49 protein-coding genes and 3 pseudogenes (1 of these 52 running past the window's edge) are annotated in these 57,671 nt (G+C 60.9%); 32 read left to right on the top strand and 20 right to left on the bottom strand.

The features are described from left to right. A pseudogene (locus tag AC1RT2_RS30180) lies at positions 1-399 on the top strand (hypothetical protein); the annotation flags it as partial. 101 nt (positions 400-500) lie between these two features. Then, the gene (locus tag AC1RT2_RS30185) at positions 501-986 is read left to right on the top strand and encodes a DUF6644 family protein (RefSeq protein ID WP_493107945.1); all 486 of its coding nucleotides are present in this window, start codon (positions 501-503) and stop codon (positions 984-986) included. 245 nt (positions 987-1,231) lie between these two features. Here AC1RT2_RS30185 and AC1RT2_RS30190 read toward each other — a convergent pair whose 3' ends face one another. From AC1RT2_RS30190 to AC1RT2_RS30200, 3 genes are read right to left on the bottom strand one after another with little or no spacing between them, the layout of a single operon-like run. After that, positions 1,232-1,930, bottom strand: a complete 699-nt coding sequence (locus AC1RT2_RS30190; protein WP_493107947.1) for a 4-hydroxythreonine-4-phosphate dehydrogenase — start codon at positions 1,928-1,930, stop codon at positions 1,232-1,234. 4 nt (positions 1,931-1,934) lie between these two features. Then, a complete protein-coding gene (pdxA, locus tag AC1RT2_RS30195; protein ID WP_493107949.1) occupies positions 1,935-2,933 on the bottom strand; it encodes a 4-hydroxythreonine-4-phosphate dehydrogenase PdxA in 999 nt (332 codons plus the stop codon). Beyond that, positions 2,930-4,096 carry a four-carbon acid sugar kinase family protein gene (locus AC1RT2_RS30200; protein ID WP_493107951.1) on the bottom strand — a complete coding sequence of 389 codons (1,167 nt, stop codon included), beginning with the start codon at positions 4,094-4,096 and terminating at the stop codon, positions 2,930-2,932. Before AC1RT2_RS30200 ends, pdxA begins: the two co-directional genes overlap by 4 nt. Positions 4,097-4,171: 75 nt before the next feature. Between AC1RT2_RS30200 and AC1RT2_RS30205 the strand changes: the two genes are divergently transcribed. After that, positions 4,172-5,080: a LysR family transcriptional regulator gene (locus AC1RT2_RS30205; RefSeq protein WP_493107953.1), complete on the top strand. Its 909-nt coding sequence runs from the start codon at positions 4,172-4,174 to the stop codon at positions 5,078-5,080. On the opposite strand, the gene AC1RT2_RS30210 is transcribed toward AC1RT2_RS30205, so the two are convergent. Beyond that, complete coding sequence (locus AC1RT2_RS30210) at positions 5,077-6,054, bottom strand: LysR family transcriptional regulator (RefSeq protein ID WP_493107955.1); 978 nt, start codon at positions 6,052-6,054, stop codon at positions 5,077-5,079. The genes AC1RT2_RS30205 and AC1RT2_RS30210 overlap by 4 nt on opposite strands. A gap of 112 nt (positions 6,055-6,166) precedes the next feature. On the opposite strand from AC1RT2_RS30210, the gene AC1RT2_RS30215 reads away from it, so the two are divergent. From AC1RT2_RS30215 to AC1RT2_RS30250, 8 genes are read left to right on the top strand one after another with little or no spacing between them, the layout of a single operon-like run. Continuing rightward, entirely contained in the window at positions 6,167-6,526 is a 360-nt protein-coding gene (locus AC1RT2_RS30215) for a cupin domain-containing protein (RefSeq protein WP_493107957.1), read from the top strand. Between the two features lie 11 nt (positions 6,527-6,537). Next, a complete protein-coding gene (locus tag AC1RT2_RS30220; RefSeq protein ID WP_493108055.1) occupies positions 6,538-8,289 on the top strand; it encodes a choline dehydrogenase in 1,752 nt (583 codons plus the stop codon). A gap of 40 nt (positions 8,290-8,329) precedes the next feature. Beyond that, positions 8,330-9,451 (top strand): ABC transporter substrate-binding protein, encoded by a 1,122-nt coding sequence (locus tag AC1RT2_RS30225; RefSeq protein WP_493107959.1) that lies wholly within the window; start codon positions 8,330-8,332, stop codon positions 9,449-9,451. A 46-nt stretch (positions 9,452-9,497) separates the two neighbouring features. Further along, entirely contained in the window at positions 9,498-10,625 is a 1,128-nt protein-coding gene (locus tag AC1RT2_RS30230; RefSeq protein WP_493107961.1) for an ABC transporter substrate-binding protein, read from the top strand. Next, positions 10,622-11,674, top strand: coding sequence for an ABC transporter ATP-binding protein (locus AC1RT2_RS30235; RefSeq protein ID WP_493107963.1), 1,053 nt, complete (start codon positions 10,622-10,624; stop codon positions 11,672-11,674). The genes AC1RT2_RS30230 and AC1RT2_RS30235 overlap by 4 nt, the downstream gene beginning before the upstream one ends. After that, entirely contained in the window at positions 11,671-12,534 is an 864-nt protein-coding gene (locus tag AC1RT2_RS30240) for an ABC transporter permease (protein ID WP_493107965.1), read from the top strand. The genes AC1RT2_RS30235 and AC1RT2_RS30240 overlap by 4 nt, the downstream gene beginning before the upstream one ends. Further along, positions 12,527-13,369: an ABC transporter permease gene (locus tag AC1RT2_RS30245; RefSeq protein WP_493107967.1), complete on the top strand. Its 843-nt coding sequence runs from the start codon at positions 12,527-12,529 to the stop codon at positions 13,367-13,369. The genes AC1RT2_RS30240 and AC1RT2_RS30245 overlap by 8 nt, the downstream gene beginning before the upstream one ends. A gap of 43 nt (positions 13,370-13,412) precedes the next feature. Continuing rightward, positions 13,413-15,080 (top strand): amidohydrolase, encoded by a 1,668-nt coding sequence (locus tag AC1RT2_RS30250; RefSeq protein WP_493107969.1) that lies wholly within the window; start codon positions 13,413-13,415, stop codon positions 15,078-15,080. Between the two features lie 75 nt (positions 15,081-15,155). Here the strand turns inward: AC1RT2_RS30250 and AC1RT2_RS30255 are convergent, their stop codons facing one another. After that, positions 15,156-16,106 (bottom strand): hypothetical protein, encoded by a 951-nt coding sequence (locus tag AC1RT2_RS30255; RefSeq protein ID WP_493107971.1) that lies wholly within the window; start codon positions 16,104-16,106, stop codon positions 15,156-15,158. A 146-nt stretch (positions 16,107-16,252) separates the two neighbouring features. On the opposite strand from AC1RT2_RS30255, the gene AC1RT2_RS30260 reads away from it, so the two are divergent. The 4 genes from AC1RT2_RS30260 to AC1RT2_RS30275 all read left to right on the top strand — a co-directional run bounded on the left by AC1RT2_RS30260 (position 16,253) and on the right by AC1RT2_RS30275 (position 24,504). After that, positions 16,253-18,223, top strand: coding sequence for a S8 family peptidase (locus AC1RT2_RS30260; protein ID WP_493107973.1), 1,971 nt, complete (start codon positions 16,253-16,255; stop codon positions 18,221-18,223). A gap of 149 nt (positions 18,224-18,372) precedes the next feature. Next, entirely contained in the window at positions 18,373-23,550 is a 5,178-nt protein-coding gene (locus tag AC1RT2_RS30265) for a hypothetical protein (protein ID WP_493107975.1), read from the top strand. 386 nt (positions 23,551-23,936) lie between these two features. Continuing rightward, positions 23,937-24,146: a cold-shock protein gene (locus tag AC1RT2_RS30270; protein WP_067966826.1), complete on the top strand. Its 210-nt coding sequence runs from the start codon at positions 23,937-23,939 to the stop codon at positions 24,144-24,146. Between the two features lie 133 nt (positions 24,147-24,279). After that, positions 24,280-24,504: a hypothetical protein gene (locus AC1RT2_RS30275; protein ID WP_493107977.1), complete on the top strand. Its 225-nt coding sequence runs from the start codon at positions 24,280-24,282 to the stop codon at positions 24,502-24,504. Positions 24,505-24,564: 60 nt separating this feature from the next. On the opposite strand, the gene AC1RT2_RS30280 is transcribed toward AC1RT2_RS30275, so the two are convergent. Together AC1RT2_RS30280 and ugpE are read right to left on the bottom strand one after the other, a co-directional pair. Further along, positions 24,565-25,629, bottom strand: a complete 1,065-nt coding sequence (locus AC1RT2_RS30280) for a sn-glycerol-3-phosphate import ATP-binding protein UgpC (RefSeq protein ID WP_493107979.1) — start codon at positions 25,627-25,629, stop codon at positions 24,565-24,567. Continuing rightward, a pseudogene (gene ugpE / locus AC1RT2_RS30285) lies at positions 25,629-26,216 on the bottom strand (sn-glycerol-3-phosphate ABC transporter permease UgpE); the annotation flags it as partial. The pseudogene ugpE and the gene AC1RT2_RS30280, both read right to left, overlap by 1 nt. Between ugpE and AC1RT2_RS30290 the strand changes: the two are divergent. Together AC1RT2_RS30290 and AC1RT2_RS30295 are read left to right on the top strand one after the other, a co-directional pair. Further along, a complete protein-coding gene (locus tag AC1RT2_RS30290; RefSeq protein ID WP_493108057.1) occupies positions 26,209-26,424 on the top strand; it encodes a YcxB family protein in 216 nt (71 codons plus the stop codon). The pseudogene ugpE and the gene AC1RT2_RS30290 overlap by 8 nt on opposite strands. A 226-nt stretch (positions 26,425-26,650) precedes the next feature. Beyond that, on the top strand, positions 26,651-26,917 hold the full coding sequence (locus AC1RT2_RS30295) for a hypothetical protein (RefSeq protein ID WP_493107981.1): 267 nt from the start codon (positions 26,651-26,653) through the stop codon (positions 26,915-26,917). A 1,984-nt stretch (positions 26,918-28,901) separates the two neighbouring features. On the opposite strand, the gene AC1RT2_RS30300 is transcribed toward AC1RT2_RS30295, so the two are convergent. From AC1RT2_RS30300 to AC1RT2_RS30335, 8 genes and pseudogenes are all read right to left on the bottom strand, one after another. Then, positions 28,902-29,513, bottom strand: a complete 612-nt coding sequence (locus AC1RT2_RS30300) for a hypothetical protein (protein WP_493107983.1) — start codon at positions 29,511-29,513, stop codon at positions 28,902-28,904. Next, positions 29,492-31,369 carry a hypothetical protein gene (locus AC1RT2_RS30305; RefSeq protein ID WP_493107985.1) on the bottom strand — a complete coding sequence of 626 codons (1,878 nt, stop codon included), beginning with the start codon at positions 31,367-31,369 and terminating at the stop codon, positions 29,492-29,494. Before AC1RT2_RS30305 ends, AC1RT2_RS30300 begins: the two co-directional genes overlap by 22 nt. A 316-nt stretch (positions 31,370-31,685) precedes the next feature. Next, positions 31,686-32,741, bottom strand: a complete 1,056-nt coding sequence (locus AC1RT2_RS30310; protein ID WP_493107987.1) for a trypsin-like serine peptidase — start codon at positions 32,739-32,741, stop codon at positions 31,686-31,688. 137 nt (positions 32,742-32,878) lie between these two features. Continuing rightward, positions 32,879-33,916, bottom strand: coding sequence for a patatin-like phospholipase family protein (locus tag AC1RT2_RS30315; protein WP_493107989.1), 1,038 nt, complete (start codon positions 33,914-33,916; stop codon positions 32,879-32,881). Positions 33,917-33,997: 81 nt separating this feature from the next. Further along, the gene (locus tag AC1RT2_RS30320) at positions 33,998-35,740 is read right to left on the bottom strand and encodes a peptidoglycan-binding protein (RefSeq protein ID WP_493107991.1); all 1,743 of its coding nucleotides are present in this window, start codon (positions 35,738-35,740) and stop codon (positions 33,998-34,000) included. A gap of 59 nt (positions 35,741-35,799) precedes the next feature. Beyond that, positions 35,800-37,425, bottom strand: coding sequence for a ComEC/Rec2 family competence protein (locus AC1RT2_RS30325; protein ID WP_493107993.1), 1,626 nt, complete (start codon positions 37,423-37,425; stop codon positions 35,800-35,802). Between the two features lie 8 nt (positions 37,426-37,433). Then, positions 37,434-41,015, bottom strand: a complete 3,582-nt coding sequence (locus AC1RT2_RS30330) for a S8 family serine peptidase (protein WP_493107995.1) — start codon at positions 41,013-41,015, stop codon at positions 37,434-37,436. Positions 41,016-41,484: 469 nt separating this feature from the next. Then, positions 41,485-41,637, bottom strand: a pseudogene (locus AC1RT2_RS30335) (transposase); the annotation flags it as partial. A 317-nt stretch (positions 41,638-41,954) separates the two neighbouring features. Here AC1RT2_RS30335 and AC1RT2_RS30340 point away from each other — a divergent pair. Continuing rightward, complete coding sequence (locus tag AC1RT2_RS30340; RefSeq protein ID WP_493107997.1) at positions 41,955-42,638, top strand: type 1 glutamine amidotransferase domain-containing protein; 684 nt, start codon at positions 41,955-41,957, stop codon at positions 42,636-42,638. 12 nt (positions 42,639-42,650) lie between these two features. Here AC1RT2_RS30340 and AC1RT2_RS30345 read toward each other — a convergent pair whose 3' ends face one another. Then, entirely contained in the window at positions 42,651-43,136 is a 486-nt protein-coding gene (locus AC1RT2_RS30345) for a MerR family transcriptional regulator (protein ID WP_493107999.1), read from the bottom strand. 86 nt (positions 43,137-43,222) lie between these two features. Between AC1RT2_RS30345 and AC1RT2_RS30350 the strand changes: the two genes are divergently transcribed. From AC1RT2_RS30350 to AC1RT2_RS30365, 4 genes are all read left to right on the top strand, one after another. After that, on the top strand, positions 43,223-44,458 hold the full coding sequence (locus tag AC1RT2_RS30350; protein ID WP_493108001.1) for an NADH:flavin oxidoreductase/NADH oxidase family protein: 1,236 nt from the start codon (positions 43,223-43,225) through the stop codon (positions 44,456-44,458). A 122-nt stretch (positions 44,459-44,580) separates the two neighbouring features. Then, positions 44,581-45,489: a hypothetical protein gene (locus AC1RT2_RS30355; RefSeq protein ID WP_493108003.1), complete on the top strand. Its 909-nt coding sequence runs from the start codon at positions 44,581-44,583 to the stop codon at positions 45,487-45,489. Between the two features lie 45 nt (positions 45,490-45,534). Beyond that, positions 45,535-46,371, top strand: coding sequence for an alpha/beta fold hydrolase (locus tag AC1RT2_RS30360; RefSeq protein ID WP_493108005.1), 837 nt, complete (start codon positions 45,535-45,537; stop codon positions 46,369-46,371). Positions 46,372-46,424: 53 nt separating this feature from the next. Next, complete coding sequence (locus AC1RT2_RS30365) at positions 46,425-47,861, top strand: coniferyl aldehyde dehydrogenase (protein WP_493108007.1); 1,437 nt, start codon at positions 46,425-46,427, stop codon at positions 47,859-47,861. 133 nt (positions 47,862-47,994) lie between these two features. On the opposite strand, the gene AC1RT2_RS30370 is transcribed toward AC1RT2_RS30365, so the two are convergent. Then, entirely contained in the window at positions 47,995-49,572 is a 1,578-nt protein-coding gene (locus AC1RT2_RS30370) for a diguanylate cyclase domain-containing protein (protein WP_493108009.1), read from the bottom strand. A 239-nt stretch (positions 49,573-49,811) separates the two neighbouring features. Between AC1RT2_RS30370 and AC1RT2_RS30375 the strand changes: the two genes are divergently transcribed. Both AC1RT2_RS30375 and AC1RT2_RS30380 read left to right on the top strand, forming a co-directional pair. Continuing rightward, entirely contained in the window at positions 49,812-50,162 is a 351-nt protein-coding gene (locus tag AC1RT2_RS30375) for a DUF2200 domain-containing protein (protein ID WP_493108011.1), read from the top strand. A gap of 107 nt (positions 50,163-50,269) precedes the next feature. Then, positions 50,270-50,980 carry a DUF899 family protein gene (locus AC1RT2_RS30380; RefSeq protein ID WP_493108059.1) on the top strand — a complete coding sequence of 237 codons (711 nt, stop codon included), beginning with the start codon at positions 50,270-50,272 and terminating at the stop codon, positions 50,978-50,980. A 91-nt stretch (positions 50,981-51,071) separates the two neighbouring features. On the opposite strand, the gene AC1RT2_RS30385 is transcribed toward AC1RT2_RS30380, so the two are convergent. After that, positions 51,072-51,287, bottom strand: a complete 216-nt coding sequence (locus AC1RT2_RS30385) for a hypothetical protein (protein ID WP_493108013.1) — start codon at positions 51,285-51,287, stop codon at positions 51,072-51,074. Positions 51,288-51,656: 369 nt separating this feature from the next. On the opposite strand from AC1RT2_RS30385, the gene AC1RT2_RS30390 reads away from it, so the two are divergent. The 7 genes from AC1RT2_RS30390 (at position 51,657) to AC1RT2_RS30420 (ending at position 55,801) form a co-directional block, all read left to right on the top strand. Beyond that, on the top strand, positions 51,657-51,878 hold the full coding sequence (locus AC1RT2_RS30390; RefSeq protein WP_493108015.1) for a hypothetical protein: 222 nt from the start codon (positions 51,657-51,659) through the stop codon (positions 51,876-51,878). Positions 51,879-51,882: 4 nt separating this feature from the next. Beyond that, positions 51,883-52,077 (top strand): hypothetical protein, encoded by a 195-nt coding sequence (locus tag AC1RT2_RS30395; protein ID WP_493108017.1) that lies wholly within the window; start codon positions 51,883-51,885, stop codon positions 52,075-52,077. A gap of 195 nt (positions 52,078-52,272) precedes the next feature. After that, positions 52,273-53,322, top strand: a complete 1,050-nt coding sequence (locus tag AC1RT2_RS30400) for a PAS domain S-box protein (RefSeq protein ID WP_493108019.1) — start codon at positions 52,273-52,275, stop codon at positions 53,320-53,322. Between the two features lie 66 nt (positions 53,323-53,388). After that, complete coding sequence (locus AC1RT2_RS30405) at positions 53,389-53,802, top strand: response regulator (protein WP_493108021.1); 414 nt, start codon at positions 53,389-53,391, stop codon at positions 53,800-53,802. 54 nt (positions 53,803-53,856) lie between these two features. Then, a complete protein-coding gene (locus AC1RT2_RS30410) occupies positions 53,857-54,735 on the top strand; it encodes an SDR family NAD(P)-dependent oxidoreductase (RefSeq protein WP_493108023.1) in 879 nt (292 codons plus the stop codon). Between the two features lie 127 nt (positions 54,736-54,862). Continuing rightward, entirely contained in the window at positions 54,863-55,180 is a 318-nt protein-coding gene (locus AC1RT2_RS30415) for a PepSY domain-containing protein (RefSeq protein WP_493108025.1), read from the top strand. Positions 55,181-55,204: 24 nt separating this feature from the next. Next, complete coding sequence (locus tag AC1RT2_RS30420; RefSeq protein WP_493108027.1) at positions 55,205-55,801, top strand: general stress protein; 597 nt, start codon at positions 55,205-55,207, stop codon at positions 55,799-55,801. 113 nt (positions 55,802-55,914) lie between these two features. On the opposite strand, the gene AC1RT2_RS30425 is transcribed toward AC1RT2_RS30420, so the two are convergent. Next, a complete protein-coding gene (locus tag AC1RT2_RS30425; protein WP_493108029.1) occupies positions 55,915-56,217 on the bottom strand; it encodes a hypothetical protein in 303 nt (100 codons plus the stop codon). 819 nt (positions 56,218-57,036) lie between these two features. Here AC1RT2_RS30425 and AC1RT2_RS30430 point away from each other — a divergent pair. Next, on the top strand, positions 57,037-57,480 hold the full coding sequence (locus AC1RT2_RS30430; protein WP_493108031.1) for a DUF1810 domain-containing protein: 444 nt from the start codon (positions 57,037-57,039) through the stop codon (positions 57,478-57,480). A 23-nt stretch (positions 57,481-57,503) separates the two neighbouring features. On the opposite strand, the gene AC1RT2_RS30435 is transcribed toward AC1RT2_RS30430, so the two are convergent. After that, positions 57,504-57,671, bottom strand: the 3' portion of a protein-coding gene (locus AC1RT2_RS30435; protein WP_112803963.1) for a cold-shock protein. Its footprint extends 36 nt past the window's final position; only the last 168 of its 204 coding nucleotides appear in the window; its start codon lies off the right edge, out of view; the stop codon is at positions 57,504-57,506.

The following is a 57,671-nucleotide window of genomic DNA, read 5'->3' on the forward strand; positions in this document are numbered from 1 at the left end:
TACCGCCGCAAACACCGAAACCAAAAACCGCTGGAGCGAACTCAAAACTGGATAAAACTTGGGGGCAAGGTCAACGGCAATCTCCCTGCCAACACGCCCGATCTGACGATACCGGAGCAGTTGAGCGATCCGGAGGACAGTGTCCGGGTTAATGCCGCTCTCCCCTACGTCGGCCCCCACAAAGAACTTGAGGTCATCATCGCGCCGCCAGCATGGTCTGGGAGGTGGGGCCTTTCTCGCGCCTTGAAGGTCGGCGAGCGTTTCCAGGCGGTCGGATACATCAACCGAACGGATGACGGCCTGTTCCGTCCCGTCGTGTTCTGGTACGGCGACGACGCTGTGCCAGTAAACGAGGTACTTGGAAACGAACTTCCGGTACGGGCACCGCTGCCGAAATAGGCAGCCAAGGCTTCAGAACAACTTCGCACATAATATTGGAAGGTCGGCGATGTCGACCTTTCCTGCGATGCGCCGACCTTGTTCCTACGGAGTGCACTTGAATGCTGAACTCATTGCTGATGCTACTGCAAAGCTCCTCGCTGGGCGACCTCGTGCGGAATGCCCAGTACATATACCCGCTGCTCGAAGCCATCCATATCCTTGGCATCGCCCTTCTGGTCGGTCCAGCCTTTGCCTTCGACCTCCGCCTCTTGGGCGTTGCAAACCGCGTCGTGACCGTGCCCACGGCCGCGCGGCATCTGTTACCAGTTTCACATGTCGGGCTTGCCATGGCCTTCGCGACCGGGGTCGCCCTGCTCAGCGCGCAAGCGACAGTGGTCGGCAACACCGGAGCCGCGCCATGGAAGTTCGGTCTGCTGATCCTGGCTGGTTTGAACGTCCCGATATTCCACTACGGCGTCTATCGTCGCGTCGACGAGTGGGCCGAAGCCGCGGTGACGCCGATCGCGGCACGTGCGGCAGCAGTCGTGTCAATGGTGGCGTGGATCGGCGTGATACTTGCGGGGCGGCTTCTTGCCTACACCTGAACGAGGGCCGCTTTGGGCCAAACTCGGACCACATCACCAGATGCCTAGATGTCCGCTATCGCCATTCGGCCCTCCAACATCGGACAGTCTGTTCACGGCCCTTGTCAGCCGTTCGCGGAGGACAAGGGGCCGCACGCCGCTGAGCAATTTCAGTGTGTTAGATCTAATCAAACGAGTGGGGCGAGCGTTCGAATCCAATCAAGAGCTTATCAGCGACACCATCGAATGGCACTTGGGAATGCGCTTCACAGCTCCGCGAGCCGCAGTGCTTGCGACTTGATGGCCGCAATGGAAAGGAGCTGGTGCGTAAGGCCGGGGAGGGCGGCAGGGAAGCGCCCGTCAAGAGCGGCGGTCCCAACCGTGAAGCCGGCGGCCTTGCCGCTGATGACCGCGTGAATGCGCTCCGGGCGGTCGATCGATCCGGCGACGATCACCGGTTTTCCGACAGCCTCACAGACGGCCCTGATCAGTTCCGGAACATCGACGGCGGCGCGGTAGGCAAGCAGGTCCAGGCCGTGAACGCCCTCCCGTGCGGCCAGCATCCGGGCGCTTGCGACTATGTCCTCGGGCGCGCCTTCAAGGATGCTCGGATGGCCGGTGATCCGGCCGGGGAAGGGATAGTAACGGATGCCCGTACCCTTGATTAGAGGCAGCACGTCGTCGACATGGGTGCCGCCAAGCAGGTAGTCGACGCCGAGGCGGAGTGCGGAGCGAACGGAGGAAAGCTCGCATTCGCGATCGAGCGAGACGACTTCGAGATAACTCGTTGCGCCTGCCCTTTTGATCGCGCGCTGCAGGGTGGCGAGAGCCTCGAAGGACAGGCCGATATCCTTGAAGCCGATATGGCGCACACCGGCGGCGATGACGGCGGGAAGCTGCTCCAGCGCGTCGGGAATGGTGCGGTCGTTGCTGGTCAGCATGAAGATGAAGGCGGGATGGGCCATGTCGTTATTCCTGATCTGAGAAGGCGCCGGCCAGCCGGCGGGCATAGTCGATGGCGGTCTGCAGGCTTGCGGGGTTGGCGATACCCCGGCCCGCAATATCGAATGCGGTCCCGTGGTCCGGGCTGGTGCGCACGAAGGGCAGGCCGAGCGTGATGTTCACGCCCCTTTCCAGCCCGAGATACTTCACCGGGATCAGCCCCTGGTCGTGATACTGGGCGACGACGATATCGAAGCGGCCATTGCGGGCCTGCATGAACACCGTATCGCCCGGCCAGGGGCCGCTGGCATCGATGCCTTCCGCGCGCGCTGCGGCGATCGCGGGGTGGATGATGCGGATCTCCTCGTCCCCGAACAGGCCTCCCTCGCCGGCATGGGGATTGAGACCCGCCACGGCGATACGCGGCCTTTCGATGCCGAGCGCACGGCCACCCTGATGGGCAAGCCGGATTGCCGCCATCTGGGCGGGGAAATCCGCACGGCGGATCGCTTCCGCAAGCGAGCAGTGGATGGTCACGAGCACGGTGCGGATATCGTCATTGGCCAGCATCATTGCCACACGCCCGCCGCCGCCATGCTCGGCCAGGATTTCGGTGTGTCCGGGATAGGATATGCCGGCGGCGGAAAGCGCCTTTTTATGGATGGGGGCGGTGACAATCCCCGCGACCTTGCCGGCCTTTGCAAGCCGGATGGCCGCGATGATGGCATCGTAGGCCATCCTGCCCGCCTCGGCGCTGACGGTGCCCATCGGAGGAAGCTTGGTGAGGGTAGAGGATGTGAGGACATTCACGGCGCCCTCCTGGAGGGGCGCTTCGGAGTGTTCGACCACATTGAGATCGAGCGTGCCGCCGAGCATGGCAATGGCTCGCGACATCGCTCTGGGATCGCCGATGACGAGATTGGCCCGCAGTTCGGGTTTCTCCAGCATCGTCCTTGCGATGATCTCGGGACCTATGCCGGCCGGATCGCCCATGGTGAGGGCGAGAGGGTTCAACAGCGTCGTCATGAATGCTTCCTTCCAATATCAAGGATGGTGTCGGCCGCATGGCGAAGCGTCTCCGCCGAGCCGAAACCGCCGGCCTTCATGGCCAGCAGAAGGACGCGGCCGCTTGGGAACAGCACCCTGCCGAGCGGGAAGCCCGGTTCGATTTCGCGCAGAAGCGTGAAGCTGCGGATGGACAGGCGCTCCATCAGGGCGTCCATCGTCTCTCCGCCGGTCGCGATGACCGCGTCGTAACGTTGCCGGGAAAGCGTCGTCAGGGCTTCGTCGATCAGCGTGGTCAGTACGGTTGCCGGATCGCTGGAGCGATCTTGCGGCGCGCGAAGGCAGGCGACGGAAGCCTCGGTGTCGATCTCCGCCGAACGGCCGGCAACTGAAATGCCGGCAGCAGCTAGCCGATCGCACTGCTCGTGGCTGACCGGGTTTGCGCTGCCCACGAGCACGAGAACACGGGCGAGGGCATTTGCCTGGGGTGTATGTGTCGCCGGCGCCGAGGGCACGATCGTCGCCAGGGCCTCCGCCATGCCGGGCGAACCGACCCAGAGCGTGGATCCGCGCGGGGCAAGCGCTGCCACCCGGCGATTGAGCATCGTTTGGCTGGTCGCGTCGAGGATGACGACCGGAGCATCCGCAATGTGCCGGCCGATCTCGGCTTCGGCAAGGTCGGCCGGAACGATGACTATCCTGCCCAGTTCCGGCTCGATCAGGTCCCTGATGGTCGATGTGCCTGCGGGGTGCACGGGATCGCGGCCATAGGCGGTATTTGCGACGGGCACGCCGTCCAGCAGCTGTATGCCGGCCACCATCGTGCGGCCGGCCGCCGGGAAGGCCGGGGCGATGACCAGATGTCTCCGGCCGCTCGCCCGGAACGCCGCGGCGATCTCCGACCGGATATGGCCGCGCAGGGTTGAATCGATCGTCTTGTAGAGCGTAGTGCGTTTGGCGAGTGCCGCAACGGCCCGGCCGGTCGCTTGTCCGGCCGCCGCTTCGTCCAGCATGCGGCTGCCGGTGTCGATTGACACCAGCAGCCGCCGGGTTGCCGGGTGTTCCTGCCGGCAGACGAAGGGCGCATAGCCGCGCGCCAGGAAGGCGGCGGCGCCGTCCGCTGCACTCGTCAGATCGTCGGCGACGATTCCAATTCGTTCTCTTCTGTCAATTGTCTGTTCCATGCGTGAACAGTAGGCCGCGGTGAAACAGGAAAAAATCGATATGATCTGACGAATATCGGTGATAAAAAATCACCAATGAAACGAGCTGAACTCCCATCCCTGGATGACCTGCGCGCCTTCGAGGTGGTGGCGCGTCTGGGCTCCGTGCGCGCCGCCGCGGAAGAGCTCAACCTCACCCACGGGGCCGTCAGCCGCCGGGTGGCGAAACTCTCGCTCGATACGGGTATCAGGCTGATCGAACCCTCGGGGCGTGGCATCAAATTGACGGATGCCGGGGCGGAACTGGCTGCGGCGGCAACGGGTGCCATGTCCATGGTCTCGACGGTGCTTGCCAGGCTGCGCTCGGCGCGCGCCGAGGCCCCCGTGGTCATCTCCAGCGAACGTTCGATCGCCATGCGCTGGCTCATTCCACGCCTTGCTTCCTTCCAGGGACGATATCCTGACGTGGACCTGCATTTGTCCGTGGGCGGCGGGACCTTCGACTTCACCCGTGATCACATCACGCTGGCAATCCGGCGACTGGATTTTTCGATCGACGCGAATTGGCGGGTCGAGTCCCTTTTCGAGGAGGCGGTCGGTCCGGTGATGCATCCCGATATGGCCCAGCGTTTCGCCGCCGGCAACTATGTGGGCCTGGCGGCACGGACGCGGCCGGACGCGTGGCAGAAGTGGCTGGCGGCCCACCCCGATTGCGCCAGGCCGGGGTCCACGCGGTTTCTCGACCACCATTTCCTCATGGTGGAGGCAGCGCTTGCGGGGCTGGGCGTCTGCATGTGTCCCAAGATCATCGCGATCGATGATGTTTCCAAGGGCCGCCTCGTCGCGCCGCTGGGATTTACCTCTGACGGCTCGCGTTATGGCCTGATCAGTCCCGCCGCAGCGAAGGAAAGCCGATCGGCATCCCTGTTTCGATCATGGCTTATCGAGACCATCGCGGCCGATCTTTCCGGTGAGGGGAAACATCTCGCCAGCGTTTCCGGCTAGGGAGCGTTTTCGTGCGCCGGCGGGCCGGCTCGCTCGATGATCCGGATTCCCTTGTCGGCGAGAACCTGCAGCAGCGATGACTGGTAGTCCTTGATGGCGCCGCGCAGCCAGGTCTCGAACTTGCGATGCGCGACGGTCGGTGGGCGGTTCCTGTGCTTGAAGAGAAGGTAGCACTGCGCGCTGACGAGTCCGACCCGGTAGGGCACGACGAAGCCGCCAGACTGGATGGGCGGCAGGGCGAGGAAGCTGTCGCCGATCGTCAGTCCTCCGCCTGATGCAGCGACGGAGAGACAGAGCGTCGTCTCATTGAAGACGGTGATATGTTGCCGGGCGCCGCCGGCGTCGATGCCGGTCAGGCCGCACCATTCCTCGAACATGTCGTAGTTCGCGTCGGCCAGATAGGGCGCCTCGCAGAGCGGCTTTTCCGGCCCGAGATGGTTCGCCGCAAAATCCGGGGTGCAGACCAACATGTCGATCCAGCGGCAGAGGACGCTTTCGTGGAAGGTCTTCAAGGCGAGCGCACCTTCATGGGCATAGAAGACGCGGAAGTCGAAGTCTTCATCCTGCCGGAACACGCCGTTCCTTTCCGCAGTAATCTCGACCGAGATACCGGGATTGGCGACGAGGAAGGTGCCGATCTGGCTGGCAAGCCAGCTTGATGCGAAGTCGCGGCAGACGAGCACGCGGATATGCCGCTCGTCCGGCGCCCGCCGGCTGACGGCCTCCGTCGTCGAATAGATGATCTCCAGCCCCTGCCGCAGCCCGGCGAAGAGTTCGCCGCCGGCGGGCGTCAGTTCGATCGTGTTGCCGACGCGCAGAAGCAGGGAGCGTCCGATATCGGCCTCCAGCAGCGTAACCTGCTTGGAGACGGCGGGGCGCGTCACGTGCAGTTCCTGCGCCGCAGCCGAGATACTCTTCAGCCGCGCAACGGCTTCGAAGGCCCGCAAGGCGGTCAGGGAATAATGCCTGCGCATCGTTTTCTCCGTTACCTCAGGTTACTCAATCGGGAAAACTTGTCACTTGTCAACGGGGGAGGGGTGCAACAGTCTAGGCGCACTCAAAACTGCTGCATTCCGGAGACTTCCCGTGCCGAAACCCGTTCGCTTTTCATCAACAGGACCAGATGGTTGGCTTGGTCTTCCCGATCTTGCGCTCGAGCATGCGGAGCTGCTTTCGGGAAAGCCGCTGGGTCTTGATCACGCCTATTTCTTGCGGCCCGAGAAGGGTGTCCGCGCCGGTATCTGGCGGTCGACGGCCTATACCGAGCGTTACGAGGATTATCCGACCGACGAGTTCATGGTCGTCCTGGAGGGCGAGGTTTCGCTGGAGGCGGACGACTTCCACGAGACCTATCGCAAGGGGGACAGCTTCCTTGTGCCGAAGGGGTTCAAGGGCGTGTGGCGCCAGCCGGTCGACATGCTGAAATTCTACGTGATCATCGAATAGGTCCGGCCGTGCTGAACGAAGGACGATACGACTATATCATCGTTGGCGCAGGGTCTGCCGGTTCGGTGCTGGCGAACCGTCTCGGGGACGATCCCGCCACGCGCATCCTCGTCATCGAGGCGGGTGGCAGCGAGAAGTCGATCTTCGTCGATATGCCGGCGGCGCTGTCGATCCCCATGAACACCGCCCGCTTCAACTGGGGCATGAAGACCGAGGGCGAGCCCCATCTTGGAGGGCGCGAAGTGAACCTGCCGCGCGGCAAGGGCCTCGGCGGTTCCTCCTCCATCAACGGCATGTGCTGGGTTCGCGGCAATCCGATGGACTACGAACTGTGGGACGCGCTCGGCGCATCCGGCTGGCGCTGGTCGAACGTGCTGCCTTACTTCCAGCGGCTGGAGGCTGTCGAAGGCGGCGGGCCGCTGCGGGGAACCGATGGTCCGGTCATGGTCCGTCGTGGTGCGGCGGCAAATCCGCTTTACGGTGCCTTCGTGGATGCCGGCTGCCAGGCCGGCTATGCGCGCAGCGCAAACATGAACGAGCGCCAGCACGAAGGCTTCGGGCCGATGGAGATGAATGTCGGCGGCGGCCGGCGGATGAGCGCCGCACGCGCCTATCTGCGCCCGGCCGAGGCGCGCGGCAATGTCCGCATCGTCACCGGCGCCTTGGTCAATCGGGTCGTGATGGAGGGGCGACGTGCGACGGGCGTTGATTTCATGGTCGCCGGCGAACTTCGATACGCGACGGCTACGCGGGAGGTCATTCTTTCCGCCGGCTCGATCATGTCGCCGGCGATCCTCAAGCGCTCGGGCATCGGACCGGCGGGGGAGCTTGCGCGGCATGGCATCGCGGTTGTGGCTGATCTACCGGAAGTCGGCGAGAATCTGATGGACCACCTGGAACTCTACCTCCAGATGGAATGTACGCAGCCTGTCAGCCTCTTTCCGACGCAAAGCCTCTGGGGCAAGGGGCGCATCGGGATCGAATGGCTGACGATGAAGCGCGGGCTCGGCGCGACCAATCATTTCGAGACAGGCGGCCATATCCGTAGCCGCGCAGGCATCGTCTATCCCGATATCCAGTTCCATTTCCTGCCGCTCGCCATTTCCTATGACGGCAAGACGCTGGCTTCCGGCCATGGCTTCCAGGTGCATGTGGGCACCAAGCGCTCGAAGAGCCGTGGCTGGGTGCGCCTGCGGGACGGGCGGCCGGAGAGCCTGCCGCGCGTTCGCTTCAACTATATGAGCCATCCTGACGACTGGGACGAGTTCCGCGCCTGCATCCGCCTGTCGCGGGAGATTTTCGACCAGCCAGCCTTCGCGCCCTATCGGGGCCGGGAATTGGCGCCGGGGGCCGCGGTGGAGGATGACGAGGCGCTCGATCATTTCTTCAAGGCGAAGCTGGAAAGCGCCTATCACCCTTGCGGCACCTGCCGCATGGGAACCGACGACCGCGCGGTCACCGACCCGCAAGGGCGTGTTCGCGGCATCGCGTCACTACGGGTGGTCGATGCTTCCCTGATGCCGCAGGCGACCGCCGGCGATCTCAACGCGCCGACCCTCGTTCTGGCGGAGCGGATGGCCGACCTGATCCGCGGCCGGCATCTGCCGGAGGCGACGGATGCCCCGCTATTGGCCGATCCGCACTGGCGCACCCGCCAGCGGGGCGCCGCCATTATCCGGGATTATGCGCGGGAGCGGGACGCGCTCGCGGCGGCGCTGCTGGCAAATGCTCGCGGCGAGCCTGTACCGGTCGACGCTATGTGATGTGCATGCCATTGCGCGCAAGGAACAGAGGGAGGAAAGCATGAATGGCATTGAAGGAAAAACCGCACTGTCGCGCCGGCAGTTCCTCGGCGCCAGCGCTCTCGCGCTGGGCATGCCCGCCATCATCGGGCGTGCTTCCGTGGCGTCGGCCAAAACGAGTTTTGCGGGCGAGGAACTGATCGTGGTCCCCTGGTCCGGCAATTACGAGACCGTCTTCAAGGAGACGGTGGTCGACCCGTTCAACGCGCAATACGGCACCCGCGTCGAAAGCGTCGGCGGCTGGGACCAGATGGTGCCGCAGATTCTCGCCGCACCGGCCGACAATCCGCCTTTCGACATCACGATTACGGAAGAGGCCATCACGCTTCAGGGTGTCGCGGAGAAGATCTGGCTTAAGAACAACAGGGCCGCCCTTCCCAATCTCGATGCGGTTTATCCCTATTTCGCCGAAACACGGCCGGGAGCCGAGGACTACGGCGTGCCCTTTGCCGGCGGCACCTGCATGCTGATGCTGCGCAAATCCCTCGACCTTCCTCCCAGCAGCTGGTCGTTTCTGTGGGAGGACAGGCTTGCAGGCAAGATAACACTGGACGGCTCCTCCTGGTGGTGGACGCTTTCTGTGGCCGCCCTGAAGCAGGGCGCGAAGCTCGATGCGCTCTATTCGACGACGAGCGCCGAACCTTTCTTCGCCGACCTCGACAGGCTGAAGGTCGCCCGGTGGTACATGACCGGCGCGGAGCAGGCGGCCGTGCTGAACCAGGGCGAGGCGGATGCTGCGCTCACCTATTCGTCTGATGCTTTCACCTTTCTGCAGGACAGCCCCGATGAGTACATCGCTGCGGTGCCCGACGAGGGCACATCTGCATGGACGGACTGGTTCGTGAAGGTCCGCGGCACGCGCCACACCGATCTCGCCGACCTCTTTTCCAACTACCTTCTGGCGAAGGAAACGCAGGACCGCTTCCTCGCGAAATCCATGGTCTTCATGTCGCGCCGGGATGTCGCCGTGCCGGCCCATTGGCACAATTATCCGCGCTCGAATGAGGATCTCCACCGCATGTTCCAGCTCATCACCATGAAGGGCTGGGGCGAGATCAACGCGGATTATCAGGCCTTCGACAGCAGCATGAAAATGACAATCGCCCGGTCGTCCGGCCGCTAGCGGCCGTTCGGCAAACGCTCATCGCCAAAAAAAGGGGAACACCAGAATGAGCAATGACCTCAAAAGCATCCCGCTCTCCCGCCGGAGATTTCTGGGCGCGGGCGCCGCGCTGATCGCTGCTCCGGCCATCATAGGCCGCGCATCCGTCGCCTCCGCCGAGAAGAGCTTCGCGGGGGAAGAACTGATCGTCATGTCATGGTCCGGAAACTACGAGACCGTGTTCAAGGAAACCGTGATCGACCCATTCAACGCGCAATATGGAACTGCGGTGGAAAGCACCGGCGGCTGGGACCAGATGGTACCGCAGATTCTGGCCGCGCCGGCAGACACGCCGCCTTTCGATATCACCATAGGCGAGGAATATGTGTCCATCCAAGGCATCGCCCAGGGTCTGTTCCTCAAGAACGAAGTGGCTGCTCTTCCCAATCTGGGTGCCGTCTATCCCTATTTCGACGAAACCCGGCCGGGTGCGGAAGGTTTTGGCGTGCCCTTCGCCATCGGCACCTGCATGCTCCTCATGCGCAAGTCGCTCGACATCGCGCCGGACAGCTGGAACCTCCTGTGGGACGAAAGGCTCGCGGGGAAGGTGACTGTGGACGGCTCTGCCTGGCACTGGCCGCTCTCCCTGACGGCATTGACCAAGGGAGCGAGCCATAAGATCGACGAGATGTATTCGTTGGCAAGCGCTGAACCTTTGTTTGCCGAGATCGACAAGCTGCGTCCGGCGCGCTGGTACATGACGGGTGCGGAACAGGCGACCGTGCTCAATCAGGGCGAGGCGGACGCTGCGCAGACCTACTCCTCCGACGCGTTCGGTTTCCTGCAGGACAGCCCCGACGAATATGTCGCCGCCGTGCCGAAGGAGGGCACCTCAGGCTGGACGGACCGCTTCTTCAAGGTCCGCGGCACGCGGCACAACGATCTCGCCAATCTCTTCTCCAACTATCTTCTGGAGAAGGAGACGCAGGACCGCTTCCTGGCGAAATCCATGGTCTTCATGTCCCGCAAGGACGTCACCGCTCCCGATCACTCAAAGGACTATCCGCGCACCAACGAGGACGTTCACGGCCGCTTTCAACTCATCACCATGAAGGGCTGGGAGAAGGTCACTGCCGAGTACGCGACCTTCGACAGCCGCATGAAACTGTCCATCTCCCGGTCGGCCGATCAATGATCCGCTCCGAACCAGCTCTCGAACTCGACCGGCTCCACCGTGCTTATGCCGCGGTGGTCGCGGTCGATGATGTCACTCTCTCGCTTGCAAAGGGCGAGTTTCTGACCCTGCTCGGCCCGTCCGGATCGGGAAAGACGACGACGCTGCGGATGATCGGCGGCTTCGAAGCCCCTGATGGCGGTGAAATCCGCATCAATGGCGCCCCGGCACAGCACCTGCCGCCCTATCTGCGCGACACGGCGACGATCTTCCAGTCGGGTGCGCTTTTTCCGCACAAGACCGTGGCGCACAATATCGCCTTCGGCCTGCGGATGCGGGGCGTGCCGCGCGACGAGATCGCATGCAGGATCGCTGAATCGCTCGATGTCGTAAGGCTCACCGGCAAGGAGGACCGGTATCCCGAACAGCTCTCGGGTGGCCAGCGCCAGCGCGTCGCGCTCGCCCGCTCGCTTGCGGTCCGTCCGTCCGTGCTGCTCTTCGACGAGCCGCTCTCCGCGCTGGACCTGTCGCTGCGATTGCAGCTGCGCGCGGAAATCCGCCGTCTCCACCAGCAGATCGGTTTCTCCGCAGTTTACGTCACGCATGACCAGGACGAGGCGATGGCTCTGTCCGACCGGGTAGCCGTGATGAACCGCGGGCGCATCGAGCAGATCGATCGCCCGGATGTCGTCTACGGCGCGGCCAGCACGGAATTCGTCCACGGCTTCGTTGGCGAAAGCTCCTGTCTCGACATCCTCGCCGACGCGGAGGGGTATCGTGACAGCGGCCGTGTGCCTCTTCCCTTGGCCCTCGCCGAGCGCCTGCCGCCGGGATCGCACCGGGTCTATCTGCGTCCTGCGCGCCTTCGCCTCGGGCCGGATGCGGAATCCGCGCCCAACCGGCTGCAAATGCGCGTCGATACCGTCGAATATCTCGGCGACAGCTGGCGCTACCACCTGGCTGCCGGCGGGGTTGCGCTGGTCGCCGATCATCATGCGGATCTGGGTTTCGGTCCCGGTGCGGATGTTACCCTCGGCTGGGAGGCCGCGGCGATGCGGATATTCTCGTGAGACGGCCCGGCGAAAGCCGCCTGGCGGCCTGGCTTGTGATGGCTCCTGCGCTCTGTCTCTCCGTCGCGGGCTTCGGGATTCCGGCGCTCTACATGGCGCGCATGAGTTTCAACGAGCACGAGCCGCAAACCGCCTTCTCGCCCGGCTTCACCTTCGAAAACTATCACCGGCTGGTGTCCGATCCGCTGATCCTCACGGTCATCTGGAACACGGCGCGCCTTGCGCTCGTCGCCTCCGTCGCCACGGTCGTCATTGCCTATGCCTTCGCGCTGCTGGTCTGGTTGCGGCCGGGGCGCTGGCGTCTCCTTTTCGTCGGCGTCGCGCTGCTTCCCATGCTGGTTTCCGAAATCGCGACGATCTTCGGCTGGTGGACGATCTTTCCCAAAAACGGCCTACTCAGCTATGCGTTGGTTTCGTCCGGGCTCTTCCAGGACAAGATCAGCCTGCTGTACACCGAGAGCGCCGCACTGGTGGGGCTCGTCTATGTCACGCTGCCCTATTGTTTCTTCATCCTGCTGTCCGTCTTTGACGGGCTCGATCGCCGCACGCTGGAAGCCTCGGCCGACCTCGGCGGCCCGCCCTGGACGACCTTTGCCGAGATCATCCTGCCGCAGACGCGGGTCGGCTTGCTTGCTGCCTTCGCGCAGGCCTTCATCTGGACGATGGGCGCCTACGCGACGCCGCTGGCGCTCGGTCCCGATACGCTTTGGACGCTCGGCTATTTCATCCAGGACCAGATGCTGGGCAAGCACCACTGGCCGATGGCCGCAGCACTCTCCATGGCACTCACCCTCGCGGTGTCGATGATGATCCTTGTCGTTCGCTGGCTGCAACCTGAACAGAGGTCGTTCCATGTCTAGCCTTGCCCGCGTCTCCTCGCCGCTGAGCGGTCGCCTGCTTCGTCTTGCGGGAACTGCCTTTTGCCTCACGCTGGTTGCTTACGTCCTGATCCCGATCATCGTCACGCTCGTCATGTCGTTCAGCGGCAGTCAGCAATTGCGGTTTCCCATCACCGGCTGGTCGCTGAAATGGTACGTCACGTTCGCGAGCAGCCCGCAATGGGTGCGCGCGCTGACGAACAGCCTTTTCATCGCCACCGGCACGATGGTTCTGTCCACCTGTACCGGCGTTGCCGCCGCATGGGTCTTCACCCGCCATCGGTTCTTCGGCGCGTCGGCGCTATACCTTGCCATCGTGGTTCCGCTGTTCATGCCGGGTGTTGTGCTCGCACTTGGCATCGCCATGACCTTCAGCAGGGTAGAGATGTTCGGCGCGTCGCCCTTCGGCTCGCCCTATCTGGTGATCCTTTCCCATTCGCTCTGGGCGATGCCGCTCGTCTTCCTGTTGATGGAGGCGGTGTTTCGCACCCTTGACCAGCGGCTCGTCGAGGCCGCCTTCGATCTCGGCGCGCGGCCGCTGCGCGTCTTTGTCGAAGTCGTTTTGCCGAGCTGCCTGTCCGGCATCCTCTCGTCGGCGCTCTTCGCCTTCGTCATTTCGCTTAATGAATTCATCATGGCGCTCTTCCTCACGGACCGTGATAGCCAGACTTTGCCGGTTCTGATGTGGCTGTCGCTGCGCTCGGCCGCCACGCCGCAGCTCGCCGTCGCCTCCATGACGCTGACCGCCGCCGTTCTCCTTGGCCTCGCGCTCATCGCGATCCTGACCACGACAAGGCTACGTCCGCAGTCACGCTGACGGCCGCGCCACCCGCATGACAACCAAAATGGAGCTTTGCACCATGTCCGCCGATATGATCATCGAGAATGCCAGGGTCCTGACCATGGACCCGTCTCTTCCGCGCGCTGAAGCCATCGCCGCCAAGGACGGCGAGATAGTGGCCATCGGCGAGCGGGCCGCGATTCTCGGCCTGCGCAACGGTTCGACCGAGATGATCGATGCGCGTGGCGCGACGGTTCTACCGGGGTTCGTCGAGTCGCACATGCATCTCGCCTGGGGCGCGATGGGGTTGGGCGGCCTCGATCTTGGGGGTGTGCGCGGCTTCGATGCGCTGGCACAGAAAATCGGCGACCACGCGGAGGCCAATCGGCAGGCTGTGGTGCTGCGCGCCAATGGCGCCGATCATGAGATATTACCAGGTGGCGAGCGTATCACACGCCATCACCTCGACCGTATCATCGCCGACCGGCCCTTCGCCATGACCGCGGCGGAGGGCCATACGATGTGGGCCAACACCCGTGCGTTGGAGGCAGCCGGCCTGCTGTATGGCAAGGACCTGCCGCCCGGCAACGAGATCCTCATGGGCGCGGACGGGCTTGCCGGTGGTGAGTTGCGGGAATGGGGCGCTTTCGAGCCCGTGCTGGAGCTGAGCGGTGAACTGCGCCTGTCACTCGGTCTCATTACGGGCGGCGAACCCGATCGCCCGCCTACGGACGCCGAGCGCGCGGCTGACAGGCAGATGACCAAGCGCGGTCTTATTTACTGCGCGAGCCAGGGCATCACCTCTTTGCACAACATGGACGGCAATCTCTATCAGCTCGAACTGCTCGCCGAGATCGAAGCCGAGGGCGCACTCTCGGTTCGGGCCCAAATTCCCTTCCACTACAAGAACTTCATGACGCCCGATGTCCTGGAGAAGGCCTCCGTCATGGCGGAGCGCTACCGGTCCGAATGGCTCTCCTCCGGCATGGTCAAGGCGTTCATGGACGGCGTTCTGGATAGCTGGACGGCCTACATGGACGAGCCCTATGCCGACCGCACCGATTGGCACGGCGAGCCGCTGTTCACGCAGGAGCATTTCAATGCCTTCGCCGTCGAGGCCGACCGGCGCGGCTTGCAGATAGCGGTGCATGCTTGCGGTGACGGATCCGTGCGCTCCATCCTCGATGGCTACGAGCATGCCCGCCGCATAAACGGTGCGCGCGACAGCCGTCACCGCATCGAACATGTCGAGGTCATCCGCCCCGCCGACATCCAGCGGCTCGTCGACCTCGGCGTCATCGCCGCCATGCAGCCGCAGCATCCGCCGGGCGCGATGAACCTGCCGCTGGAGCCCACGCTGTCACGAGTCGGCCAGGCGCGCTGGCCCTATGCCTGGGCCTCACGTACCTTGCGCGAAGCCGGCGCGCACATCCCCTTCGCCTCCGACTGGCCCGTCTCACCGATCTCACCGATCCTCGGCATCCAGGCCGCTATCCGCCGCAAGCCTTTCGCTCAGGGCTATCCCGCCCAGGATTGCACGCTGATGGAGGCTATCGCGGCCTATACGGTCGAAGGGGCCTATGCCCAATTTATGGAACACCGCAAGGGCCGCCTGAAATGCGGCTATCTCGCCGATATCGTCGTGCTGTCTCACGATATCGAGGAGATGCAGGCGGATGTTCTGCAAGAGCTGGCTCCTGCGCTCACGATTTGTGGCGGCAAGGTCAGCTATCGCAGAAGCGCTTAGTCGGCCATTTGATCCGCTACGAGAATCTTGAGTCCGATCGCGTTTTGTAGCAGCGGGCCGTAAGTTCGCATCCCATCAAGAGCTTTGGATCGAGGCTAGATTTCTCGATGTCGTTCGAATGCTCTCCTGTAAACAACCGCAAGCAATCGCTATGGCTCGAAACTTGACACCTTGCCATTTTGCATAGTCCAATAGCAGAGTTGGTGAGACCGAGAGATCTCCCTGGTTGCCCGGCAGGCTCCAGACCAGCAATCCTTCCGCCCGCGCTCGCGAAAACACTCTCTGGACATGACCGCGCGACAAGGTGTGCCGGGTTGAGACCTCACTTGCGCGGAGCGGGCCGAGACGGATCGGCTCGGCCATGCTCGCGATGTCGGCGGGCAAGTGGCAGATGAGTTCGTGAAGGATGTTGCTCCCTGATTCCGTGCGCACGAACAGGTCCACGCTTGCCGGCGGCTCCGCCCAGGCCGGATCGAAGACCAGAGCGCGAATGGCCAGCGGGTGGATGCGGGCCAGCAGGTGCGGATTTCCGCCAAGCGTCGCGAGGCGGTCGCCACCATCCATCCGGTCGAGGGCCGAAAGATGGCTTTCCAGCCACTGGCCGACCAGCGCCTCGCCGTATGGGCTGAGTTGCAGCGGCCTGACGCGCTTGTCCCGGCTTTCCAGCGGTACGAGCAGTCCGTAGGCACGCATTTCCGCAAGATGCGCCGTCAACGTGTTCTTGCTGAAGGGTTGGCGTTCGGCGAAGAAATCGATCAGCGATCCGGCGGTGAGCGGCGGCCGTGTATCATCGTGCTTCCGCTCGAAATGCAAGGCGACAATAGCCTGCGTGATCAGCCATTTCTGCATGCTGGCGACATACCGGACCACGCGCGGCGCGGTATCGTGCATGGCAAGCAACTGTTCCGCCGCATCGCGCAAGACGGCAAAAAATGTCGAATCGACATTCCATTTCATCGGGCTGAAATCACTTTTCGTATCTGCGGATCGCGTTTCATAGCTGCCGTTTATGGCATGCGTTTCCACCTTCCTACCAGCGCAACGTCACGTCGGCATGTCACGGCGCCCGTCGGGTGACTCAATTTTGGGTGCACTGGGGTAACACCCGCTTCTTCGATTGATCCCACGTTCTCCCTCTCGCTATGAGTGCTCGTGCCGATCTGGGGAACACTATGAAATCGATTTCTTATCGTCTGCGGGCGTGCTGCGCCATCGCATTGCTCATGTCGTCTGCCGCCAGCGCACAGGATTTCCAGGCCGAGTTCAACAGCCAATGGGGCCTGCGCATGATCGGCGTCGACAAGGCGCTCAAAAAGGGCCTCGACGGCAAGGGCGTTCGGGTAGGTGTGGCCGATACGGGCCTGCAGATCGGCGACAAGCTGCACCCTGAACTGGTCGGCCGCTACCGCGGCCTCGGCACCGATGGCTTTGGCGGCAGCCTCGACGATGACAATGGTCATGGAACCCATGTGGCGGGTATCATTGCCGCCAACCGGGACGGCAAAGGCATGATGGGCGTTGCCTCGGGCTCCGAGATTGTCGCCTTGAGAGTCCTGCTGGATGATGCTTCTCTCGAAGAACAGCAGGTCGCAGCAGAAAGCGCCTACCGCTATGCCCTCAAGCAGGGTGTGCGCATTTTCAACGCGTCCTATGGCTATCCCGGCCCGTTCACCGACTACAGCCCGGACATGATCGAGTCTTTCGCTGCCAAGGAACTCAATGCCTATCGCGAAGTCGTCAATGCGGGCGGTGTGATGGTGGTGGCCGCAGGCAACGACAGCTGGTCGGTGCCAAGCGTTCCAGGCGCCCTGCCGATGTTCTTTCCCGAATTGCAACGCGGCTGGATGACTGTCGCCGCTGTCGATCCCGCAGGAGAACTCGCCTGGTATTCACAACGCTGTGGCGGTGGCGCAAAATATTTCTGCATTTCCGCACCAGGCGGAGACCATTTCTACGGTGAAGAGGGCCTGATCAACTCAACTTGGCTCGACGAAACGTATCTCGGCGAGCAGGGCACGTCCATGGCCGCACCGCACGTGACAGGTGCGCTCGCCATTGCCAAGCAGCTTTATCCCAATGCCAGCGAACAAGAGCTTGCCCAGCTGGTGTTCCAGACGGCCACCGATATCGGTGACGCCGGTCTGGATGACATCTACGGCTGGGGCCTGCTCAATGTCGGCAACCTGGTGACGACCAACGAGGCCGAAGCCGGCGTGATCTATACGCAGGCGGCCTGGTCTCATGCAACGACCGTGAACGGGATTGCCGATGTGATTGAAAGCCATTCGGCGCAAGCCGGGACGAATGGCTACGGCCTCTGGCTCACCCCGTTTGCCAGCCGGTCAAGCCTTTCGCTTGGAAACGCCGGCCTCTCCGGCGATTACACGACCGGCGGCCTGATCGGCGGTATCGACTATGCGCTCGACGATCGCTGGACGGTGGGTGCAGCCGTCGGCTTCAGCCAGAACCGGTTCGCCGCCGATAATGGCAACCACGCCGAAGATACGTCCTATCATGCGGCACCCTACATCGCCTTTGACGACGACACGTTCTTTGCCAATGCCACACTCGGTGCCAGCTTCTTCTCCGGCAAGACGCGCCGTGTACGGGCGCCGGGCATGGACGATACGATCCTCGGTCTTGCGGGTCTCGACGTCGCCGGCGATCAGAGCGACCGGGCTTTGTGGGCGACCACGCGGATCGGCAGCCATTTTGCGTTCGATGACCTGAAGGTCTCCCCCTATGTCTTCAGCCGGATGGTGCGCCAGCATCTGGGTGGCGTGAATGAAACCGGGACCAGCGTTCTCGTGCTGAGCGCGGCCAGCGCAACCGCGACGACCGGCGAAGTCGGCGTCGGCATGAAAGTCAGCACGGCACCCGTCGCGTTGAGCGGCCTCGACGTGACGCCCTCCTTGAACATCGCCTACGGCCGCAGCTTCGGCGACTTCAAGCGCAAGCTCGAGCTCATGGGGTCTCCGATAGTCAGCAAGATCGATCCGGATAAAAACCGTGTGGCCCTGGAGACGGACTTGCTGTTCGCCCACTCGACCTCGGCGCTGGAAGGCAAGCTGAGCTACCGCGCCAGCCTAAACAGCGACGCCGTCAGCCACACAATCGCAGCGACCATCGACATGAGGTTCTAAATTCCAAGGCGGGGGCGCAGGAGCATTTCTGCAGAGAGAGAAAGCCCCGCTCTACAGACGGCCGCGCAACAGCAAAACCGGCCTTTGACGGCGCGTGGTTTGAAAACATTCGTGCCACACACTCGAAACGAAAATCAGGAAGCGCCGATATGAGCACGTTTGCCGAAATCCAGTCCAAGATCCAGCCCGGCTTGCCTTCGCAGGAAGTCAACCTGGGCGACAACAGGGCGAGCCTTACCGTAGCGCAGGCGAAGCTTCTCGTTTCGCAGGGCGTGGTATTTGCTAGTAACGACGTGATCTCGATCAAGGACCTAACAGACACAATCGAGGGGCTGAGCGCTTCGCGCATCGCCGCGCTGAAATCGCTGGGCGTATCGCAAATTCTGGCAACGGATGGCAACCTTTCCCTCGGCCTCGACCAGATCAACGCCCTTGCCACAAACGGCATCACCACAGGCGTGCAGCACGAAACGATGAGCGCCGCGACGGGCCAAGATGTGCCGGTCGGTCGCCCGCTCGGATCGGGCATCGGCCAATCCATCGTGGCGCTGGGCGACGGGTCCTATGCGGTCATCTACCGGGGCGCCCCAGTCGCAGGTGCCGGAAGCAGCATCTACACCCAGCATTATGACGCATCCGGAAACCCGCTGGGAGCCGTGACGCAGGTCAGTGGGGCGGCGCTGACGAGTGAATCGCAGTCAACGGCAGCGGCATTGGCGGATGGCGGGTATGTCGTCGTCTGGTCGCACAACGGCGGCTCCTCCTCCAGCGCCGTTTACGCGCAAAGGTTCGATGCGGAGGGCGATGCCGTGGGCGGCCCAGCCCAACTTACTACTGACGGGCCGCGCAAATACATGCCCGGTGTGACCGGCCTGTCGGATGGCGGTTACCTGGTCACCATCTATCAGAATGCCGGGTCAGACGCCGGTCTGACCTTTCAGCGTTATGACGCCAATGGCCAGCCGGTTGGCAGCCGTCAGGCTCTGAGTCCTGCGGTTGATCTGACCATTTCGATCAGTGATGAGGGCGCCAAGATCACCGACACCGTGGAAATGGCCGATGGTCGGGTCATGATCATCTGGGGGGTAGGGGGGAGTGACGAAAGGGCACTGGCCGCGCAGATCATCGACGCCTCTGGCTCGAAAGTAGGAGACGCCTTCTTCGTCAACGCCCCGACGGACGCCTCTCATGAGACGCCTTCAGTCGCCTCGCTTTCGGACGGGCGCTTTGCCGTTACCTGGATCAGCTATACCCTTGAAAATGCGATCGTTGTCCAGCTCTTTGATGATCAAGGCAACAAGGTCGGTTCCGAAGTAACCATCAATTCCAGCCTCTATGCGCAGGATCCTCCGAAGATCACCGCACTGGAAAACGGTCGTTACGTCGTCACTTGGGCATGGGGCGGTCAGGACGATCCGAACTCAGCGCCCGGCCAGCATATTGGCATCTACGCGCAGATCCTCGACTCCGACGGCACGAAGATCGGCCCGGTCTCGGTCGTCAACACGACAGTCGTCGGGGATCAGTTTGACCCGCAGGTCGTCGGGCTTGCCGGAGGCGGCTATGTAGTCGTCTGGACCGACTACCTCAACACCAGCAGCGCCTCCTTCGAAATCAACGCACAGGTTTTCAGTGCCGATGGCATCAAGATCGGCAATGAGCTGGACATCAACGTCAATGAAGCCAATGCCCAGCGGCTTCAGAAAATAACGGCGCTGGCGGGCGGCGGTTTCGCTGTAACATGGCTCGACGCGAGCGATGGCAAATACTACACGCGGACCTTTCAGAACGACACCGAACAGGCGACCGTGAGCGATACGGCCTCGGCGATCTCCGCGCTCACCGTTCCGGGGGTGGCGAACCTTCGTGAACTGGATATCGACGCCGTAACGATTTCTGACGGCGGCAGCGTCACGCTTTCAAAGGCGGTCGCGACCGCTCTCATAGATATTTCCGGTTTCCGCATCACCGGCGCCGGCGGCATTGTGGTCGGCGGCACGGGCACCGTACTCGACGACTTTTCGGCGACCGATATCGCTCACCTCAAGACGCTTGGTGTGAACGGTCTGGACGTCAGCGACAACAAGATCACCCTGGCCCTCGACCAGGCGACAGCCTATCTCGACGCCGGGATCACCTTGGCCAGCGGCGATGCGGCGACGGTCAAGATGACATTTCTCCAGATGGTCGCGTTGGACAGCAAACTTGCCGCGCTCGCCAACTTCGGCATGAACACCGTCGACCTCGCAGAGAACGAGATCGCGCTTGGCCTGGTTGGATACCGATATCTCGACAGCATTGGCGTGCGCTTTGCGGCCTCAGATGTCCTGACGCTCACCGACTACAAATTCAACATTGTCAACCTGACGGTAGCGCAGATCGCTGAACTGGCCGAGTGGGGCGTAACGAAAATCGACACGAATGTCGCTGAGACCGAACCGGCCGTTATCTCATTGGCGCAGGTGAAGGCTTTCGCCGCCGGTGGGATCAGTTTCGCCGCGGACGAGTTGGTTCATCTTTCCGACAGCGCAACGGCCTTGTCGAGCCTCAGCGCCTCCGACGTCGCCGATCTCGCGACGGTCGGTGTTTCGAAGGTGGTCGCTGACCAGGCTCTGGCCCTCACTGTTTCGCAGTTCGCCGCCTTTGCTCAGCACGGTGTCGGCATAGAATCCGTTAACGGCAAGGTTACGGTGCACGACAGTGGAGCCAATTTCGCCGCACTAGCCATCGACGGGATCGCTGACCTTTCGGTTCTCGGCATCACGACGCTCGACGTGACGGACGACAAGGCCGTGCTTTCGCTGGCCGCGATCAAGGCTCTTTCGGCTGTAAATGCTCATTTCGCCGACGGCGACCGGATCGTCATGGGCGTATCGGCCGCATCGCTTGCGGAGATGAGCGGCGACGATCTAGCCCAGGCGAAGGCCTTCGGGATTGCCGCGATTACCACGGCGGAGTCCAGTCTGGATCTCTCCGTCGCAACAGCCAGAACGGTCAAAAACGCAGGCTTGTCGCTTGATTCGGATTTTACAGCCCGCATCACCGATACGGCCGCAAATCTTCTAACGGTCAGTTTTCAAGACGTTGCCAACTATCGCGAGATGGGGGTCGATGTTCTCAGGCTGGTCGATAGTGGCAGCGCCATCTCTGGTCTGTCACTTGCCAACATCGCCAATCTCGCGGGCAGGAACGTCGGCGAAGTCGATGTGACCAATGGCGCCGCGACGCTGAGCCTCGCGCAGGCAAACCAGTTTGCGGCTTCGGAAATCGTCTTCAACGCGGCGGATATCGTCGTCGTTACCGCTTCTTCGGCAACCTGGAGCGACCCGGACACGCTCGATCTTATAGGATTGGCGGCCATTCATATCGACCGGATCGATGCCTCCGACAACAAGCTTACCCTGACACTTGCCGCAGCCCAGACCTATTTGGGCGCTGGCATCGGGTTCACGGGCGCCGATGCCGTCACGGTAAAGATAGGTTATGCCGAAGCAAAAACGCTTACTAAGACAATGGGCAGCGCACTGCATGACGCCGGTGTGGATCGTATCGACATCGATATGACGGCAAGCGAACTAAAGGCACTGACCTATACAGAGTTGAACGCTTTCGTTGCCGCGGGTGTCGATGGCATCACCGGGCTGACGCGTGTCGCCTTCTCCAACCTCACCTACGATCTCACTACCCATACGGCGAATTACAACCCCGTCATTTCCTCCGATGGCGGTGGCGCGACCGCTGCAGTCACCATCGCCGAGAACACGAAGGCCGTCACCACCCTCAAGGCCACTGACAAAGAAGCGGCAACGCTCACCTATTCTATCGTTGGCGGTGCGGACAAAGCGCTCTTCACCATCAATGCCCAGACCGGCGCGCTCGTTTTCAAGGCCACCCCCGACTACGAGACGCCAAAGGACGGAGGAAAGAACAACGCCTATGACGTCATCGTGCAGGTCAGCGACGGAAAGCTGATCGATACGCAGGCGCTCACGGTGAGCGTGAAAGATGTCAACGAGGTCCCTTCCGCGCCCACTCTCTCAGGCACCGTCGTCAAGGAGAACGTCGCGACCGGAACTCTTGTGGGAACCTTTGCGTCAAAGGATCCTGAAGGCAAGGTGCTGAGCTACAAGCTTCTCGATACGGCAGGTGGCCTCTTCAAGCTCTCGGGCTCCAAGCTCATGACGGCTAAAGCGATCGATTACGAGAAGGCGCAGAAAGACACGGTGACAATCGAGGTCTTTGATGGCGTGAACAAGGTGACGAAGGTGTTCACGATCACCATCAGTGATATCCTGGAAACCATCACCGGCACGGCGAAAGGCGAGGTGCTCAAGGGTGGTATCGGCATGGACCGCATCGTGGGCTTTGCCGGCAATGACGCGCTCTACGGATATGGCGGCAACGATCTTCTGGAAGGCGGCGACGGCAATGACGTGCTGTTTGGTGGGGCCGGCGTGGACCGGCTCCTTGGCGGAAACGGAATTGACACCGGGTCCTATGCGGGTGCAGCAACGGGTATCAGTGCAAGTCTCGCTAACCCTTCGGCCAACACCGGTGATGCCAAGGGCGACACCTATTCATCGGTCGAGAATCTTAGCGGCTCGTCCTATGCCGACAGACTGATCGGCGACGGCAAGACGAACGTTCTCAATGGCGGCGCAGGCGACGATGTGCTCGAAGGCGGCGACGGAGACGATGTGTTGATCGGTGGCATCGGTGCAGATCGTCTCATCGGTGGCACCGGAAGCGACACGGCATCTTATGCCGGCGCGAAGGCGGGGGTTGTGGCAAACCTGTTGAAATACTCCGTCAACACCGGCGACGCCAAAGGTGACACCTATTCGTCCATCGAGAACCTCGCCGGCTCCTCCTATGCCGATCGTCTCATTGGCGATGCCAAGGCCAACATCATCGATGGTGATGCAGGCGACGACGTGCTTTCTGGCGGCGCGGGAAATGACTGGCTCATCGGTGGTGCAGGTTTCGACGACCTCTACGGCGGTGCAGGCAGCGACCGCTTCCTCTTCCGGTCGGCGAAGGAACTTGGAACATCGAAAACGGCAACGGACACGATCTTCGACTTCTCACAGAAGGAGAAGGATTTGATCGACGTCACTGCGATCGATGCGAGCCTGAAAAAGGCAGGAGATCAAGCCTTCACCTTCATCGGCGCGGGCAAATTCTCAAACACCGCCGGCGAACTCCGCTATGAAAAGGCAAAGGCTGACACCTACGTCTATGGTGATATCAATGGTGACGGAAAAGCTGATTTCGTACTGCACATCGATGCTGCTCTCACGCTGAGGGCAGGCGACTTCCTGCTGTAACCAACGGGTCGGGCCGTGATGCAGCAATGCATCCGGCACCTTTTTGGTCGCGACTGTTGTAATGGATGGTCAGTCGCCCAAGCTGTGTTGGTGGTGATGGTGACGATGTGTGCTCACAAACTCCCGTGGCACGCAACAGCTCAGAGAGCGGTCGCAACCGCACAGAAAAATACACCCTGTAAGTGCATCGAGAGGATTCGAAAACTAAGCGTTGACGAGTGACCCTAGAACCCGTATAGATACGTTATCGATCTTTTGCTTGCCGAGCTTGTCTACCGCGCGATTGGCACCGCGTTCTAAGCGAACTTCTCTTTCAAAAATAGTCGGTTTTCGTCTGCGTGGCATCTGCTCCGCAGTTACTCACTCTATGCTTGAAAGGGTTCATGATGACCACTGGCACAGTTAAATGGTTCAATTCCACCAAGGGCTTCGGCTTCATCCAGCCTGACAATGGCGGCGCCGATGCGTTCGTCCACATTTCTGCCGTCGAGCGCGCCGGCATGCGCGAACTCGTCGAAGGCCAGAAGATCGGCTTCGAAATGGAACGCGACAACAAGTCGGGCAAGATGTCGGCTTGCAATCTGCAGGCTGCCTAACCCCAACCGGGTATCTGCTTTCGTTGACCACGGATGTACTGGCACTGTCGAGAGCATGATACCCACCAAGGTCAGGCAAATTGCCTGGCCTTTTTTGTTGCCGCCGCATCTGGCGGTCTGAACCGGAACCCCCATGTCACAGACACACAGCAAATCTCGTCAGCAGGCGGAGATTGCCTTCGGCAACGCGCAATCGCAGTTCTTTGCCCGCAACATCGTTGTCGATGAACTCGATTCTATCGTCCGCTCCCGCGAGGAAAAGACCCTGCGGCTTCGCGAAGCACGGCTGGCAAAAGAAGTGCACGACCGCGCGACAGCGAGCGCCTCCCTGCTCGCCAGACGAACAAAAATCCGCTGACCGCAATACCCGCCCGGTCAGAGAAGGGGGGAACATCGAGGGCCGCAACGGTACGTGTTATCAAGAGGCTCTTCCCCGTTCCTGCCGCGTGCCATCAGCACCGAACATGTGCAGCACGTCGGCACTACCGCCGACGGTCACCTCGCTGCCGATCTCGATGCGCGTGCGGCCCGAAACGCGGACGACGAGGTCTGTGCCATCGGCCAGCTTGCCATGCAGCAGGCTTTCGGGCCCGACGAGCTCGATGCCATCGACCCGCACCGTCGCCTGGAAATCGAAGGGCTTACCATCCGCCGAGACGATCGACAGGTCCTCCGGCCGCACGCCCAGCGTATAGCCGCCCTTCGGCCGCGGCACATGCCCCGCCAGCGACCAGCCGGAGGGCGCATCCGCGCCCTGCAGGAGGTTCATCGACGGCGAGCCGATGAAGGTGGCGACAAAAGTGGTTGCCGGCTTCTCATAAAGTTCGAGCGGCGTGCCGACCTGCTCGATGCGGCCGGCATTGACGACGACGAGCCGGTCGGCAAGCGTCATCGCTTCCATCTGGTCGTGGGTGACATAGACGCTCGTCGTGCCGAGCGCGCGCTGCAGGCGCTTGATCTCGATGCGCATCTGGCCGCGCAGCTTGGCGTCGAGGTTGGAAAGCGGCTCGTCTAACAGGAAAGCGGCGGGCTCGCGCACGATGGCCCGGCCCATAGCGACACGCTGGCGCTGACCACCCGAAAGCTGGCGCGGCTTGCGATCGAGATACTGCGCTATTTCCAGCGTCTTGGCGGCGCTGGCGATGCGCCGGTCGATCTCGGCGGGCGGCGTGTTGCGGTTCTTCAGGCCATAGGCGAGATTCTGGCGCACTGTCATATGCGGATAGAGCGCATAGTTCTGGAAGACCATGGCGATGTCGCGCTCTGCCGGCTCCACATCGTTGACCCGGCGCGTGCCGATGAGGATATCGCCGCCCGTTATGCCCTCGAGGCCGGCGATCATGCGCAGCAGCGTGGACTTGCCGCAGCCGGAGGGACCGACAAGCACGACGAATTCGCCGTCCTTGATATCGAGCGAGACGCCCTTGATCGCCTCCACGTTGCCATAGGACTTGAGGACGTTGTTGAGGGTGATCTCAGCCATTACTTTTCGGTCTCCACAAGGCCTTTGACGAACCAGCGCTGCATCAGCACCACGACGAGAATGGGGGGGATGATCGCGAGGATCGCGGTCACCATGACGTAGTTCCACGGCGTGGAGGCATCGGTGAAATCCATCATCTTGCGCAGGCCGACCACGATCGTGTTCATCTTCGCATCGTTCGTCACCAGCAGCGGCCAGAGATATTGCGTCCAGCCATAGATAAAGAGGATGACGAAGAGGGCAGCGATGTTCGTCGCTGAGAGCGGCAGCAGGATATCGCGCATGAAGCGGAAGGGACCGGCATTGTCGATGCGCGCAGCCTCCACCAGTTCGCCTGGGATCGTCAGGAAGAACTGCCGGAAGAGGAAGGTCGCGGTCGCCGAGGCCATCAGCGGCAGGGTAAGGCCCGCATAGGTATCGATCAGACCGAGATCGACGATGACCTTGTAAGTCGGCAGGATGCGCACCTCCACCGGCAGCATCAGTGTGATGAAGATCATCCAGAAGAACAGCATCTTCAGCGGAAAGCGGAAGAAGACGATGGCGAAGGCCGAGAGGAACGAGATGACGATCTTTCCGATGGCCATTCGTGTGAGGTCGGACGTGGCGGATTCGACTGTTCCATGGGCGACCGTAAAACGGATCATTCGGGAGAAAGATTACTTGATGTTGCCGATATCGAGGCGGGAAGCCTTCATTCTGCCTAGACGCAGCTTCGAAAACCAAAAGCAATTTGAGGACGCCTTTCTTTATGCAAACGAGAAAATATTGGCAGGACCGGTCGGCGCCGGGTGACGGGGAGCAGTAGCTTCTTCTAGACGGGTGGGTTTCTCGTGAGCCTTTTCGTCCGTCCCTTCCTACTCCACGAGTAACCTCTACAAATCGTCTCTCTGCCGACGGGCGTGAGCCCTCGGAGGGGCTGCTATCTGACTATGACCGCGGTTGCCAAGCTGTTTGTATCATCGCTGCCTCGTTGCCACGCCACACTGGATATTGTAGTGGCTTTGGCTAAGATAAAGGCATGCCTCGCCGCTTTCACGCCGGAAACTGTTCCTCCTGTCGCCAAGGGCGACTGTTTCTGTTTCGCAATCTCGTGACAGATGACACTTACGCGCACTGCGAAGAATGTGAATGGGGATACCTGACCCCGGCGGACATCGAGACTAAGGGCGGATTTCTCACTCTCCTGGAAGAGCTCGACGCCGACTACGCTGGCAGCGACGCGATCTCCCGGAGCGTCTGGGCCAATTACACAGTGGTGGCGGTTGATGACCAGGGTGAAACATGAGATCGCGGCAGGGCTAAAAAAGCCAATGCGGCCGACCCCGCGTGACGATCATCAGCGCCTGAATCTTAGGAGGAGACGAAGGTTCGAATTGGCTAAGGCGCTAGTAGTGGCCGCGATGCACGCCGGTCGTAAGTATGTGATCTCGCGCACGGTGCCACAATATACCGAGGCTATCCCCCATGTGCAAAATCGCGGGCTGTGATTAAGCGTTGAAGTTTGACCCCTTTCGGCGCTGAAGAATGACGGCAGTCTGGATAGATCAACATGCTGATTAATTTGTGATTTCTCCAGTGTGGCTGGGGTCAACCGTCGGCGCCGATGGTGGGGTCACACACCACGCCGAAAAACACTCCTCGCCGCATTTGACCCCGGCTGTCTCCGGCTGGTGGGCATCGACGCGACCCACAGCCCTTCTGCTCTTTTTAATGCAATCTGTAGCGTTAAAAATTTCGCGCTATACGTGAATTGTTCTTGTTCCGGCGCGGAAACTTAGTACCGTTGAGGGAGATTCGGCGACCGAACAGCGGGCGCGCTTCTTCATCCAGTCCACCGACAACGGGAGTTACGCTCGTGAAATGGCCAACTGTTCAGCCAGCGGGAAGCTTGCAGAGGGGGACATTTAATACCCCCGATCACATCCAGGACATGTCCCGGCGGATGCACCAGGAGATTTCTCGAGGAACATTCAATCTGTTTCCAAAACAAAATGCTGCATCGGGAAACAGAGGTCAACGAACGAACCCACTCGGATCATTCCAGTCGGGCGATAAAAGGCTGGGGCGGCAAAACTATGATGTTCGCTTCAACATTCACATCTGCAAATACATAATACTTAGCTGGGGTAGAAACGCTTACACTAGCGATACCAGCAAGGGGGGCGCCCCGATAGCTGTATCATACCAGGGGCAGCTTCTGTCGGTCTCGTGCCACATCGATATTACGACGCCCCGGGACAACATGCTTTGGCATGGGTTCGAAGGCCCACACGTTGTTATTGAGGGCTACAGGTTGCCCACCCAGCCTCAGAGGTTCTACAAGCCAAGAAATTCAACTTTTGAGATTACGCCCAATGACTTGTTCAAGCTGTATATTTGGGAGAGAGACAACAATGCTGGGAGAGCGATGAACGACCCCGCGAGAACGTGGCCCGACTGGTTGCTGGAGCGCCTAGGAAAAGGGTGCATCACTGGCTGAACACTCTCAACGTGGCAGCTCAAATCATGGACTGAGGAGCGAGAGGGCTTGTGCTGATTCATGTCAGAATAAGCGCGATGTAATACACTCACCCGGGCGCGGCGCTGGCGTCCAGAAGCGCGGTGCTGAGGGCTGCGGTGCCGGCTGCGCCGATGGCCGTTCTGACCGCGTAGGTTGGTTCCAACCGGAAGGGCGCGCAGCGAAAGCGAAAATAGGGCATTAAGCGGTGAGGTTTGACCCTTTTCGGCGCGCAAGAGTGACCGGGTTCGGGTTGAATAGCATGGTGATTAATTTGCGGCTTCTTCGGTATGCCTCGGCTCAACCGTCGGCGCCGGTTGTGGGGTCAAACACTACGCCGAAACTCACGGGTCGGAGAAATCCAGCCGGCAGCGGCGAACTGGGCTGTGCGGATCGCCGCGTGAAGGGCCGTACTAGCGACCAAATTTGAGAGGAGTTCCATAATTGGGTCTTATGCTGCGGAGGACATCCCGCCTACAGAAATGCGCGCATCTTCAGTTACTTAGTTCGAGAGAGATACAGGTCGATGGTTCGACTCCGCTCAAGGCGACTGACGAAATCGTTCATGTCCAGCGGATGGTATGTTACTGGCTCGAGCTCTAGTGTTATCCACCTGAACCAAAAGCGCTGACTTTCTCCGTCACACGGTCGCGGAACGCGGCGAGCTTCAGTATCGACAGTCGCTTCCCCGTTGCACAATCTTGTAGGTTCGAGGATGGTACGTGGCACAAAGTTAGTCCAATACCTTATCGCACGACTACTGGTTTAGGGATTATAGCGGAGGATACCCCACGATCGCACCGGAGCAGTTGGATGTCTGCGTTTTCAGCTGGTCTATCGTTGGGGGAGGGCCGACCTTTATAGTGTTCCGAACGTTATTTTGAACGTCGGCTAGCTGCAACGTGGTGATATCCCAGCTCCTAGTCGGTCGACTGGCTCTTCCCTCGTACCCTAGGCAAATCAGTGTCGTATCGGCTGTCGCAAGCCGAAAGCTCGATGTTCTATCCGGCTGCACTACGGACATCTTTGGAATATCAACGGCTCCATTGTTTTCGACGCGAACATACCAAATGCGATATATATCATTACGTGCAACAGCATCCACAACTTCCCGCTGACAAGCATTTTGCAGAATGCCGTACTGTTTGCTGCCGAGCGTGAGCACGTCGTTCTTTGTTGCTACGCAGCTAATGGCATGGTCCGGAATGACGACATAGTCGTAAGAAACCTTGTAACCGGAATTCACAGCTTCCAATATCTTTGGCACTAGTAGAAAAAGTCCGCCGGCAGCAGTCAGCAATCCAATAATAGAGGAAATGAAGGCAATTCCCGATGGGAGGCGTTGAAAATAACTTCGCTGCTTTACGTTTTTTTGCCGTGGCATTCTGGCTTCTTTCGTTCGAAATCCGATTGGGCGAGTTTTTGAATGTCGGCCAGGAACGCCGTCAGCTTGTCGAGATCATCTGGGGCAACGGGATGGTTCTGGGCTACGCTATTTCCCAAATGGCGTATGAAACCCAAGTCCGGATGGTCTTGGCGTGCCGGTCGAACTCTTCTATCAACGCCGTAGTGAAACAGCAGCCAAGCCACATGATAGGCATGCGTCAACTCGGATTCAGGTCGGCTATTAAAGAAATCAATAGGCATTTCCATTTGCCGAACAACGTAGTTCGCAGTGGGAGGATTTGCGACGACGTCGCAGATAGCTGCAGCTTCGAATACCGTAAACGGTTGCTGGTTGACTAGGTCGTCAACGGTTCGCAGGGCGGAATCTGTTGGTTCGGCCGCCCCGCTTAAGATGTCGGGGACCTGGCTCACCATGGCCTTATCGCTGGCCTTACCAACGGCGGCCTTCAGGATTCTGAGCGATCGTTCTCCCTCCGCTGTTGCAAGACCTTCGGCTACAAAAGGTTGAGATTTCCGGTCAGTTGGATCCCAAAGCACATGAGCGAGCTCGTGAAAAAAAGCGGGCGGAAGATTGAAGATCTTCTGTCCACCGAAACGAGGGTAGACATCCCCGACGGCCGCCAGTCGTGCGACACTGATATAAAGACGGCTGTCATCGGGGCAAAGAAGTGCCGCTCTGCTTTCGTGAACCGACGCGTTGCCGCATGGCCACTCAGCCAGCGCATCCGTGAAATAGATTTCGTATATCGGTCCGTCAGCGTTCCACGCGGTCTTATAGTCTGGCTTAGTCACCAAATCCAAGCTCACGCCAATGTTCACTTGGAGAAACATCAATGTGAAGAAAGAGTTGGTCGGCGCGAGGATCCCGGTCCAATCCAGATATTGCAGTGCCGACTCGCCCATTGTTTGCCCTATTGTGGCTCGCACTGTCCCATAGGCAAAAAATGCGTCCGCCAAGTCACTGACCGTCGCAAGATCAAATTGGTCGGATACCATGATGATATCATCGCTAAGTCGATAGCGTATCAATCCTCCTATCGTGGGATCATCACTCCATGCAACGAGCCCCCGGAAAGTTTTGATTTTATCATAGAGGCCTGCTGGCAAGGAATTTTTGAGTGTGTCGAGGACCCGCGGATCCGCTTTTGCGAACGGCAAAATCCGCGCCAGCAAACCGAAATCAATAACCTCCTTGTCGGGAACTGCTTCAATCATCTCGGCAGCCCCAGGTTGATTTGGCATTAAATCAGCAAAAGAAATGCGTGCCTCATGCAAAGCGTTGCGAAGTTTGGTCAGAGCCGTATCGTTCCAACGATGGGAGCAAAACATTGTGACTTCGGGCGGAGAAGACATAAATGCCGCTAGCGGGAAACGGTCTCTAAGACAGTCGGACGGGTCCCATATATCGGCAGCTATGGTCTGTCGCGTGTTGGCGATAGACGTCGCAGTCACGAGTTCCTCAGGTGACTGTGATGTTGGACTGATAGTCGTCAGGACGAAATATGTTCCAACCGTCATACTCACAAACAAGAATAGAATGCTCAGCGCGGGAGCAGCTATGTTGCGTTTGGAACAGGGGCCCGGCTCGCCCACGGGGTCTGCGGGGATGTCTCTTATATTCTCGACGGATGAAGCCGTCGTTGCGCTCTCTGATCTTCTGGCAACTGATAATGTTTGATTATTGCGGTTTTCCGCTGAGTTGGAGCTTGCGCGTTGCTTCCATGCGAACGCAACTAGTGCGCCAACGGCGACGCACACATAAAATCCCCAGGAATCGTCGCCGAAAACCAGAATGCCGACGACGCCGCCAGCCATCATGCCCAACAGTTGCATGGCTTCCTTGAAACCTTTTGCAGCACAGAAAGTGGCAATGTGTCCTAAGTATTATTAAGTATCATTTACACCTTCTGCGCGCAACTGGGCTTGGGCAAATAAAGCGCTCGCGCGCTAAGAATTTAGCCCGACATCTGATGACTCACTCTTCGGCTAGGAACGGACGATGCGCTGTGGGTCAATTTTAGGCTCTGACGTGGAGCAGGACCACGGGACACGACAAGCGAATAGCGAGTCTTGCGATTGACGATCTCTTTTAACGCTCGGTTGCGCCACCAGGCGACAACACGTGACCGTGTAAGCGTGGTTTCCATGGTCAGTTCGCAACGTCTTTGGCGTTTAGCCGAATTCCCCATCGCGCCTCTTGCGTCACCATGGAGTGTATCCCGAGGATTTTCCCTGTCTCCAGCGAGATGATGGGAGCGCCTCCCGACCCCGTGTAACCATCGCACTTGTATGCGATCTCGTCTTTACCTTTGATGTCAGTTATTTTGCAGTCGCTATCCACCGATGCGAAGAAGTCATCAGGCGTCGCACCGAGAAACGGCAAAATAAGTTTCTGACCGACAGAAGGGTGAGTTTGGTCGATTTCAAGTGAGCCTTTGCTTGCGGCGAACTCCGCCAACGTCAAAACGGCCAACGACCCCGAGGATGTACCATCGCCGATTTTTTTTACGTCCGTTATAGCGATCGAGGGGACGCCTTTGGCGATTTCAACCTTCAAATTCTGGTTGCTAGCCGCACCAAGACCCATGTTGGTCTCGGCGCAATAACCCATGGTCACGACAGTGTTGGCAGCGGTCAAAACTCCCGTGCATCTCATCCAGTCCGTCGCACCTTGACGGGACCGGACGACTACCAAAGCCTTCCGAATTTTCTCAACCCTCGCAAGAATATCCGAGGTGAGTATGTTCGGTGCACCGAATGAGTAGCCGTCCGTCAGCGCCGTGGCCGAGGCCGTGGATGGGGTCCGCGGTATGGCATCTGGATTGTTTGCAAGGTATTGCGCAACCTGAACCTGATACCGCGGGATTAGACCCGTCTGAACTAAGAAATTTAGGTTATCTTTTCGAGTCTTGATGTCAGTTGGCTCAAGATATTTCTTGATTAGATCGGCTTGGAGTTTTTGCCGCTCCAGTTCTATCGTGTTTTTTGTCGAGTGATAACTCGTAATAGAGTTGACAGATATCGTAATTATGCCGCCTAATATGGCAATAAAGATCGGGGATCTAAGAAATCCTATTGTTTCGCTCTTATGTTTTTGATCAATTTCCTTGGCTTTTAACGCTTTCTCTTCGAGAAATTTATGCTTTTCGAACTCGAATAGCTCTCTTTCTGTTGGATCATCGGGGAGTTGTTTCTTTGTAGGCATTATGAACCTATATTATAATGTTGGCTTCTCTCAAGGTGAACAGGGGGCGGCTGGCATTTTTGTGCTTGGCTCATTACATATTTACAATAACCTCGCCATGAAGATTGCGTAGTGATCTTCGGCGACATTGCGGACCGCTAGTTAGAAGTCTGGAGCAACTCCGGTGCGTAGCGAGTTAGCCGTGCTTTGGTAAGCGCACGGCCGTGCCGGACCAGAACCTCCATCTCGGCCGTATTCAAGCTTTTGAGATTGGTTCCTATAAGAGAGGCAAAAGCCGCATCGCCTGCCCGCTCCTCGCCCTCCTGACTATCGATCGAGAACCAGAGCGGCTTCGGGCCTCCCTGCGCCTTGTAGGCGAGCTGAAGGCGTGAAAACTGCAGCCCGCGCACTTGTTCCATCAGGATGTTGACCGACTCCTTCAGCACGATCGTTCCTTGTTCCGTCGGCTCGGCCGTGACGTCGAAGGGCTTTCCGCCATCGCTGACGATGGCGTAGTCCAAGGGGTTGCGCTCGTTCCGCAGAAACGGATTGACCCCGAGATTGTCGTACACGCCGCCATCGGTGAGGGTCACGTAGTCCGTCAGGGAGTTCGGATAGACGTCGGCGTCAATTCGCAGCGGCGGGAAGACCGGCGGAAAGGCGGACGAGGCGGCCACGGCGCGGCTGATGAGAAAGTCGCTCGCGCTCGCCGTGCCCGCCTCATGCTCGCCCATAGTCTCGCCGGCATCCGCCCCGGCGGCAAGCGGCTTGCCCGCAACGAAGAAGAACATGTTGCCGGTGGCGAGGTTAGTGGCGTTGAAGTAGATGCGCGGCCCATCCCGCAGGCTGGCAAGAGTCTTTCCGCCAAACAGGTCCCGATCATAGCTTTGCGCGAGTTTTTCCAGGCGCGTCTCAAAGGGATTGAGCAGGCCGGTGAGGACGGACGAGATCGCAATCGATCTGCTCGAAAGATAGGATGCCAGCCGTTCAAGCACATCCGGCTGCTTCCAGTTGGCCGTCAGGAAGCCGCCCGCGATGCTGCCGCCGGAGACACATGTCAGCAGGTCCAGCTTGTCTAGCAGACCGTGGTCCTTGAGTTCGGTGAAGACACCGAGGTGAAAGGCCGCCGCCCGAAACCCGCCACCCGAAAGGGCCAGCCCAATCGTCTTCGTTTCGCCATCGATCATGACCGTCATTTCTCTCTCCCGCGCTTGCAAGGCTTCGCCTTGGTTCCTGTCCCCGTTGCCCGTCCTGTGCCGGGCCTTGACGCTCTCGACTCACACCTTGAAGCCGTCAAGGACGCCGCTTGCCTCGAGCGCGGTGACCTCCTTGCGGATCGTCATGACACGCTCGGAATATTTCGCCGCCCCGATGAGCGACAGGCGTTTGAGCGGATCGCTTGAAGCAAAGGCGTTTCTCATCTCCGCGAAGGTTCCCCTGCCCTGATGCAGGATGTCCATAGTCCAGAGCGCCGTTCTCCAGTCGTCACCCGTGAATTCGGGCACTTTGCTCTTGGCCCGCGCGAGATTCTTTCGGGTGTGCTCGACGAAAACCTCGAGCTGCAATCGCTTGGCGCGTATATCCTGTCGCAACCAGTTCATGAGGCGGGCGGCGCCCGAAAGCTCGATGACGTCGATCTTGGTCGGCGACGGGTTGAAGTAGGCCATTAGCCGGGCAAGCTGCTTTTCGACGACGTTGTTGGGCCGGGTGACCTCCACCACCTCCTCAAGATTGACGAGCGTGCTGCCGTCCCGCAGATGGACACGCTCCTTGCCCTTTGAATCCGCGAGGAGAACGAGCTCGGGAAAGTGCTTGTCTGCATCGGGCAGCGAAAGCAGGGCGCGCAGGTATATGATGAAGTTCAGGTCCGGCGTGTGGGCGGCGAGCTGCGGCGCCCCGAAGGTAAAAGCCGCGCGGTCGTAGGTGTTCAGCGTCGCATATCGCCCGCCCTCGGCCTTGAAGGTTGGCAGCATGAAATGCGCCCATTGCGGATCGATCTGCTCGTAGTCGCCCGGCTGGTAGACGCCGAACTTCTCGATGCTGTCGGCGATGGCTTTCTTGCCTTGGAACAGGCCGGTCCTGTGCAGGTCGTCCGTATAGGACGTGGAGGAGCCGACCAGGAACGTGAATCCGCTGCCGGTCGTGGCGTGATAGGCGCCGCCCTTCAGGGCGATGGTCTCGACCAGGTCCACTGCCCCCGTGCCGGTCGCCGCGAGCTTTATCGGCGCGACGACGGCGGGCGTCGCCGACTTGCTCCAGGCGGTATTGTCGGCAGCGGCGGGTGCTATCGGGATAGACAGCCCCAATGCTGCCGTGGTCAGCGGACCAACGATGCCGTCCACCTCCAGCCCTCTTTCCGCCTGGAATGAAACGACCGCCGCATGCGTCATCGCCCCGAAAACACCGTCGACCGGTCCCGGATTGACCCCCTTGGACGAAAGCGCCCGCTGCAAGGCAACGACCGGAGGGCCTTTCAGATGCGGCTGGCGTAGCGCGAGATAGTCTTTGGGAAGATTGACGGCCATCTTGATCTCAGCCGGAACGAGGATAGACGGCTCGCTGTCGTATTCCACCCCCGGTAGCAGGCATCCTATCGACCAGGGCCGGCTGGCCGCCTTGCCGAAGATACCGACGCCGTAGGCCTTGCCCCTGGCCTCGAGCGTTCTGTCGCCGTCCCCGATGGAGATCGCCACATGGCCGACCTTGCCGCCGCCGGGCGGCGCCTTGATCAGGAAGGCTCCGGGGATCTTGAGGGCATCGGCCACGCCGATCACCCGCGCGTTCTTCTTGGCCTCTGTATACCAGGCGCCGGAATAGGGCTGTGCCTTCTTCACGTCTTTCACGCCGCCCGCGCCGAATATCAGCCCGTAGGCCTGATAGGCGCACCACGAGGTGAATTCCGCGCAGTCCCAAGGGCCCTTCCAGTTAGGATTGTTCAAGGGAACCATCGCCCCCAAGACATACCTTTGTCCCGCCCGTGTCGAGCCGACATCGATAACATCCCTTCCACGATAGGTCATGTCGATCCTCTCTCGTCAATGGCGTTCTCGGCGTCCGTCCGCCGTATCCGCCGGCCTCCTCATTTCACCGCGGGAACGATCACCTCGTACCAAAGCCGGTCGTCCGGATCCCGGGCAAAGCCGTCCCGGAAATCGAAATTCACGGCCTGCTCGCCGTCCGGCACTGCTCTCTCGCTGAGCACGACCCGGTTTCCAGTCATCGTCCTCAGCGTCTCGATGATCGACGGCAACGGCATCCGGTTCCAGCGCTTGCGGCGGGCCGTCGGTCGATCCACCGGGACGAAAGCGATCAGGTCGCCATGGGTCATTCTTTGCAGTCCCCGCCCCTTGAGCGTCGCGTTGTGACTGCCGTGATGGCCAACCTTGTAGAAGACCGTCCTGGCCAGGAGATCGTCCACGCTGACCGTCTTCCCGCTGACTTTCCAGGCCGGAATGGCGTCCCAGCTCAGCCAGTTGCCGGCCTGCGCGTCGCCCACGAACAGGAGGACCGGACCGGCCTCGCCCAGTTCGAGGGCCAGCACCAAGCTCGTATTGTTGGTCGCTCCGTCGAGCTGAAGCGCCAGTTCGCCGCCGTCCTCCGCCTCGTCCGCCTCGATGCGCCGCCACTGCTGGTTGATCAGCACATCGCGGGTGACCCGGTCGCCTGACCGCACGGCCTCGGTCGACACATCGGGAGGCGTCTGCGCTTGCGTTTCGGTGCGGCGAAATGTGCGCGCTTCCTTGACCTTGTCAGCCAAGTAGTGGTTCCAGAGGAAATGATACGGATCGTCGCCGCCGGCAGGCTCCGTCGTCGGGGAGCCCGCGAGCGGAAGAGCAAAGCGATCCTCGAAGAGAAGGTTGTCCCAATCCGCACCGGTCTGAAGGAATGCGCCGTCCAAGGCAATGTCGGCAAGATGATAGCCTTCCTTGGTAGGTTCGGTCCGCCGCAGCATGCCGATGTCGCGCGGGGGACCGAGGACATAGATGCGCACATCGCAGTCCTTGAGGTATGTGGGCGGCTCGCCGGGCAGGTGGTAGGTGACCGGTGCCAGTCGCTTGGCGGTGTTGAGCGCCGCCTTGGTCTTGGAGATACGGCCCGCCACCCCCATGCCCGCCGCGACCTCGCCGGGTTCGAGGCCGAAAAAGGCCAGCAGCCCGGCGACGTTGTCGGCCTTTCGCTGCGCTTCCTCTGCGTGCGGGCCGGTGGAGGCCGCCGCGAACGCCTGCAGCTTCTGCGCCTTCTCCAGGGTCCGCGCGAGGAGCGCGCCCAGACCGGCCTGCAACTCGTTGGCCAGCGGATCTTTTTCGTCCTCGGTCCAGGCGCACCAGACGGCGCGCACCTGAAGCTTGCCGGCTGCATCCCTGTCGCCTTGCCGGGCAAACAGGCTTTCGGCCTGGGTGAAGCCGGAAACGTGGTCCCAATGCTCGTGGGTCACCACCAGCAGATCGACCACACCTCCAGTAGTCTGCCGGATGTCGTCTACCACGTCCTGCATGCCCTTCTCGGGATTCTCGGTGCCGACGATGACGCCGCAATCGATCATGATCGAGAAACAACCCCGGCCGTCGCGGCGCGGCAGCCGAACGAGAAAGCAGTCGCCAAGCCCCTGCCGGTACATCCTGACCAGCGCCTGCCCCATGCCAGGCGTCAATCCGCAGTCCGGCGTGGCCGGTGGCCGTGGGTTCCTATTGCCCGGTTTTGCCATGCTGTCCCCTATCCGTGCCTGTGCAGAAACGCAAAGGGCTCGTCGTCCTTGCCCGCGCCGCTGTTGTCGAAATAGAGGGCCTGCCCATCGACAGCCGTCGCGAGGTAGGCACGGGTCTGCTCCCGGCGCATCTCGGAGACGGGGGATTTGCTAACGAAGTATCGAATGGAATCTCGGCCCGTATCGTCGGCGTTGACGATGATCGTCGAACCCGACCGGAACGGGATGCTACCATCGCCGGTGGCGTTGGAAATCATTCTGGTTTGCGTGATGACGATGACAATATCCTTGTGAATCCGGCCCGCCGGTGTCACACGCTGCAATGTCCGGACCGAACTCACCTCGAATTTTTCGCCGTCCTGCAGCTCGACACCCAACATGCGAGCCTTCTCCGGGTCCAGTTTCCGGATCCAGTCGTGCAGTTTCAGGGCGGCCAATCGCGACGATGCATAGACCTCGAGCCGGTCGGCGCTCCGGTCCCAGCGCAGGTCGAGGCTGCGGATCATGCTGGAGAAGCCTTCGATCTGCTCGTCGGGCGCCCGCCAGCGAAGACTATCGACGGATGTCGCACGTATGCCTTCCGCGAAGATGTAGCGGCGGCTGAAGCCTTGGATGAAGGCGACGCGATAGCCGTATTCGTCCTGCGCCTCGACCTCCATGTCGGCCGTTATCAGCGCGCGCAGGAAATCCGAGAAGCGGATGTCGACGGGCGGCATGTAGTCCAACGCGCGCAAGCACATCGTCAGAACATGCTCGGCGGCCTTGCGCGCCTCGTTGGCCAGGAGTTCCACCGCAATCGGATGGATGGGGCGGTTTCCTTGAGGCGGTGGCAAAAGGGACGTCAGACGCGAGGTCCTGCGTTCATAGATGCTGAGGAACGCGTCGAATACAGCGGCCACCAGCACCGCCCCGCGGTCGTGCACCTCGTCGGCTGTCATGTAGTTGTAGGTTGTCGGATCCTGGCCGATCGCATCGCGCAGCGCCCGGCCATATCCCATGGCGTTGCCGAATTCGCGCGCCAGTTCCCCGAGCCGCGTGGCGCCTAGCCGTCCCTTCGCCTCGCTGATCTCGCGCCGGAGCAGATCCATCAGGCTGAAGCGCTCGAACAGGGCGACGATATCGGCAAGCGCCTCGTGGAAGGCCAGGACGTCTGGATTGGTCGCCTCCCGCAGCCGCCGGTTGATCGCATCCAGCACAGCGTGGGTGGTCTCGTGCGCAATGATGTCGAAGGAGAGGCATGTGAAAACCATGTCGCCCGGCTGGGGCGGCATCGTCTTCGGCAGCGGGCGCAATCCACGGAAATAGCCAAACAGCAACGCCACCTTATTCGGGCTGTAGAAGGCATTTCGGCCGCGCATCGCATGCGGGTAAATCCTTAGGCGGCGGACGAAGCCGCGCTCGAAATACTCGCGCTGTACGAAGCTCAGTTCTTCGAGCTTCTCCTTGTGGCGAACCTGCTCGGCCATCGAAACATGGGACGTCTCGTCGTCGTCGGCACGTTTCGGCGCCTTGCGCCAGTAGTCGGGTTCGATCTGCCAGAGCACCGATCGGCCAAGCACGCGTTCGAACCGGTCGACGACGCGCATCGCCACAGCATAGGTCATCTGCTGGTGGAAACGGGGATCCTCAAGGCTCGGAATGAGCCCGTCCTGCGCGACCAGGTTCCCATCGCTCAAATCCACCGGGCGATAGAAACGTCCGTTTTGCGGATCGACGTCCACGACCTGGATATACTCGCCAACGGGGCCAGGCTTCAGCGCCGCATCCCAGGGCACGGTGATCGTCGCGGTCGCCAGATCGAACCGGCGCAGATCGAGGGCCTGCATCGGATCGGTCGCAAAAACGCGCAGGCGCCGCGCGACGGGCACGTCACGGGCTGGGATGAGGTAACGGGGTGGTGTTTCCGCCGGAGAAACAGGCGCCGGCTGGGCGGACTGGGCGGTACCGTCCCTTGAGGGCAAGGCGCCTCCTGGCACGGAACGTCGTCCCGCAAGACCCGAAAGCCACTGGCGCAGATCCTTCGAAATGACTTCGTTGTCGAGCAGCGTCTCGGCGAACTTCCGGGCATCGACCGCTGCCGTGTCCATGTCAGGAACGAGCTGGCGAAGGGCAGCGGACAGGGTCGCGACCTGCGTCGCCTCCGTTCTGTACATCGCTTCGCGCGGGCCGCCCCCCGCCCCCATGCCGGCAAGTACCTTCAGGAAGGCGAAGGACGCGGTATCGCGTTCCTCCATCTTCAAGCGGGAGATGTCCGGGAAGGGAAACCTCGCGGCATCTTCTGCACTGAGGATGCCGCGGCCGATATAGGTCCGTGATCCGTCCTGCCGCCAGGCCGTGTCGAACAGGGCCGCGCGCACCGCCTCCACGCGCTGCCAGCCTTCCGGGATGAGGCTCCATTGCGCGTAGTTTCCGGCAATCCACAAAGCCGCCGCCGCCGCGACTTGCGATGCGGCCGCCGCCGTTCCCGCGCCGTTCGGATCGACCTGGTCCCCGCTGCCGGCCAGCGCCCAGGGAATGCGCGGCGTATACGCCGCCATCGCCGTGTCCATAGCGCCCGGAGGACCGAAGTTCCCCTCCATCACGCCGCCCAGGTCGATATAGGGCTGCTGGTTCTTCATGATGCCGCAGACGCCGATCACTCTGCGAAAGCGCGCCGGCCAGACGATGTCGCGAACCGGAAACCCGCTGAAATTGTTGCCAGCGGCGGCGACCACGACGATACCGGCCTCGTAGCAGGCATTGACGGCATCGGCCCAGGCGGCGGAGGGGAGACCGCCGGAATTGAGGCTCACCACATGGGCGCCGATCGCCCGGGCATGATTGAGGCCGGCGGCGATCGACGAGGACCAGAATCGCGCGGCAAAATCAGCGATCCGAACCGGCACCACCGTCACCGAAGGCGCACCGCCGAGCACGACCTGCTCTTGCGTGCCGGCGGCGAAAACGGAACTGCCGACGCCGCCGGCAAGGATGCCCAGCGTGCCGGTGCCGTGCCCGTACCGCCTCAGGTCGTCGTTAGCGGATTCAACCGCGGAATGACGAAGGCTCGGGTCGCGATCCTCGAAGTTGCGTTCCCACTCGCTCTTGATGTTGCGCGGTGTCAATTCATGGCCGGGGTCATAGCCGGTATCGAGATGGGCAACGACGACCTTTGCCTGGGCCGCGTCGGATATCAGCTTGCGCGCGTCCGCCAGGTCGCTGAAGTCCTGCCCCAGATGCCACGCTTCAGCGGATTTCGCAGCCGGATCCGATTTTGGCGGCTCCCACACCGGTGGCGCCTGGCGCAGGTCCGGCTCTACCACGATGTCGGTGTCTTCCCGGCCCTTCAGGAAGGCGCGAGCCAGCTCATGCGCCAACTCCCACCGGTTGACCCCTTCAATCGCCTCGTACGGATTGACTGTCGCCAAGCCCCATCTATCTGCATCCGTGGCAACCGTCTTATCCTTCGTGAGAGAAGGCGGCTCGGGATTGAGCGGCTCAAGAGGAACCTGCCTGCCACGCAGCACCGCGAGCGACTGCCCGCCAACTGAACTCTCGGCTCCTTTCACGAGGAAGCCAGTATTCGCGACACGAACGTTGTCATCGGCCATAGCGTACCTATGCGATAGCAGACCAGGGGAAATTCTTGCGTGTCGCCTCGTAAATCAATGGGCGAACTGCACTAGACAATACAACTGCCAATTCAATTGTCAATTGTATCGCGGAAGCGCCCGATGCCGGTCCGCACGACGATTGCGTTCCCTTCACGAAGGCAGACTAGGAGGGGACCTAACCTAGCGCCTGCAGAAGGACCAGGGAAACGCTTCTACGCTACGTAACGAGCTAACTTGCCAGCCCGTTTTTTCACGATTTTTCAGCGAGTTATTAGCTTGGAATATCGAATTTTCAACAAGGGTGAGTCGGCGTGTTGAATCTCGCCAGAATTTGACCCGGTTTGTCAGTTTATCGTGACCCACGCGTAGCAATAAAATTGCTTTCGATCCCAAGCCTTTGCGTCGCTTTAGACGAGGCGATGCCAAATGAAAAACTGGGTCAATTCCGATCGATATTCAACACTTTGGCGTTCGACGCAGCAAACTTCTTCTTCCATTCATACAGGGAATGCTGGCTAACACCGAGCCGCTGAGAAACCTCCGCAACCGGATAGCCTCGCTCCGTGATCTGACGCACGGCGTCGCGCTTAAAATCTTCGCTGAAATTCGATTTGCTCATGGTGCTCTTCCTGCCTCAAAATTAGGAAAGAAGGCGTCTACAAATCTAGGGGCTATTCAGCCTGAACAAAATTTTAACTTGGTTGCCGCAAGCGATGGCAATAGCGGAGTTGTTGCCGAAGTTCGATATTCGCACGAACGCACTCCATGCCTCCGCAGATTTGATTGCGAGCAAAAGCGGCGATGGCGCTCGACCGGCGAGGTGATGCACGAGAGCCGGCGCTTGACCCTCAGGCTTGGTTGAAGGTTATGGTGCAGCCCTCGTTGAGGGGTAAGGCTGGACGGATTGGTCGGCCATCAAGCAGCAAGGTCGTGACGATGAGCAAGCGCATTCTTCATGTGGTCAGCAATGTCTCCCATTACGCAGATCCGTCGCACCCGACCGGCCTCTGGCTGTCGGAACTGACGCATGCGTGGGACGTGTTCGCGGCGCGCGGCTATGAGCAGCATATCGTCAGCCCGAAAGGTGGCGTATCGCCGTTGGAGCCACGCGCCCTCAAATGGCCGCTCCTCGACGCTTCCGCCAAGACTTGGCTGGATGATCCCGGACGCATGGCGCTTCTGGCCTCGACGATGCGGCCTGACGAGATCGATCCTGCCGTATACGACGCCATCTACTTCACCGGCGGGCACGCGGTCATGTGGGATTTTCCCGATGGCGAGGGTTTGCAGCGGATCACGCGTACCATGTGGGAGCAGGGCGGGATCGTCTCGTCAGTCTGCCATGGCTATTGCGGCTTGCTCAACACGCGCCTGTCGGATGGCAGTCTGTTGGTCGAGAACCGGAGGGTCACGGGCTTTTCCTGGACGGAGGAAATCCTGGCCGGGGTTGCGAAGAAAATGCCCTACAATGCCGAGGCAGAAATGAAGAAGCGCGGCGCCGTCTACGAGAAGGCCTTCCTGCCCTTCGTTTCCCATGCCGTTGTCGATGGTCGGCTCGTGACGGGCCAAAATCCGTTCTCGGCCAAGGCAACAGCCGAGAAAGTCGTTGAACTTCTCTAGGAAGCTGCCGCGTTAGCGTGCGCCGGCCGTGCGGCGGCGGCTCGTCTTGCCGAGAAGCTTCGTGTCATCCGCCTCAAGTGTCGGCGCTTCCACGTCCTTGCCGAGCATGCGGGAGAGAACCCGGCGCGCATTGGCGGCGCAGTCGATATCGTCAGGCTTTGCCTCGATGTCCTGCAGAAGCGCCACGAGCTGGGCCTTGCTTTGCGCAAGCCGAACCTCCAGAGCTTCGATATCGGCGATCTTGCTGCGGAGCGCTTCGATCAACTCACCATGCTTCCATTGCGTCAGGTCGGGCGGCAGGAGCGTGCGGATTTCATCGAGGCTGAACCCGGCGGCCTGGGCGGTGGTGATCAGCTCCAACACCATGACCGCCTCCGGCGGATAGGTCCGATAACCGTTCGGCCGCCGATCGACCGTCTTTAAGAGGCCCGCGCTTTCATAGAAGCGGATACGCGAATTCGTCAGCCCCGTGCGTTTCGCCAACTCGCCGATATTCATCTGCAAAAATTCCTTGAAGAAGCCACTTGACCCTCAACTTAGCTTAAACGTTATGGTGTGTCCAAATCTAATTTGGAGACCTTCTCATGTCCCTGTTTGCCCCGCTTACCCTGCCCAACGGCGCCACGATCCCGAACCGCATCGCCAAGGCTGCGATGGAAGAGAATATGGCCGATGCCGACCATGCGCCGTCCGCCGAACTGATCAGCCTTTATCGCGCGTGGGCCGAGGGCGCAGCCGGGCTCATCATCACCGGCAATGTGATGATCGATGCCCGCGCCATGACCGGCCCGGCCGGGGTCGTGCTGGAAGACGACCGTTACCTCGACCGTTTCAAGACGTGGGCGAATACCGCGCGTTCGGACGGTGGCCAGGTCTGGATGCAGATCAACCATCCCGGCCGCCAGATGCCCGCCGGGCTCGGTCAGGCGACCTTGGCCCCTTCGGCGATCGCACTCGATCTCGGTGCGCAGTCCAAGGTCTTCCCCGTGCCGCGCGAGATGACGGCGGCCGACATCGCCGAGGTCGAGCGCCGTTTCGTTCACACCGCGGTGCTTGCGGAACGCGCGGGCTTCACCGGCGTCGAGATTCACGCGGCCCACGGCTATCTGCTGAGCCAGTTCCTCTCGCCGCTTGCCAATCACCGTAGGGATCACTGGGGCGGAAGCCTCGAAAACCGTGCGCGTCTGTTGCTCGATATCGTTCGAGGCGTGCGCGCGGCCGTTTCCCCCGGTTTCGCGGTTTCGGTCAAGCTCAACTCGGCGGACTTCCAGCGTGGCGGCTTTTCACCAGAGGATGCGCGGGCGGTGGTCGCCATGCTGGCACCGCTCGGCGTCGATCTGGTCGAGTTGTCGGGCGGCAGCTATGAGGCCCCGGCGATGATGGGCTCGGCGCGCGATGAACGCACGCTGGCCCGCGAAGCCTATTTCCTCGAATTCGCACGCGAGATATCCGAGGTCGCGACCATGCCGTTGATGGTCACAGGCGGCATTCGCCGTCGCGAGGTGGCGCAGATGGTGATCGAGAGCGGTGTGGCCATGGCGGGGATCGCCACTGCGCTCGCCATCGAGCCGAACCTGCCGCGCAACTGGAAGCTCGGGAAGAACGACGCTCCAACGCTGAAACCGATCACCTGGAAGAACAAGCCGGTCGCATCTTCGGCGCACATGGCCGCTGTCCGCTACCAGTTGGTGCGCCTCAGCCGTCGCCGGCGCACGGCGCCGAATGTGTCGCCGGTCTGGGCGCTGCTCACCGCGCAGATATCCGCAAAGCGCAGTGCCCGTCGGTATCGGCGCTGGATGGCTGCGCGGAAGGCGGCCTGATCGTCGACGGGCGAATTCGCGTCGGTCAGCGAGATTCGTCTCGGTTCTTGACCTTAAACTGGACTTCAACGTTAGCATTCCGCGCGGCCGGGCCAGCGGATCATTGAGGAAAGTCGTCGTTCATGGCTGAGGAATTCACGGAAGTCGATTTTGGCGGTCACAAGGTCATGGTGCCGAAAGGCGGTTACTACGACCGTTTTCGCTCCAATCCCGATCTCGACGAGGTGGCGAAAGACCCGGCCGCCGGCAATATCGATTTCTTTCGGCGTATCCCGAAAGTGATGGTCCCCTCGCGGATCGGCCCCACATGGGCGCCGAACTTCTATTACCGCACCAGCAACGTGCAGGCTTTGATGCTCGCACCGGTGAAGAAGATCCGCGCGATGTTGCCGGGGCAGCTTAAACCGCTGCGTGCGCTGCCGGGATACGGGCTCGTGGCGCTCACCTTTTTCTCCTATGCGGTCTGCGACAACGATCGCTATAACGAGGTCTCCGTCGCCGTCGTCATCCGCAGGCCGGGAGCGCGCGGGCCGCATGCGCTGGAACTGCTCGGCTCGATGCGGCGGCAGAGCTTCTTCGCGCATGTGCTGGCGCTTCCGGTCGACACCGAGATCGCCCGCGTGCGCGGAGTCCATGGCTACCAGCTGCCGAAATGGCTCGCCGGCATAGAGCTCGATATTTCCCCGAACGGCGTCACGGCCAGAATCGCCGCAACGGACGGCAAGCCGGATGTGGCATTGACAGCGCCGTTGCCGGCACTGCACCGCATACCGTCACAGTCGCGCTTGTCGACCAACACCTCCATCGGGCTGGTCGATGGCGAGTGGCGTCAGACACAGTTCGTGACCAATCCGATCGAGTTCGCCCAGACACTGTTTCCGCGTGACGTGAAACTGTCGCGCGCCGGCGGCCCGATCAGCCAGTTGCTGGATGGTCTGGGGGTGGGAACCATCCTGCGGTTCGACGTCGTTAAGGATGCGCAGATGGTCTTGCACCTGCCGCGCTCGCTACAGGCCCTGCCTGCCATTTGAAGACTACATCACCGGGGTGCCCCCATCAACAGAGGAGAAGTCGTCATGGCCTATGTCAAAACAAAGGACGGAACTGAGATTTTCTACAAGGATTGGGGTCCGAAGGACGCACAACCGATCCACTTCCACCACGGTTGGCCGCTCAGCGCGGACGACTGGGACAACCAGATGCTGTTCTTCCTCAAGCACGGCTTCCGCGTCGTCGCGCATGACCGACGCGGCCATGGTCGTTCGAGCCAGGTCAGCGACGGCCATGACATGGACCACTATGCCGCTGATGCCTCTGCGGTCGCCGAGCATCTCGATCTTCGCAACGCCATCCACATCGGCCACTCGACCGGCGGCGGGCAAGTGGCGCGCTACGTCGCACAGCATGGTCAGCCGCAGGGACGTGTCGCCAAGGCGGTGCTGGTCAGCGCCGTGCCGCCGCTGATGGTCAAGACCGAGAGCAATCCGGACGGCACGCCGATCGAGGTGTTCGACGATTTCCGCGCCAAGCTCGCCGCCAACCGCGCGCAATTCTTCCTCGACGTTCCGAGCGGCCCCTTCTACGGATACAACCGACCGGGCGCCGAGCCCTCGCAGGGCGTTATCGAAAACTGGTGGCGCCAGGGCATGATGGGCAGCGCCAAGGCCCACTACGAGGGCATCAAGGCGTTTTCCGAGACCGACCAGACGGAGGACCTGAAGGCGATCACCGTGCCGACGCTCGTGATGCAGGGCGACGATGACCAGGTGGTCCCCTACAAGGCGGCGGCGATCATGCAGGACAAGCTCCTGCAGAACAGCAAACTGATCATTTATCCTGGCTTCTCGCACGGGATGCTCACGGTCAATGCGGATGTGGTCAACGCCGATCTGCTCGCATTCATAAAGGGTTGAAGCGAAACGTGCGCCGGACTGGCTCCGGCGCACGCCCTTTCAAAGGTTGCACGATGATCCCAGCCCACCCTGACCCGAGTTTCGATATGGCGGCTCTGCTCGGCCGCCAGCGTTCTGCCTTCCTCAAAGATGGACCGCCAACCCTTGCCGATCGCAAGGCCCGGCTGAAGCGCCTGCGCTCCGCCGTGCTCGCGCATCGGCGCGAGGTGGCAGAAGCCATCAGTGCGGATTTCGGGCATCGTTCGCACCACGAGACCGACCTCATGGAAATCGTCGGCGTGATCCAGAGCATCGACTATCTCATCCGCAATCTGCGGCGCTTCATGAATCCGGAGCGCCGGCATGTCGGCCTGTTCTACCGCGCCGGCCGTGCCTATGTGGAGTATCAGCCGAAAGGCGTCATCGGGGTGATGGCGCCCTGGAATTATCCGTTCTCGCTGACGATCGTTCCGCTTGCTACCGCGCTCGCCGCCGGCAACCGTGCGATGCTGAAACCGTCGGAATTGACCCCGCGTACCAGTGAGACCATTCGCGGGATGCTCGAAGAGATATTTCCGGCCGACGAGGTTGCCGTCGTGCTCGGCGGCCCGGAGGTCGGTGCGGCATTTAGCGGCCTGCCGTTCGATCATCTGCTGTTCACCGGCAGCACGCCGGTCGGCCGCAAGGTGATGAAGGCGGCCAGCGACAATCTCGTGCCCGTCACGTTGGAACTTGGCGGCAAGAGCCCAGTCGTTGTCGAACGCGGCCATGTCGATGAGTGGACCATGGCGAGCATCATCTTCGGCAAGCTCTCGAACGCAGGACAGACCTGTGTGGCGCCGGACTACGCGATGGTTCACGAGGACGATCTCGACACGTTCATCGCCCGGTTTGGCGCGAGCGTCGCGCGGGCCTATCCCGATGGGCCGACCAGCCGCGATTACACGTCGATCGTCAATCATCGTCACCATGATCGGCTGAAAAGCCTGATCGACGATGCCCGCTCGAGGGGAGCGCGGGTCATCGAGACCGGTGTGACCCCTGAGCATGCCGCCGAGCGGGTGCGCACGCTGGCGCCGACATTGATCATCGGCGCCGCGGACGATGCGACAATCATGCAGGAGGAGATATTCGGGCCGATCCTGCCGGTGCGGACCTATCGAACGATCGATGACGTCATAGACTATGTGAATGCGCGGCCGCGCCCGTTAGCGCTCTACTATTTTGGAAATGAGGGCACAGACTGTGCGAAACTGCTGACGCGCACGACGTCGGGCAATGTCGGGATCAACAATACCATGATCCATGTCGCGCAGGACGACCTGCCGTTTGGCGGCATCGGTCCCAGCGGCATGGGCGCCTATCACGGTATCGAAGGGTTTCGCACCATGAGCCATGCGAAAGGCGTCTTCGTCCAGGGGCGCTGGAGCCTGCCTCGCCTGCTGGGGGCACCGTTCGGCAGATTTGTCGATTTAGCGCTCCGGATCACGCTGGTTCGCGATCGGACATGATCTCCGGCGGCGCCGAACGACGGTCAACCGTGCGTCAGTTTGCGGGGCGTTGGTTCGAATCTGTTCAGGAGCCCTAACCGGGCATCAGTCTGCTCGACCAGAGGAAGGCGGGTCTACTCGACGGTGACGTGAACTACGCGACCTGTGGCCCTTGTTTCTCCGCCGAGGAATCGGCCTGGGCCAAGCGCCACCTGTTCCGTCCATCTACCTTCGCGCGATACATGGCGCGGTCGGCCTCCTGGAGGAGGGCGTCAGGTTCGACCCCTTCGGACGGTGCGGCGGCGATACCAATGCTCACCCCGATTTTGATCGCTAGGCCACGAATGGAAAACGGGCGTTCGCAAGCTGCAACGCAGCGCTTTGCCAGATCTTCCGCGTCTTCTCTATCCGCGTTCATCAGGATGGCGAACTCATCGCCGCCCAGCCTTGCGATCATGTGGCCTTGCGCCTCGATCCGCAGGCGGTCAGAGACCATTTTCAGCACATCATCGCCGGCGGCATGTCCGAAGGTATCGTTGACGGGCTTGAAATCATCGAGATCGAGGCAAAGGACGAAAACGTTGGTGTCGCTGGTGCTCTTCAGCGCATTGCCCAGCGCCTTATAGAACTGAATGCGGTTCGGCAGCCCCGTCAAAACGTCGTGATGGGCAAGGCGATTGGCCTCGGTCTCGGCGGCGATCCGGTCGCTGACGTCGGCGATCGTCAGCAGGAGCCGGCGGCTGGCGCCCTCGTGAAGAAGCCTGACATATATGAGGACGTGGTGCTCATTGCCGCTGGCGTCGTATTGGCGCCAGACCGTTCGTGCGTCGCAGTCGCGGGTGAGTCCCGACACGACTGTCGCGAATTGCCCGGCTTCTTCCTGCGCATGCAGGTCGCGGGCATTCTTCAAAAGAAGCTCTGGGGTTTCCCAGCCGTAAAAGTCGCATGCCGCCTGATTGGCTTGCAGGATCGCAAGGCTTTCGCCGTCGCACAGAAGCATTGGCATCGGGTTGGCATCGAACAACTGGCGTAGCCACTCCTCGCGCTGTTTGAGCCTGGTGATGTCGATGCGCATGCCAATGGCGCCGCCGTCGGGGGTTCGACGATCGTCATGTCGAAGCCATCGCCCGTCGCGAAGCTGCTGTTCTTCCTGCGAGACCGGGCGCCGGAATTTTTCCATCCTGTCGACCAGCCAGGCCTCCTTGTCCGCCACCACCTCGCGCATGTCGTCGCCCGCAAGGCTGATCCGCAAGATCTCTTCGAAAGGGATTCCGGGGCGGAGGTAATCGGCGATATCGCCGTAGAGCTCCGCGTACTTTTGATTCCAAAGAACAAACCGGTCCTCTGCATCGAAGACGCAGACAGCTTGCGGTAGCATTTCCACAACGGCGCGAAGGCGCGTATCGGCTTCAGTCGTATCCGCCGGCCACTGCTCGAAAATGGCGTCGATGTAGACGATCGTCATTGTTTCAGACGATGCCGACCAGTTCGCTGTCCTGACGCGCACCGGCTTTCGATTGTCGATAACATCTGCAAGGCAGGCTTGCGAAGAACCTGGAGACAGAGGCCAATCGGGCAAATATACCTCGATGGCAGAGCCCGTCAGAGGCTGAAGAGGTTGGAGCAGCCTGTTCGCCTCGCCGTTGGCGAAGACAATCGTGTTGGCGGCATCAAGAACCAACGCCGCCACAGGGCACGCTTCAAGAGATGCTCTGAACCCCGCATCAAGCATTGCCGTTCCCAATCGCGCGCCTTCCCAAATGCCGCAATCGCGAAACACTATGCCTCGTGAGTAAAAAAGGTGTTTCCGTGCGAGGGACCTCGCGATGACGGTGGCCAGCGCGTGGCGCGGCGAAAGGGATGGTTCCGTGGATAGAGCAGTCGGACCGGTGTGGCGTGAAGAATGTCTCCGAGACGAGGCGTTGTGTTTGCGGCCGCCAGGACTATCCTGAAGTGGCAAAAGGAGGACGCATGGCGGGACATCGCATCTATTCTATCAGCGTCGCGAGTGTTTATCCCCACTACATCACGAAGGCGGAAAAGAAGGGACGCACGAAGGAGGAGGTCGACGAAATCGTCTATTGGCTGACCGGCTACAGCCGCGAGGCTTTGAGCGAGCATCTGGCACAGAAAACGAGCTTCGAGGATTTCTTTGCCAAGGCGCCGGAACTGAACCCATCCCGGTCCTTGATCAAAGGCGTGATCTGCGGAATTCGTGTCGAGGATATCCAGGAGCCGCTTATGCGCGAAATCCGCTATCTGGACAAGCTGATCGACGAACTCGCGAAGGGAAAGGCGATGGAGAAGATCCTTCGCGCATAAGGATCGGCCAGGAACCTGTGGGTGTCCTTACCGTTCCATGCATGGAAAACCCATTCAGGGAGGACACCATGCCCAAACAGGAAGGGCCCGGCGTGCCCGCGCCATCCATGCGCGAACCGATCGGTGACTTCGATGTGGTTTCGGACGAGGAATGGAGAGCCGCTCGAGAGGCGTTGCTTTTGGAGGAGAAGGCCTTGATGAAGGCCAAGGATCGCCTGGCGGCCAAGCGCAGGCGCTTGCCGGCCACTCAGATCGACCGCGACTACAAATTCCAAGGCGCCAATGGCGATGTGGATCTGCTCGGCCTGTTCGAGGGACGGCGACAGCTTATCGTCTATCGCTTCTTCTATGCACCCGATGTCGAAAACTGGCCGGATGGAGCTTGCAGCGGCTGCTCGCTGTTTGCGGATACCATCGTCCATCCAGCCCATCTTGCCGCCCGCGATACGACTCTCGTCTTCGTCACTGCAGCGCCCATCGGCATGATCGAGCGCCTGCGCGAGCGAATGGGGTGGGGCCACTCGCTCCCGGACGACAGCTTCTCCCGGGATTTTGGTGTTGAGGAACAGTTCGGCATCAATGTTTTCATCCGTCGCGGCGACCGTATCTTCCGCACCTACTTTCTGAATGGCCGCGGTATCGAGGATATAGGACCGGTCTGGTCGTTGCTGGATATGGCGCCGCTCGGCCGGCAGGAGAGCTGGCAAGATGTGCCATGCGGGCGCCCCCAAGGCGATCCCTACATCTGGTGGCGTCTTCACGACAACTACGGCTCGGCTGCCGAGCCCCGGAGAGGCGAGACCGGCCGGACCGCGTGAAGGCATCAACCTTGGCAATGCCTGTTGCGCGCAATTCGGACAGCACGTCCAGGGTGCGACCGTTGCCCTGTCGGTGGGCTGACATGTGATTTTATCCGTCGCGGGTATAGAAGGTGCGCGCGGTCGCTTCCACGATTGGTCGGTGCTTTTGCGGATCGAACGTGACCGCCGGAAACGTTTCGAAGAGGTATTTTGCGAACTCTTCTTTCGCTTCTTCCGTCGCTTCGAACCATGGTTCTGCGACGATCTCGTCAAAAACCTGTTTCAGGGCGGCAAGCTCTTCCGGCTGAAACGTGCCTTTGCTCAAATACGATTCCATTGCCGCACCCCACAGCGGTCCATATCGCACGAGTTACTGGCGGCCCAAGGTTCAGGTGTTAGGTCGACCTCCCATAGAATATGCTCTTCCAGAGCAGAGTCCAATCCTCCATGGACCTTGCATCGGTGTGCCTCTCTATCGGCGCGCCGTAGCCCTCCATTATCGCGTGAATTTTAGCAGAGGGTTGTGCAAGGCAAACGGAACATCCTTACGTATACCGGGCTATTTTCTCGAGCTTCCGAGGAACTCTATTCTCCGGTGAAACCCATCACCGCCGTTCGCGTTACAGACCTGTGCCTCCCACAGTCGGGAGGCCGATCGGCGATGCATCCTGATGCCAACGGAGGACCGTGCTCTATGACGAATGAGCTTCGCAACCGCGATGAACTTAGCCCTATCATCGACGAGAAAATGACGGCGCTCGTCCGGGAGATGGTGGATGCAAACTGGAGCGCGGAGGACGTCGCCTTTGCGATCGAGGACGTTCTGCGACGGAAATGGCTCGATCAGGCGGAAGCGCTGCGCCGGGCTCGCACGGCGCTCCCGGACGATTTTGTTTCGGACGGAAACGAAGGCTAGCCGGATGGACGCGAAAACGGGAAATCCCATGCCAACAACCTTCCAGGTCATCGCCCTGAGTTCGATTGATCCAACCGGCGTCGACACGCACGACGAGCCCAAGCTGGTCTTTCCGGACGCTCTCAAAACCGCGCAAGAGCTCAAGGCGCAGGGCAAGGCATTTCGTGTCGTGGCAGAGGGCGAATATGCCGCTGAATAGCGCGAGGCGTTTCACGATCTCGGCGCGCTTCTCGAATAGAACATCGCGGGTAAACCTGCGTGATGCCGCACCTAAACGACGGCGTGGCCTTACAATACGCGCAAACCGCGCTACATGGTTGTATCTCGTGGCGTGGTTGAGTTCGCGCAGGCAAGATCCTCTCGGGGACGATGCGGTCCCGGAGGTACGATATTGATGGAAAATGACGGTCGCGACGGCAATATTCCCCAAGGCGATCGATGGATCGCCGATAGTCGGCAAATGCCGGAAGCCTCCGCATGGCTTGCCGCCATCGTCGAGAATTCCGATGACGCTATTCTCAGCAAAACGCTCGACGGCATCATAACGACCTGGAATCGGGGCGCTGAACGTCTATTCGGCTACACGGCCGCCGAGGCGATCGGAAAACCCATCACACTGGTTATCCCGGAAGATCGGCACCATGAGGAGGAGGGCATCCTGCGCCGGCTGCGCGCCGGTGAGCGTATCGACCATTTCGAGACGGTTCGCCGCCGCAAGGATGGGGAGCTCATCGAGGTCTCGCTGACTGTTTCGCCTGTTCGCAACGCGGCCGGCGAGATACTCGGCGCCTCCAAGATCGCCCGCGATATCACGGCACGAAAGAGGGCGGCGGCGCAGCAATCGATCCTGCTGCGCGAGATGCACCATCGCATCAAGAACCTGTTCACAATGGCGGCCTCGCTGATCTCGTTGAGCGCCAAGGCATCGACGACCACGGCGGATCTTGCCGCCGATCTCAGCGCCCGCATGCAGGCCTTGGCGCGCGCCCATTCGCTGACGCTTCCCGACCTGAACAACGATCCCGGCGCCGAGACGGAGACGAGCTTCATCGCGCTGTTGAACGCCATCCTCGCGCCACACGAGCACCACCTCGGCTCGCGCATCTCCGTTTCCGGCACAGACGTTCCGATTACCGGCAATGCCCTGACATCCGCGGCGTTGCTGCTGCATGAACTGGCCGCCAACGCTGCCAAGTACGGCGCCCTTTCTACGACCGACGGTCATCTGACAGTTTTGCTGGAGGTCTCCGATGACCTCTTGCACATGACCTGGGACGAACGCGGAATCCAAGCCGGCGAGCAAGACAGGCACGAGGGCTTCGGCTCGACCCTGGAGCGCGCCTCGCTTCAAGGACTTCGCGGCCAGCTGTCTCGGAACTGGCGGCCGGACGGGCTTTCCCTCAGCCTAGAAATTCCCTTGCAACAGCTGTTCCCTCGGACCTGATCGCTATCCCGACTAATTCGCTGGCTATCGACATGAACAAACGCCCAAGATCGGTGTTTGTGGAATATGTCAAACTCCCAGACTGCTCCATACGCGCTCGTCGTCGATGACGATGTCTTCATCCTTCTCGATGCCTGCGACATGTTGCGAGATGCTGGATTCCGCGCGCTCGATGCGTCGAGCGTTGCGGCGGCGGTGACGCAGCTCGAAAGGCACGAGGGCGACATCGTGCTTCTGTTCACGGACGTCCAGATGCCTGGCGGGCGAGACGGCTTCGACCTTGCCCGCGAGGTCGCCGAGCGTTGGCCTTCGGTCAAGATGCTTGTCGCCTCCGGCCGGATGATGCCGGAGCCCGGCCAGCTCCCCGATGGCGCAGTCTTCATTCAGAAGCCGTTTAGCACGGACGTCGTCCATCAACGCTTGCTGGAAATCCTGCCGGATGGCGAAAAGCCGGAGCTGCTCAAACGCAAGGAAGCGTGAGCTGAACCCCAGTGGGCGCGGTTCGGAGCGCCGCGTGGTCAGGAGGAGATTGAGATGGCCGACCAAACGAGACCCTTTAATCTTTCGGGCAAGGTTGCGGTCGTAACCGGTGCGGCGCGTGGGATCGGTCGCGCAGCAGCCACCGCGCTTGCCGCCGCGGGCGCGAATATCGCCGGAATCGACATTGCCGGACCAGTCAGCAAAACGCTGGACTATTCGCCTGCGACTGAAGCGGACCTTGATGAGACCGGGCGGATGGTCGAAGCGCTCGGACGCCGCTGGAAGGCGTACCGGATTGATCAGAGGGACCTTTCCGCATTGCGCGACGCTGCTGCACGCATCGAGCAGAAATTCGGTTGGATCGACATCCTTTTCGCCAATGCCGGCATCCAGGCATTCAAACCGATCCTCGACATGGAGGATGCGGACTGGCACGACCAGATCGACGTCAACCTCACCGGGACCGCGAATGCGATCCGTGCCTTTGGCCCGGCCATGGTCCGACGCGGTGGTGGCCGCATGATCCTGACGTCATCGACGCAGGGACAGCACGGCACTAAGAGTGGCGCGGCCTATTCGGCATCGAAATGGGGTGTCATCGGATTGATGAAATCGGCCGCAATGGACCTTGGCGAGCACGGCATCACTGTCAACGCTCTGATCCCGGGCCTTATCGACACCGTGCTGACCCGCCATGAAGATCGCTATGCGCAGGCGATCGACGTCGCCGGCGGCAAGCCGACGGGAAACGAGCGGAAGGATGAGCAGACCGCGCTGGACGGTTTGGCGAAAAAGTCGCCGCTCGGCGTTCCCATGATCCAGCCGGAAGACGTTGCGCCGATGGTGGTCTTCCTCGCCGCGGACGAAGCGCGCATGGCGTCGGGTGCGACCTATTCGATCACGGCAGGCGACAGCGCAAACGCGCAAGGCTGACGGCGTCTCCGGTCCTTTCGCTATCGGCTCGGCAAGAATTTGAGGATCTCCGACAGGGGGGCGGAACTAAACGACGTCCGCAAAGTTTCTGCAACGCCTTCAATGGCCTGACAACGAGGACATCACTATGAAGAAGCTACTGCTCGCCGCCGCTTTCGTCGGCGCATCGACCTTTGCCGCTCTTGCGCAGACTTCGACCACGCCTTCAACGGATGGCGACACCCCCTCGCTTGCCACCCCGGACAGCAAGAACGCCACCGCGCCGGTCGAAGGAGCGAACAGCTTCACCGAGGACCAGGCGAAGGAGCGCATCGTCGAGGCAGGTTATGCCGACGTCACGGGCTTGAAGCTCGACGACAAGGGCATCTGGCGTGGCACGGCCACCAAGGACGGCAAGTCCGTCACCGTCGCGCTCGACTACCAGGGCAACATCGTCACCGAGTGACATCGCAATTCGAGGATATCTCACATGACCAAGACCGTAACCGGACTCTATGACGATTATTCTGATGCGCGCGCCGCTGTCAGCGCGCTCGAAGCACGGGGCGTTCCCTCCGGCGATATCAGCATCGTCTCGAACAATGCCGACGACCGCTATTCGAACGACACCAATGCCGCCGAAGGTGCGGGCACCGGTGCGGGGATCGGCGCGGCCGTCGGCGGCGTCGGCGGCCTTTTGACCGGCCTCGGCATCATGGCCATTCCGGGCGTCGGTCCGGTGGTCGCGGCCGGCTGGCTTGCCGCCACGGCAGCGGGTGCGGTTGCCGGCGCTGTCGCCGGCGGCGCAGCCGGCGGCCTGATCGGGGCCATGACGGAATCGGGCGTTCCGGAAGAACATGCACATGTCTATGCCGAAGGCGTTCGTCGCGGCGGCACGCTCGTCACCGCGCGCGTTGACGAAAGCCTCTATGCGGAAGCAGAAGCGATCCTGCGCCAGTCGAACTGGGTCGATCCCGCCGAGCGCCGCGCCGCCTATGCCGAGCAGGGCTGGACGCGCTTTGACGACACGCTCGATCCCTACGGTCCCGCCGAGATCGAGCAGGAGCGTCTGCGCTACCGGCGCTGACCGAGCCGGAAATTATATGATTTAGAAGGAGCGGCCGGTCGGCCGCTCTTTTTGTTACAGCCGTTCTGCCAGAACATCGGGTAACGCCACAGATTTTCCACCTGTTGCCCGCGCTATTCGTCGTCGTCGTCGACTATCCCGTCAGTCGTGCGCGCTCTGTGCAAGTCTTCTTCCGAGATATGAAGCGGGCCGGCGTCGGTTGGGTTGCATCGATCGAATTTTTCGCTGGCGATGGTTTCCAGCAAAGCCCTATGCCGCTTGAGCAATCCGACCGGGCCGACCGGATCGGGATCGAACCATTGCAGCGTGCTGGCGTAGACATAGACGTCGATGGTCTTTCCCTCGAGCGTCTGCATCGGCCAAAACAGCCCGAGTTCCTTCGGCGCCGTTGCGCCATTTTTCGTGTTGAGAGGCATTTCGTATCCTGCATGCAAGTCTGTTGATGGGGAGATCCGATGCAGCGGGGGCTGCCTGGATCTCCCCGGTTCATCCACTTGAGGAGGACGAACGGTGATGATCTGGTGCGGCGGGGTCGGAAGTCAAACGCTCGAGCGGAATGAATGTGTGCGGTTTGACGACACAAAAAACCGCCCGGAACAACGAAGGGCGCTCGACCCTTTCGGGGAGCGCCCTTGTGACCCGGAGGACTACGAACGCGCGACGGAATAACCATCGCTGCAGGCAGTCATCGATTACGGGCAGTGATCGATAGATGGGGGAGGGCAGGGGGAAATTCAAGTCCGTCCGGATCGGCGACCGCGCGAGCGGGTAAACCCAGGCATGTGTCGCAAATTCCACAACCGTCGTCGTCCATCGGTTGATCCGAACGCTCGCAGCAGAGGCAAATGGCGGAGCATCGAGTGCCAGTCGCCCTTTTCTTCGGCGTAATGATTTCGATCCCGTCATCCGATGCGATATCTTTGAAAAACTGTCGCATTGCGTTTCTCCGCTGACCCCCACGCCAAAAGATGGGAGCGGTGTGCCGCTTTGCAATGACAAGCGTTCGCGAGGTTGGTTTCCTTTACGGCAAAGATGGACTCTGAGCGGTGCCCATGGTTTCTTTGGCGACGGAGGGACTTTGTATGGCGTATGAATGGAATCCTCGGCGCGCGCGGCGCGCCCGCATCATCAGGCTTGTGACGGCCTTGGCGATCAGCGCGTCGGCTATCACTGTGCCGGTCGCAGTGCTGCTGGCAGCCGCGCCGATCTAACAGCGACATCGAAAGCGGCGATCGATGGCAGAGAACGATCCGTTTGAGCTTTCCCGCTTCGTCGCTGCGCAGGATCTCGTCTTCGATACGGTCCTTGCCGAGCTGAGAGCCGGGCGCAAGCAGACCCATTGGATGTGGTTCGTCTTTCCGCAACTGCGCGCGCTCGGCAGATCTCCGACTGCGGACTTCTACGGGATCGGCTCAATCGAAGAGGCGCGAGCCTATCTTCTGCATCCCCTTCTTGCTAAACGACTGGCGCAGGCGGTCGATGCGGTCATCGGAGTATCCGACCGTTCGGCCCATGAGATTTTCGGTTCGCCCGATGATCTCAAATTCCGCTCGTCAATGACCCTGTTCAATGAGGCCACCAGCGCGACGGAGGGCAGGTTTCGGCTCGCCCTTCAGCGCTTCTTTGCCGGCGAACCGGATCCGCGAACCCTTGAACTGCTTGGCGGCGGCATCGACTAGCCGCCGCCCTTGGCCCGCGCCGATCAGATCGCGCGAACGTTTTCCGCCTTCGACTTGCCGGTCTTGCGGTCCTGGCCGAGATCATAGCTGACCTTCGAACCATCGCGCAGCGGCCCACCCGAGATCACTCCGGAGACATGGACAAAAACATCCTGCCCGCCATCATCGGGCGTAATGAACCCGAAACCCTT

It is taken from the genome of Shinella sp. GW821-FHT11G07 (genome assembly GCF_058808115.1).

Coding starts and splice junctions, on each gene's coding strand:
- AC1RT2_RS30185 (WP_493107945.1), top strand. CDS start 501: ATGCTGAACTCATTGCTGATGCTACTGCAAAGCTCCTCGCTGGGCGAC.
- AC1RT2_RS30190 (WP_493107947.1), bottom strand. CDS start 1,930: ATGGCCCATCCCGCCTTCATCTTCATGCTGACCAGCAACGACCGCACC.
- pdxA (WP_493107949.1), bottom strand. CDS start 2,933: ATGACGACGCTGTTGAACCCTCTCGCCCTCACCATGGGCGATCCGGCC.
- AC1RT2_RS30200 (WP_493107951.1), bottom strand. CDS start 4,096: ATGGAACAGACAATTGACAGAAGAGAACGAATTGGAATCGTCGCCGAC.
- AC1RT2_RS30205 (WP_493107953.1), top strand. CDS start 4,172: ATGAAACGAGCTGAACTCCCATCCCTGGATGACCTGCGCGCCTTCGAG.
- AC1RT2_RS30210 (WP_493107955.1), bottom strand. CDS start 6,054: ATGCGCAGGCATTATTCCCTGACCGCCTTGCGGGCCTTCGAAGCCGTT.
- AC1RT2_RS30225 (WP_493107959.1), top strand. CDS start 8,330: ATGAATGGCATTGAAGGAAAAACCGCACTGTCGCGCCGGCAGTTCCTC.
- AC1RT2_RS30230 (WP_493107961.1), top strand. CDS start 9,498: ATGAGCAATGACCTCAAAAGCATCCCGCTCTCCCGCCGGAGATTTCTG.
- AC1RT2_RS30235 (WP_493107963.1), top strand. CDS start 10,622: ATGATCCGCTCCGAACCAGCTCTCGAACTCGACCGGCTCCACCGTGCT.
- AC1RT2_RS30245 (WP_493107967.1), top strand. CDS start 12,527: ATGTCTAGCCTTGCCCGCGTCTCCTCGCCGCTGAGCGGTCGCCTGCTT.
- AC1RT2_RS30250 (WP_493107969.1), top strand. CDS start 13,413: ATGTCCGCCGATATGATCATCGAGAATGCCAGGGTCCTGACCATGGAC.
- AC1RT2_RS30260 (WP_493107973.1), top strand. CDS start 16,253: ATGAAATCGATTTCTTATCGTCTGCGGGCGTGCTGCGCCATCGCATTG.
- AC1RT2_RS30265 (WP_493107975.1), top strand. CDS start 18,373: ATGAGCACGTTTGCCGAAATCCAGTCCAAGATCCAGCCCGGCTTGCCT.
- AC1RT2_RS30270 (WP_067966826.1), top strand. CDS start 23,937: ATGACCACTGGCACAGTTAAATGGTTCAATTCCACCAAGGGCTTCGGC.
- AC1RT2_RS30275 (WP_493107977.1), top strand. CDS start 24,280: ATGTCACAGACACACAGCAAATCTCGTCAGCAGGCGGAGATTGCCTTC.
- AC1RT2_RS30280 (WP_493107979.1), bottom strand. CDS start 25,629: ATGGCTGAGATCACCCTCAACAACGTCCTCAAGTCCTATGGCAACGTG.
- AC1RT2_RS30290 (WP_493108057.1), top strand. CDS start 26,209: ATGGCCATTCGTGTGAGGTCGGACGTGGCGGATTCGACTGTTCCATGG.
- AC1RT2_RS30295 (WP_493107981.1), top strand. CDS start 26,651: ATGCCTCGCCGCTTTCACGCCGGAAACTGTTCCTCCTGTCGCCAAGGG.
- AC1RT2_RS30300 (WP_493107983.1), bottom strand. CDS start 29,513: ATGCCACGGCAAAAAAACGTAAAGCAGCGAAGTTATTTTCAACGCCTC.
- AC1RT2_RS30305 (WP_493107985.1), bottom strand. CDS start 31,369: ATGCAACTGTTGGGCATGATGGCTGGCGGCGTCGTCGGCATTCTGGTT.
- AC1RT2_RS30310 (WP_493107987.1), bottom strand. CDS start 32,741: ATGCCTACAAAGAAACAACTCCCCGATGATCCAACAGAAAGAGAGCTA.
- AC1RT2_RS30315 (WP_493107989.1), bottom strand. CDS start 33,916: ATGACGGTCATGATCGATGGCGAAACGAAGACGATTGGGCTGGCCCTT.
- AC1RT2_RS30320 (WP_493107991.1), bottom strand. CDS start 35,740: ATGACCTATCGTGGAAGGGATGTTATCGATGTCGGCTCGACACGGGCG.
- AC1RT2_RS30325 (WP_493107993.1), bottom strand. CDS start 37,425: ATGGCAAAACCGGGCAATAGGAACCCACGGCCACCGGCCACGCCGGAC.
- AC1RT2_RS30330 (WP_493107995.1), bottom strand. CDS start 41,015: ATGGCCGATGACAACGTTCGTGTCGCGAATACTGGCTTCCTCGTGAAA.
- AC1RT2_RS30340 (WP_493107997.1), top strand. CDS start 41,955: ATGAGCAAGCGCATTCTTCATGTGGTCAGCAATGTCTCCCATTACGCA.
- AC1RT2_RS30345 (WP_493107999.1), bottom strand. CDS start 43,136: ATGAATATCGGCGAGTTGGCGAAACGCACGGGGCTGACGAATTCGCGT.
- AC1RT2_RS30350 (WP_493108001.1), top strand. CDS start 43,223: ATGTCCCTGTTTGCCCCGCTTACCCTGCCCAACGGCGCCACGATCCCG.
- AC1RT2_RS30355 (WP_493108003.1), top strand. CDS start 44,581: ATGGCTGAGGAATTCACGGAAGTCGATTTTGGCGGTCACAAGGTCATG.
- AC1RT2_RS30360 (WP_493108005.1), top strand. CDS start 45,535: ATGGCCTATGTCAAAACAAAGGACGGAACTGAGATTTTCTACAAGGAT.
- AC1RT2_RS30365 (WP_493108007.1), top strand. CDS start 46,425: ATGATCCCAGCCCACCCTGACCCGAGTTTCGATATGGCGGCTCTGCTC.
- AC1RT2_RS30370 (WP_493108009.1), bottom strand. CDS start 49,572: ATGCTTGATGCGGGGTTCAGAGCATCTCTTGAAGCGTGCCCTGTGGCG.
- AC1RT2_RS30375 (WP_493108011.1), top strand. CDS start 49,812: ATGGCGGGACATCGCATCTATTCTATCAGCGTCGCGAGTGTTTATCCC.
- AC1RT2_RS30380 (WP_493108059.1), top strand. CDS start 50,270: ATGCGCGAACCGATCGGTGACTTCGATGTGGTTTCGGACGAGGAATGG.
- AC1RT2_RS30390 (WP_493108015.1), top strand. CDS start 51,657: ATGACGAATGAGCTTCGCAACCGCGATGAACTTAGCCCTATCATCGAC.
- AC1RT2_RS30395 (WP_493108017.1), top strand. CDS start 51,883: ATGGACGCGAAAACGGGAAATCCCATGCCAACAACCTTCCAGGTCATC.
- AC1RT2_RS30400 (WP_493108019.1), top strand. CDS start 52,273: ATGGAAAATGACGGTCGCGACGGCAATATTCCCCAAGGCGATCGATGG.
- AC1RT2_RS30405 (WP_493108021.1), top strand. CDS start 53,389: ATGTCAAACTCCCAGACTGCTCCATACGCGCTCGTCGTCGATGACGAT.
- AC1RT2_RS30410 (WP_493108023.1), top strand. CDS start 53,857: ATGGCCGACCAAACGAGACCCTTTAATCTTTCGGGCAAGGTTGCGGTC.
- AC1RT2_RS30415 (WP_493108025.1), top strand. CDS start 54,863: ATGAAGAAGCTACTGCTCGCCGCCGCTTTCGTCGGCGCATCGACCTTT.
- AC1RT2_RS30420 (WP_493108027.1), top strand. CDS start 55,205: ATGACCAAGACCGTAACCGGACTCTATGACGATTATTCTGATGCGCGC.
- AC1RT2_RS30425 (WP_493108029.1), bottom strand. CDS start 56,217: ATGCCTCTCAACACGAAAAATGGCGCAACGGCGCCGAAGGAACTCGGG.
- AC1RT2_RS30430 (WP_493108031.1), top strand. CDS start 57,037: ATGGCAGAGAACGATCCGTTTGAGCTTTCCCGCTTCGTCGCTGCGCAG.